The sequence below is a fragment of the Microbacterium sp. USHLN186 genome (genome assembly GCF_037145155.1).
Lineage (GTDB): Bacteria > Actinomycetota > Actinomycetes > Actinomycetales > Microbacteriaceae > Microbacterium.
The window spans coordinates 1-56,984 of record NZ_JBBCYA010000004.1 but is presented as its reverse complement, the minus strand read 5'-3'; the positions used below and the strand labels follow the sequence as shown (position 1 = coordinate 56,984).

Annotated in this window: 51 protein-coding genes (1 of these 51 running past the window's edge); 23 read left to right on the top strand and 28 right to left on the bottom strand. The window is 70.8% G+C overall.

Annotated elements, in window-relative coordinates:
- The 3 genes from WFG93_RS09565 to WFG93_RS09555 all read right to left on the bottom strand — a co-directional run.
- Positions 1–1,081, bottom strand: the 5' portion of a protein-coding gene (locus WFG93_RS09565) for a hypothetical protein (protein WP_336646119.1). 164 nt of this gene lie to the left of the window's left edge; only the first 1,081 of its 1,245 coding nucleotides appear in the window; its start codon is at positions 1,079–1,081; the stop codon falls past the left edge of the window.
- 208 nt (positions 1,082–1,289) lie between these two features.
- A complete protein-coding gene (locus WFG93_RS09560) occupies positions 1,290–2,057 on the bottom strand; it encodes a hypothetical protein (RefSeq protein ID WP_336646118.1) in 768 nt (255 codons plus the stop codon).
- A gap of 159 nt (positions 2,058–2,216) precedes the next feature.
- Positions 2,217–3,338, bottom strand: coding sequence for a calcium:proton antiporter (locus tag WFG93_RS09555; protein WP_336646306.1), 1,122 nt, complete (start codon positions 3,336–3,338; stop codon positions 2,217–2,219).
- Between the two features lie 192 nt (positions 3,339–3,530).
- Between WFG93_RS09555 and WFG93_RS09550 the strand changes: the two genes are divergently transcribed.
- Entirely contained in the window at positions 3,531–4,718 is a 1,188-nt protein-coding gene (locus tag WFG93_RS09550; RefSeq protein ID WP_336646117.1) for a glycoside hydrolase family 3 N-terminal domain-containing protein, read from the top strand.
- A gap of 42 nt (positions 4,719–4,760) precedes the next feature.
- Here the strand turns inward: WFG93_RS09550 and WFG93_RS09545 are convergent, their stop codons facing one another.
- The 5 genes from WFG93_RS09545 to WFG93_RS09525 all read right to left on the bottom strand — a co-directional run bounded on the left by WFG93_RS09545 (position 4,761) and on the right by WFG93_RS09525 (position 10,408).
- A complete protein-coding gene (locus WFG93_RS09545; protein ID WP_336646116.1) occupies positions 4,761–5,219 on the bottom strand; it encodes a hypothetical protein in 459 nt (152 codons plus the stop codon).
- Positions 5,216–7,663 (bottom strand): molybdopterin oxidoreductase family protein, encoded by a 2,448-nt coding sequence (locus WFG93_RS09540; protein ID WP_336646115.1) that lies wholly within the window; start codon positions 7,661–7,663, stop codon positions 5,216–5,218. Before WFG93_RS09540 ends, WFG93_RS09545 begins: the two co-directional genes overlap by 4 nt.
- Positions 7,664–7,734: 71 nt before the next feature.
- Positions 7,735–8,643 carry a 3-methyladenine DNA glycosylase gene (locus WFG93_RS09535; protein WP_336646114.1) on the bottom strand — a complete coding sequence of 303 codons (909 nt, stop codon included), beginning with the start codon at positions 8,641–8,643 and terminating at the stop codon, positions 7,735–7,737.
- Positions 8,644–8,673: 30 nt separating this feature from the next.
- Entirely contained in the window at positions 8,674–9,699 is a 1,026-nt protein-coding gene (locus WFG93_RS09530) for an App1 family protein (RefSeq protein ID WP_336646113.1), read from the bottom strand.
- A gap of 13 nt (positions 9,700–9,712) precedes the next feature.
- Positions 9,713–10,408: a DedA family protein gene (locus WFG93_RS09525; RefSeq protein ID WP_336646112.1), complete on the bottom strand. Its 696-nt coding sequence runs from the start codon at positions 10,406–10,408 to the stop codon at positions 9,713–9,715.
- A gap of 40 nt (positions 10,409–10,448) precedes the next feature.
- Between WFG93_RS09525 and WFG93_RS09520 the strand changes: the two genes are divergently transcribed.
- Positions 10,449–11,879 carry an anthranilate synthase component I family protein gene (locus WFG93_RS09520; protein ID WP_336646111.1) on the top strand — a complete coding sequence of 477 codons (1,431 nt, stop codon included), beginning with the start codon at positions 10,449–10,451 and terminating at the stop codon, positions 11,877–11,879.
- Between the two features lie 3 nt (positions 11,880–11,882).
- Here the strand turns inward: WFG93_RS09520 and WFG93_RS09515 are convergent, their stop codons facing one another.
- The 4 genes from WFG93_RS09515 to WFG93_RS09500 are packed head-to-tail and all read right to left on the bottom strand — an operon-like array spanning position 11,883 to position 15,865.
- Complete coding sequence (locus WFG93_RS09515) at positions 11,883–12,083, bottom strand: DUF2795 domain-containing protein (RefSeq protein ID WP_336646110.1); 201 nt, start codon at positions 12,081–12,083, stop codon at positions 11,883–11,885.
- Positions 11,989–13,023, bottom strand: a complete 1,035-nt coding sequence (locus WFG93_RS09510) for a glycosyltransferase family 2 protein (RefSeq protein WP_336646109.1) — start codon at positions 13,021–13,023, stop codon at positions 11,989–11,991. Before WFG93_RS09510 ends, WFG93_RS09515 begins: the two co-directional genes overlap by 95 nt.
- Positions 13,023–14,480, bottom strand: coding sequence for a D-glycero-beta-D-manno-heptose 1-phosphate adenylyltransferase (gene rfaE2, locus WFG93_RS09505; protein ID WP_336646108.1), 1,458 nt, complete (start codon positions 14,478–14,480; stop codon positions 13,023–13,025). Before rfaE2 (WFG93_RS09505) ends, WFG93_RS09510 begins: the two co-directional genes overlap by 1 nt.
- Positions 14,477–15,865 carry an aldehyde dehydrogenase family protein gene (locus WFG93_RS09500; RefSeq protein WP_336646107.1) on the bottom strand — a complete coding sequence of 463 codons (1,389 nt, stop codon included), beginning with the start codon at positions 15,863–15,865 and terminating at the stop codon, positions 14,477–14,479. Before WFG93_RS09500 ends, rfaE2 (WFG93_RS09505) begins: the two co-directional genes overlap by 4 nt.
- 205 nt (positions 15,866–16,070) lie before the next feature.
- Here WFG93_RS09500 and WFG93_RS09495 point away from each other — a divergent pair, with 205 nt between their 5' ends.
- Positions 16,071–17,252, top strand: a complete 1,182-nt coding sequence (locus tag WFG93_RS09495; protein ID WP_336646106.1) for a glycosyltransferase family 9 protein — start codon at positions 16,071–16,073, stop codon at positions 17,250–17,252.
- Position 17,253: 1 nt separating this feature from the next.
- Here WFG93_RS09495 and WFG93_RS09490 read toward each other — a convergent pair whose 3' ends face one another.
- From WFG93_RS09490 to WFG93_RS09460, 7 genes are all read right to left on the bottom strand, one after another.
- Positions 17,254–17,961, bottom strand: coding sequence for an SDR family oxidoreductase (locus WFG93_RS09490; RefSeq protein ID WP_336646105.1), 708 nt, complete (start codon positions 17,959–17,961; stop codon positions 17,254–17,256).
- 116 nt (positions 17,962–18,077) lie between these two features.
- A complete protein-coding gene (gene rfaE2 / locus WFG93_RS09485; RefSeq protein WP_336646104.1) occupies positions 18,078–19,472 on the bottom strand; it encodes a D-glycero-beta-D-manno-heptose 1-phosphate adenylyltransferase in 1,395 nt (464 codons plus the stop codon).
- Entirely contained in the window at positions 19,469–20,089 is a 621-nt protein-coding gene (locus WFG93_RS09480) for a D-sedoheptulose-7-phosphate isomerase (RefSeq protein ID WP_336646103.1), read from the bottom strand. The genes rfaE2 (WFG93_RS09485) and WFG93_RS09480 overlap by 4 nt, the downstream gene beginning before the upstream one ends.
- Positions 20,086–21,333 carry a glycosyltransferase gene (locus tag WFG93_RS09475; protein WP_336646102.1) on the bottom strand — a complete coding sequence of 416 codons (1,248 nt, stop codon included), beginning with the start codon at positions 21,331–21,333 and terminating at the stop codon, positions 20,086–20,088. Before WFG93_RS09475 ends, WFG93_RS09480 begins: the two co-directional genes overlap by 4 nt.
- The gene (locus WFG93_RS09470; protein ID WP_336646101.1) at positions 21,333–22,358 is read right to left on the bottom strand and encodes a glycosyltransferase; all 1,026 of its coding nucleotides are present in this window, start codon (positions 22,356–22,358) and stop codon (positions 21,333–21,335) included. Before WFG93_RS09470 ends, WFG93_RS09475 begins: the two co-directional genes overlap by 1 nt.
- Positions 22,355–23,410: a glycosyltransferase family 9 protein gene (locus tag WFG93_RS09465; protein ID WP_336646305.1), complete on the bottom strand. Its 1,056-nt coding sequence runs from the start codon at positions 23,408–23,410 to the stop codon at positions 22,355–22,357. The genes WFG93_RS09470 and WFG93_RS09465 overlap by 4 nt, the downstream gene beginning before the upstream one ends.
- A gap of 32 nt (positions 23,411–23,442) precedes the next feature.
- Positions 23,443–23,988 (bottom strand): D-glycero-alpha-D-manno-heptose-1,7-bisphosphate 7-phosphatase, encoded by a 546-nt coding sequence (locus WFG93_RS09460; RefSeq protein WP_336646100.1) that lies wholly within the window; start codon positions 23,986–23,988, stop codon positions 23,443–23,445.
- A 173-nt stretch (positions 23,989–24,161) separates the two neighbouring features.
- Here WFG93_RS09460 and WFG93_RS09455 point away from each other — a divergent pair, with 173 nt between their 5' ends.
- On the top strand, positions 24,162–25,112 hold the full coding sequence (locus tag WFG93_RS09455) for a glycosyltransferase family 9 protein (protein WP_336646099.1): 951 nt from the start codon (positions 24,162–24,164) through the stop codon (positions 25,110–25,112).
- A 66-nt stretch (positions 25,113–25,178) separates the two neighbouring features.
- On the opposite strand, the gene WFG93_RS09450 is transcribed toward WFG93_RS09455, so the two are convergent.
- On the bottom strand, positions 25,179–25,994 hold the full coding sequence (locus tag WFG93_RS09450; protein ID WP_336646098.1) for a sigma-70 family RNA polymerase sigma factor: 816 nt from the start codon (positions 25,992–25,994) through the stop codon (positions 25,179–25,181).
- Between the two features lie 254 nt (positions 25,995–26,248).
- On the opposite strand from WFG93_RS09450, the gene leuS reads away from it, so the two are divergent.
- The 4 genes from leuS (at position 26,249) to holA (ending at position 32,971) form a co-directional block, all read left to right on the top strand.
- Positions 26,249–28,741 carry a leucine--tRNA ligase gene (gene leuS, locus WFG93_RS09445; protein WP_336646097.1) on the top strand — a complete coding sequence of 831 codons (2,493 nt, stop codon included), beginning with the start codon at positions 26,249–26,251 and terminating at the stop codon, positions 28,739–28,741.
- 107 nt (positions 28,742–28,848) lie between these two features.
- Entirely contained in the window at positions 28,849–29,583 is a 735-nt protein-coding gene (locus tag WFG93_RS09440) for a helix-hairpin-helix domain-containing protein (protein WP_336646096.1), read from the top strand.
- On the top strand, positions 29,580–31,847 hold the full coding sequence (locus WFG93_RS09435; protein WP_336646095.1) for a ComEC/Rec2 family competence protein: 2,268 nt from the start codon (positions 29,580–29,582) through the stop codon (positions 31,845–31,847). Before WFG93_RS09440 ends, WFG93_RS09435 begins: the two co-directional genes overlap by 4 nt.
- A gap of 89 nt (positions 31,848–31,936) precedes the next feature.
- Entirely contained in the window at positions 31,937–32,971 is a 1,035-nt protein-coding gene (holA, locus tag WFG93_RS09430; RefSeq protein ID WP_336646094.1) for a DNA polymerase III subunit delta, read from the top strand.
- A 74-nt stretch (positions 32,972–33,045) separates the two neighbouring features.
- On the opposite strand, the gene rpsT is transcribed toward holA, so the two are convergent.
- The 6 genes from rpsT to WFG93_RS09400 all read right to left on the bottom strand — a co-directional run bounded on the left by rpsT (position 33,046) and on the right by WFG93_RS09400 (position 39,873).
- Entirely contained in the window at positions 33,046–33,306 is a 261-nt protein-coding gene (rpsT, locus tag WFG93_RS09425) for a 30S ribosomal protein S20 (protein WP_336646093.1), read from the bottom strand.
- A 103-nt stretch (positions 33,307–33,409) separates the two neighbouring features.
- Complete coding sequence (locus WFG93_RS09420; RefSeq protein WP_336646092.1) at positions 33,410–34,129, bottom strand: alpha/beta fold hydrolase; 720 nt, start codon at positions 34,127–34,129, stop codon at positions 33,410–33,412.
- 85 nt (positions 34,130–34,214) lie between these two features.
- Positions 34,215–35,924 carry an ABC transporter family substrate-binding protein gene (locus WFG93_RS09415; RefSeq protein ID WP_336646091.1) on the bottom strand — a complete coding sequence of 570 codons (1,710 nt, stop codon included), beginning with the start codon at positions 35,922–35,924 and terminating at the stop codon, positions 34,215–34,217.
- A gap of 106 nt (positions 35,925–36,030) precedes the next feature.
- Positions 36,031–37,959, bottom strand: a complete 1,929-nt coding sequence (locus tag WFG93_RS09410) for an ABC transporter ATP-binding protein (RefSeq protein ID WP_336646090.1) — start codon at positions 37,957–37,959, stop codon at positions 36,031–36,033.
- Complete coding sequence (locus tag WFG93_RS09405; RefSeq protein WP_336646089.1) at positions 37,956–38,888, bottom strand: ABC transporter permease; 933 nt, start codon at positions 38,886–38,888, stop codon at positions 37,956–37,958. The genes WFG93_RS09410 and WFG93_RS09405 overlap by 4 nt, the downstream gene beginning before the upstream one ends.
- Before the next feature lies 1 nt (position 38,889).
- Complete coding sequence (locus WFG93_RS09400; RefSeq protein ID WP_336646088.1) at positions 38,890–39,873, bottom strand: ABC transporter permease; 984 nt, start codon at positions 39,871–39,873, stop codon at positions 38,890–38,892.
- A 265-nt stretch (positions 39,874–40,138) separates the two neighbouring features.
- Between WFG93_RS09400 and lepA the strand changes: the two genes are divergently transcribed.
- The 13 genes from lepA to leuA all read left to right on the top strand — a co-directional run bounded on the left by lepA (position 40,139) and on the right by leuA (position 54,089).
- On the top strand, positions 40,139–42,007 hold the full coding sequence (lepA, locus tag WFG93_RS09395; protein ID WP_336646087.1) for a translation elongation factor 4: 1,869 nt from the start codon (positions 40,139–40,141) through the stop codon (positions 42,005–42,007).
- Positions 42,008–42,057: 50 nt separating this feature from the next.
- Positions 42,058–42,708, top strand: coding sequence for a DUF1990 family protein (locus tag WFG93_RS09390; protein WP_336646086.1), 651 nt, complete (start codon positions 42,058–42,060; stop codon positions 42,706–42,708).
- A complete protein-coding gene (gene hemW / locus WFG93_RS09385; protein WP_336646085.1) occupies positions 42,708–43,964 on the top strand; it encodes a radical SAM family heme chaperone HemW in 1,257 nt (418 codons plus the stop codon). Before WFG93_RS09390 ends, hemW begins: the two co-directional genes overlap by 1 nt.
- Positions 43,965–44,076: 112 nt before the next feature.
- Positions 44,077–45,120: a heat-inducible transcriptional repressor HrcA gene (gene hrcA, locus WFG93_RS09380; protein WP_336646084.1), complete on the top strand. Its 1,044-nt coding sequence runs from the start codon at positions 44,077–44,079 to the stop codon at positions 45,118–45,120.
- Between the two features lie 43 nt (positions 45,121–45,163).
- Complete coding sequence (dnaJ, locus tag WFG93_RS09375) at positions 45,164–46,267, top strand: molecular chaperone DnaJ (protein WP_336646083.1); 1,104 nt, start codon at positions 45,164–45,166, stop codon at positions 46,265–46,267.
- A 64-nt stretch (positions 46,268–46,331) separates the two neighbouring features.
- Positions 46,332–47,060: a 16S rRNA (uracil(1498)-N(3))-methyltransferase gene (locus WFG93_RS09370; RefSeq protein WP_336646082.1), complete on the top strand. Its 729-nt coding sequence runs from the start codon at positions 46,332–46,334 to the stop codon at positions 47,058–47,060.
- Positions 47,061–47,074: 14 nt separating this feature from the next.
- Positions 47,075–47,422: an HIT domain-containing protein gene (locus WFG93_RS09365; protein WP_336646081.1), complete on the top strand. Its 348-nt coding sequence runs from the start codon at positions 47,075–47,077 to the stop codon at positions 47,420–47,422.
- 121 nt (positions 47,423–47,543) lie between these two features.
- On the top strand, positions 47,544–48,569 hold the full coding sequence (locus WFG93_RS09360; protein ID WP_336646304.1) for a PhoH family protein: 1,026 nt from the start codon (positions 47,544–47,546) through the stop codon (positions 48,567–48,569).
- Positions 48,566–49,024: an rRNA maturation RNase YbeY gene (gene ybeY / locus WFG93_RS09355; protein WP_336646080.1), complete on the top strand. Its 459-nt coding sequence runs from the start codon at positions 48,566–48,568 to the stop codon at positions 49,022–49,024. The genes WFG93_RS09360 and ybeY overlap by 4 nt, the downstream gene beginning before the upstream one ends.
- Positions 49,021–50,316, top strand: a complete 1,296-nt coding sequence (locus WFG93_RS09350; RefSeq protein WP_336646079.1) for a hemolysin family protein — start codon at positions 49,021–49,023, stop codon at positions 50,314–50,316. Before ybeY ends, WFG93_RS09350 begins: the two co-directional genes overlap by 4 nt.
- Positions 50,309–51,205 carry a GTPase Era gene (era, locus tag WFG93_RS09345; RefSeq protein ID WP_336646078.1) on the top strand — a complete coding sequence of 299 codons (897 nt, stop codon included), beginning with the start codon at positions 50,309–50,311 and terminating at the stop codon, positions 51,203–51,205. The genes WFG93_RS09350 and era overlap by 8 nt, the downstream gene beginning before the upstream one ends.
- Position 51,206: 1 nt before the next feature.
- Positions 51,207–52,154 (top strand): NADP-dependent oxidoreductase, encoded by a 948-nt coding sequence (locus WFG93_RS09340; RefSeq protein ID WP_336646077.1) that lies wholly within the window; start codon positions 51,207–51,209, stop codon positions 52,152–52,154.
- 180 nt (positions 52,155–52,334) lie between these two features.
- A complete protein-coding gene (gene leuA / locus WFG93_RS09335) occupies positions 52,335–54,089 on the top strand; it encodes a 2-isopropylmalate synthase (protein WP_336646076.1) in 1,755 nt (584 codons plus the stop codon).
- A 102-nt stretch (positions 54,090–54,191) separates the two neighbouring features.
- Here leuA and WFG93_RS09330 read toward each other — a convergent pair whose 3' ends face one another.
- A complete protein-coding gene (locus WFG93_RS09330; protein WP_336646075.1) occupies positions 54,192–54,878 on the bottom strand; it encodes a trimeric intracellular cation channel family protein in 687 nt (228 codons plus the stop codon).
- A 36-nt stretch (positions 54,879–54,914) separates the two neighbouring features.
- Here WFG93_RS09330 and recO point away from each other — a divergent pair, with 36 nt between their 5' ends.
- Both recO and WFG93_RS09320 read left to right on the top strand, forming a co-directional pair.
- Complete coding sequence (gene recO / locus WFG93_RS09325; RefSeq protein WP_336646074.1) at positions 54,915–55,682, top strand: DNA repair protein RecO; 768 nt, start codon at positions 54,915–54,917, stop codon at positions 55,680–55,682.
- Positions 55,679–56,485 carry an isoprenyl transferase gene (locus WFG93_RS09320; RefSeq protein ID WP_336646073.1) on the top strand — a complete coding sequence of 269 codons (807 nt, stop codon included), beginning with the start codon at positions 55,679–55,681 and terminating at the stop codon, positions 56,483–56,485. Before recO ends, WFG93_RS09320 begins: the two co-directional genes overlap by 4 nt.
- 4 nt (positions 56,486–56,489) lie before the next feature.
- On the opposite strand, the gene WFG93_RS09315 is transcribed toward WFG93_RS09320, so the two are convergent.
- A partial coding sequence (locus tag WFG93_RS09315; protein ID WP_336646072.1) for an HNH endonuclease signature motif containing protein occupies positions 56,490–56,984 on the bottom strand: 495 nt, incomplete at its 5' end.

Genomic DNA, 56,984 nt, shown 5'->3' with positions numbered 1-56,984 from the left:
GGGTGCCGTCCTTCGCGGCACCGTACAGAGCGACTGCGGCGAGGCAGTCGGCTTGGAGCTCGCGCGCTTCAGTGTCGTCAGCGATCCGGTCTCGGATCGCATGCCCCCACTCGTGCCCGACGATGAGATACACGTCGATGTCCGAAACCGAGTAGAACTGTCGAAGCAGGTCCGCACCGAACCACAGGGAGTCGTCCTTCGGGCAGAAGAACGCGTTGTTGGCATCCGGGGGACCCTCACAGATCGAAGGACTCTGTGCGGCGGTGTACATTCCCCCCACATACGGTGCCGTGTACGGCCCATCTGAGGGGAACAGCTCGTCGAAGTGGACGCGCCAGAATTCACTCACCACGGCGACCGCCTCATGGATCACGCCTGCCACCTCTTCGTCGCTCGCGGGATTGATCGGCACGGATCCGCTCGTCTCGACATCGATGTTCGTATCACCCTTCGGCGCAGGGTTCGGCGAGGACGGTGACGGTGCGGGGCTCGGCGACTCGGGTGCTTCGTCTGCGGCGGCGGGTGCACCGCATTCACCGAGGAATTCCAGATAGCACGTCGCTTGATGCGTGACTGCCGGTCGATGGTCGTTGTTCGACACCGTCCGGGTGCCATATTCCGGAGTCGACTGAAGGTGGCCGAAATTGCCCACCACGCCGACCTTCGCGCCTTCCTCGCCGACCTCCTGCATGCGATGGATCTCAGTGAGATATGCGGAGCACAAGCCAGTCGACGCTTCCGCAAGCAGATCGCGGTCCAGGCACTGCGCCTCGTACTCGGCAATCATCTTGTCCGTGCACTCGCTCCAATCCTGTCCCTCCGCGCACGGACTCACACCGTCATCCGTGACGATGCGCTTGCCGGTCGCATAGTCCTCAGAGTGGAACGTCTCGGGGTGCTCGGGAACGTCGACCGCTGTCCAGTGGCGGGCTGTCTTGTGCGTGACGACGAAGGCACCTGCCAGCAGCACGATCACCGTGCCCGCGATCAGCGCGACCTTCCACGGACTGAGCGAGCGGCGCGAATGTCGTTCGTCGATCAGGCCGCCACCGTCGTCGTACCACCCAGCCGGAGTACCCATCTCCAACCCCCAAGGTCAAGCGCTGCTCACTCGAGTAAAGTGCGCCGCCGGCGTCCCCAGAACGACCGGCGAAGATCAGCGCCTCTTCGCGCCATCTCGCGTCCATTCTGATGCAGCAAGGGCCGGGTGGGAAGAGGCGCATGATCTTCGTCGCGCAGCGGCCCCGCGATCACTCGCGGGGCCGCTGCTTCGCGTGCAGCCCGAATGCTCAGCCGGCCAGCGCCGCGCACTGCCCGGTGGCGTGTCCGGCGATGCTGTTGCCGTATCCGAACGCCCCGGGGACGAGCCCGTTGCAGACCAGGTTGCGACCGATCTCGTTGCGCACCACGAAGACGTCGTTCAGCCCGGTTCCGGCCTGGTCGTCGAGCCCGGTCATCGTGATGTCGGTGAGCACCACGTTGCCGGCGATGCGATTCCACATCACCCCGATCCACTCCTCGGTGATTCCCCGCACCGTGAGGTTGCCGGCGATCATGTTGTTCTTGATCGACCAGGGGATGTCGGATCCGCCACCCGTCACGCTGACGTTGCGGCCGACGGTCACTCCGTTCAGGAACAGCCCCACCGCGCGATCCGCGTTGATGTTGCCGTGCACCGTGATGTCCGACCGACCGGTTTCGTCGAGCATGCAGGGATGTCCGGAATTGCCCGGCTGGCCCGGCTGGCAGCCGAGGCCGAGCATCGACCCGGCTCTGCTGGTGACGTTCTGACGGACGACGAGAGTCGACGGCGCGCTCTGCGCGTCGAACACGGCGCCCTGCTGCACTACGAGGTTGCCGGTCACGGTGATCTCCGCACCGGCGCCGACGTCGCAGGCTCCGGCGATGATCAGCTGCGAGTAGGTGCCCGACGGAACGCTCCCACCCGTGCACGTGTACACCTGCGCTCGCGGAGGGGCAGCGCTCGCGGCGCTCGCCCCCGACATGAGGGCGCCTGCGAGGAGGATCGCCCCCAACGCCTTGAAGCCAGTCTTCATCTCGTCGTTCCTTTCGACCGCTCGATCTGCGACCGCTCGAGCCACTCCGCCCGGCCGGCGCAGGGACGTCACCATCGGCATCCAGCGCACATCGTACGCGCGGCCCGAGACATCGGACACGGGGATGAGCCCCCTCTCGCGCGGCGCCTTCACGGGGGATCAGACGAACACGACGACCCCGTAGAGCAGGAACAGCACCAGATGCGCAGCGCCGTGCAGCGGGTTCACACGATGTCCGGCGAAGGTCACCGCGGTGAGCAGCAGGGTGAGCGCGAGCAGCACCAGGTTCGCCGGGCTCTCGGCCAGCACGACCGTCTGGCCGGTGAGCAGTCCGATGGTCAGCACGGCGGGGATCGTGAGACCGGCGGTCGACACGAGCGCGCCGTGACACAGATTGCTGACCCGCTGCATCTCGCCGCCGAGAGCCGCGCGCACGGTGGTGATGGTCTCGGGCAGGAACACGATCATCGCGATGAGGATGCCGGAGAGCGCGACCGGCGCGCCGAGGCGGCCGAGGCCCTCGTCGAGCAGCGTCGCCATGTCGTGCGAGAGCAGCACGATGGGCAGCGCGAGCGCGACGAGCAGCAGCGTGCGGGCGATGAGCTCGGATCGGTGCGCGACCAGCACACGGACGACCGACGAGGAAGGCGTCGCGTCGCCAGCATCTGGAACTGCGTCCACCTCCTGGAAATCCGCCTTGCGTGCACCCAGCTGCCGGAAGAGGAAGAACCCGTACAGCAGCACGACGAGCACGATCACGGCGATCGCCACCGCCGGCGGATAGGCGCCGCCCGCGCCTAGGAGCGCCGGGATCGCGAACGCGACGGCGAGCAGCACGACGAGCACGCCGAGGTAGCCGACCACGCCGGTGCGGTTCGCACGCCGATCCGGATGCCGGATTCCGCCGACCACCAGCGCGATGCCGATGACGAGGTTGAGGATGATCATCGACACGGCCATCACCGAGTCCCGCGCGATGGTGGCGTGCTCGCCCGGGCCGAGCATGACGGCGGAGATGAGGATCACCTCGATCGCCGCGATCGACAGGGTCAGCACGAGTGTGCCGTACGGGTCGCCCAGCCGCTTCGCGAGGTGCTCGGCTTCGGTGACGACACCGAACGCGCAGACGACGATGACCGCGACGATCGCGGCGAGGACCAGCCACAGCACGGGCGTCGGCAGATGCCCGTCGAGGAGAGGAGCGAGTGCGAGCAGGGCGGCGAAGAATCCCCAGCCGAGCACGAGGCGGAGAACGGCGGTGCGCGTCAGGACCGAGCGCATGAGCACCGAGCGCAGCAGGACGGAGCGCAGGATGACAGAGCGGGACACGGTGCGAGCCGAATCTGCGGGGCCGTCCCCACTTGTGATCTCTCCGTCGGGTCGTCCCGGCGGTCGCGTGAGCACCAGGTTAGCAAGCCGGACAGCGTCCGCCCGCACAGCTGACAGTCGGGGTCGGGGAGTAGCGTCGACGCCATGCGTGCTCGAGCGATCCGCGGCGCCATGGCGGCTGCCCTGGCGATGCTTCTGCTCGCCGGTTGCGCGCCCGGCACCACCGCCGCGTCACCCGCCGGAACCCCCGCGGCGGCACCCCGACACAGCGCGACCAGCACGCCCACACCGACCCCGACGCCACCACCGGATCCGGCGGTGGACGCCGTCGCGCGGATGAGCGTGACCGAGCAGGCGGCCAGCGTGGTGATGGGTCACATCTCCGGCACGGATCCCGCGACCCTGCGCGCGTACATGCAGTCCGCGCCCCAGGGCGCACGCCTGGGCGGATTCATCCTGATGGGTGGCAACATCGGCGCCGACGCCGCGCAGGTCCGAGCGGTCAGCGACGCGCTCACCCTCGATCCGGCGCTGCCGCCGCTGATCGCGATCGACGAGGAGGGCGGCATCGTCCGGCGTCTGCCGTGGGACACCCTGCCCGGCGGGCGCGGTCTGCAGGCCGACGACCCGGCGCAGACCGAGCAGGTGTTCGCGCAGCGCGCTGCGCTCATCGCCGAGACCGGCGCCGACGTGAACTTCGGGATCATCGCCGACGTGCCGTCCGACGCCTCCTCGTTCATCGCCCCGCGCGCGCTGGGCACCGACCCGGACTCGGCGTCGTCCCGCGTGACGGCAGCCGTCGACGGTGAGGACGGGGTCGTGCTGTCCACGCTGAAGCACTTCCCCGGGCACGGCGCCGCTCCCGGCGACTCCCATCACGGCATCCCCTCGACGCCCATGACGCTCGAGCAGTGGCGAGCGGACGCGGCCCGGCCGTTCATCGCGGGCATCGATGCCGGGGCGGAGCTGCTCATGTTCGGGCATCTGGCGTACACGGCCGTCGATCCGGCGCCCGCGTCGCTGTCGACGCGCTGGCACGAGATCGCACGCGACGACCTGGGCTTCGACGGCGTGATGATCACCGACGACCTGGGCATGCTGACGTCCTCCGGCATCGCGCAGTATCGCGATCCCGTCGCGAACGCGGTGACGGCCCTGCAGGCGGGAAACGACATGGTGCTCATGGTCGCAGGCTCCACCGCCGAGACCGCATCGCAGATGGTGACCGGGATCGTCAGCGCCGTCGGCGACGGTCGGCTGAGCGCTGAGCGGCTGCGGGATGCCGCCGAGCACGTCATGCGGCTGCGGATGCAGGTGGCGGGCCAGCGCTAGCGCGCACCGCACCGCACCATCACCAGCACACCGGACTGCCGCTCACCGCGCGGCGATCAGCGCCTGCGGGGCGGCCTGCTTCGCTCGGGTGCTGAGCCAGGCCACCTGCACCGACGTCTGCTCAGAGCAGGTGCCGATGATCCTCAGCAGCTCCTCATCCCGCAGCGCCAGGGCGGCCTGCCGCACCAGCGTGTACGTCATCTCCACCATCGTCGCCAGCAGGTGCAGATCCTGCAGGTCGCGCAGCATCCCCAGCGGTCCCTCCCGCGACTCCGACATCTCCGCGGCGTGCAGGCGCTCCGGCTCGTCGTCGGGCTGCTCGCCGTAGCGGTCGACGATCGGCTTCAGCAGGCGCTCGTGCTCATCGCACTGGTCGGCGAGGGTGTGGCAGAGCATGTAGATGTCGGGCTCGTCGCCGTGCGCGTCGGCGACCGTGCGAAATGATGACGACAGCACGGCCTCCGCCCTCTGCAGCATGCCGAGATACACCGGGAACTTCATGACATCACCTCCTCGTGCACCTGCGCGTCGTGCCCGCCCGTGGTGGGGGGAGCAGAGCTCGGGTCAGCGGGCCGCGACGCGGTGGTGGTCGGTGCGGGAGCGGGGCCGACCGCATCCGCCACCCGGCGCACCTGCACGGCCGTGTTCTTGAACAGTGGCTGCTTCGAGACCGGGTCCCACTCGGTCATCGTCAGCTCGTTCGCCATGGTCGGCGGCGAATCCGGCTGCTGTCCCAGCGCCTCACGATCCCAGTAGCCGTAGTGGAAGGGGGCGAACACGACGCCCGGCATGACGTCGCCGACCCGCGCCGGCACCACGATCTCGCCGCGGCGCGAGCGCACGCTGATGACGTCGCCCTCCGCGATGCCCAGCCGCTCGGCGTCGACCGTGGAGATCTCCGCCCACGCGGCAGGCGCTGCACGGCGCAGCTGCGTGCTGCGCGCCGTCTTCGTCCGCGTGTGGAACTGGTACGCCGTGCGTCCGGTGGTGTACCGCAGCGGATACTCCTGGTCGGGCTCCTCGGGCGCCGCGACGTACGGCGCCGATTTCAGGATGGCGCGCCCGTTCACCTCCAGTGCGCGGTACTTCACCGGCCCGACGGTCGCACCGGTCAGCAGATCGTGTCCGTAGGTCTCGCATCGCTCCACATGGGTGGGGAAGTCGGCATCCGCGTAGAGCCGCTTCGTCCCCTCCGGGTTGTCCTCGCTGCACGGCCACGGGATGCCGCTGCCGCCGCGCAGCCGCTCGTAGCTGAGCCCGGTGTAGTCGCAGAGCTTGCCGCGGGTGCACTCCCGCCAGGCGTTGAACGCGTCCTCCGGCCCGCTCCAGTCCAGCAGCGGCCGTCCGTCGTCCCGGCGCAGATCCATCCGGCGCGCGTAGTCGAGGAAGATGTCCAGATCGCTCTTCGCCTCGCCCGGAGGCTCCACGGCCTTGTCGGCGAGGTGCACGGTGCGGTTGACGTTGGTGAAGGTGCCCTGCTTCTCGCCCCACCCGGCGGCCGGCAGCACGACGTCGGCGAAGCGCGCGGTCTCGGTGAGATACAGGTCCTGCACGACGAGGAACAGGTCGTCTTTGCCCAGGATGCGCCGGATCCGCGCGGCCTCGGGCATCGACACCGCGGGGTTCGTGGCCGACACCCACAGCAGCTGGATGCTGCCCTGCTCGGCATAGCGGAAGATCTGCATCGCGTGCGTGGGTGGTGACCAGTGCGGGATCTTGTCGGGGTGCACGCCCCACAGCTGCGCCAGCTCGGCGATGTGATCGGGGTTCTCCCAGTTGCGGAACCCCGGCAGGTCGCCGTCCGCGCCGGCCTCCCTGGTGTTCTGTGCGGTCGGCTGACCGTTCATCTGCAGGATGCCGTTGCCGGGCGTGCCGAGCTTGCCGCGCAGCAGATGCAGGTTGTTGACCTGACAGGATGCCGCGGTGGCCTGCGACGACTGGTAGAAGCCCTGCAGGACGGTGGAGAGCACCCGCTCGGTGGTGCCGAAGATCTCTGCGGCGCGGCGGACGTCGGCCGCATCGACCCCGCAGGTCTCGGCGACCGCTTCGGGGGTCCATCGCTGGACGGTGTCTCGCAGCTCGTCGACGCCGATCGTGTGCGCGTCGATGTAGTCCTGATCGATCCAGCCGTTGACGAAGAGCTCGCGGACGAGCCCGTGCATGAGGGCGAGGTTGGTGCCCGGCCGCACCGCCAGATGCACGTCGGCGTGGCGGGCGACCTCGGTGTCGCGCGGATCCACGCACACCAGCAGGGGGCGGTCCGGTCCGGCGAGCCGATCCAGCACCCGCGCCCACAGCACGGTCTGCGTCTCGGCCATGTTGTGCCCGTAGAGGAACATCGCATCGCAGTCGTCGATGTCCTCGTAGCTGCCGGGCTGTCCGTCCGAGCCGAAGCTCTCCTTCATGGCCGCCGCCGACGTCGCCGTGCACAGCCGGGTGTTGCCGTCCATGTGCGGCGTGCCCAGTCCCGCCTTTCCGATCACTCCCAGCGCGTAGTACTCCTCGAGGAAGAGCTGCCCGCTGGTGTAGAAGCCGTGGCTGAGCGGTCCCACCTCATCCAGCAGGGCGCGGCTGCGATCGACGATCGCGTTCATCGCGGTGTCCCAGTCGGTGGGCACCAGCTCGCCGTCACGGCGGATCAGCGGCTGGGTCAGCCGGTCGCGATTGCGCACGCCCTGCCAGCTGCCGAACAGCCCCTTCGGTCCGAGTCGGCCGTGATTGACCGAGTCGACCGCGCGCCCGCGGATGCCGACCATCTCGCCGTCCTTGACGGCGATGTCGCATGCGCATCCGTTGCTGCACAGCACGCACGCGGCCTGCACCCAGCGCTCCACATCGGCGTCGCTCACCCCCTCGGCGAGCTTCTGATCCACCCGCACCGGCCAGGCGGCGCCGCGCGCGAACGGGGTGCGCGTTCCCCAGATGTCAGCAATGCGATCGACCATGCTGCCGCACCATACTCGCGGACGCGCGCCCACTCGACGGGGGTTGACTCGGCCCGCCGGGTGGCGGAGGATCAGCCGAGCGCGCGGTCCGCCGCGGAAGGGGAGGACGGGGTTCCCAGCCAGGCCCGCAGCATCCGCTCGCGCAGCAGCGCGCCCCGCTCGGCGAACACCCGCTGACGGCGCACGTACTCGGCCTTGCCCTCGGTCGTCTCGATGCGCACGGGCTGCACGTCCCACGCGGACAGGTCGTAGGGGGCTGCCGCCATGTCGAGGCGGCGGATGTCCGCAGCCAGCTCGAACGTGTCCAGCAGCACCTCGCCGGGGATGAGCGGTGCGAGCTTGAGCGCCCACTTGTACAGATCCATCCCGGCGTGCAGGCATCCCGGCTGTTCGCGCTCCGGCTGCGATTCGCGAGTGAGCGTCTCGCGGTTGCGGGGCACGGCATCGGCGGTGAAGAAGCGGTACGCGTCGAAGTGCGTGCAGCGCAGCTCACTGGCCTCGACGACCGCATCCGTTCCCGCGCGGCCCAGGCGCAACGGCACCGCATGGCGATGCTCCGCGCTGCGGTACACCATCGCCCACTCGTGCAGGCCGAAGCAGCCGAACTGGGCCGGGCGTGCGGCGGTGCGTCGCAGCATCCGCTCGATCAGGTCGGCGAGCTGCGGCTTCTCGGCCCGGAACGCCGCGGCATCCGGCATCCACGCGTCTGCCTCGGGGGCGGGGGAGTACCAGCGCCACTGCGCGCGCTCCGGCGCGTCCTGCAGCACCACCCCGGCCCCCGGATGCCAGCGGCGCAGCTGCGCGGGCTTGTAGGAGTAGTACGTGAACAGGAAGTCCTCGACGGGATGCTTCTCGCCGCGCTGCGCACGATCACGGTGCGCGGCGGTCAGCCGGTCGGCGCGTACCGCGTGCGCCTCGGCGCGCGCCGTCCACTGGGCGCGTGAGAGCACGACGGTCCGGTCGGTCACACCTGTGCTCATGACGGGTCTGTACTCATGACGGATCTGTGCTCATGACGGATCATCGAGCAGGCCGACCTCGGTGAGGCGCTCGCGCAGACCGGCGCCGTCCTCCGCACTCACCCACGGGACGCCGCCTTCGGCGTGCTCACCCGTCGCCCGCCCGCCGGCGAGAACAGCCTCCGCGGGCAGCAGCCGTCGGATGGCGACCCCGGCCACGGACGACGGATGCTCCTGCTCGAACTGCGAGTAGATGGCCTCGTCGTGCTGGCCGTCGTCGCCGATCAGCAGCCACCTCACGTGCGGGAACTCCTCGGCCAGGCGGCGCAGGTTGCCGGTCTTGTGCGCCTGCCCGCTGCGGAACCACCGGTCGTGAGTGGGTCCCCAATCGGTGAGCAGCATGGCCCCGGCGGGGAAGAGATGCCGGCTGAGGAAGCGGCGCAGTGTGGGCGCCACGTTCCACGCTCCAGTGGACAGGTACACCATGGGCGCTCCCGGGTGGTCGCGGCGCAGCTGCTCGAGCAGCACGGCCATGCCCGGCACCGGCGTGCGGGCGTGCTCGTCGAGCACGAAGGAGTTCCACGCCGCGACGAACGGCCGCGGCAGCGCGGTGACCATCACGGTGTCGTCGACGTCGCAGACCACGCCGAAATCGACGTCGTCGGCGACGATGAAGACGCTCGCCTCGACGGGCTGCTGACCCTCGACGGCCATCGTGAAGGTCTGCCAGCCCGGGGTCATCTCGGCCTCGACGACCGTGTCGATCACCCCGCCGCGGTCGGCCACGACGGTGTGCGTGCGACCGCCGATCTCGACGACGACGGAGGCGAAGCTGACCGGGATGCTGACGAACGCCCGCCACCCGCGCACACTGCCCTCACCGCGACTGTTCTTCAGCGGAGGCGGGACGATCAGCGCGCGACCCACGACGCGCACCCAGCGGGTGCTGCCGTAGGCAGGGAACGGAACCGCGGTCGCCGAACGTCCACGTCGCCGGGCGCGTCGCTCGCGCCAGACGTGGATGCGGTGTTCGAGTCGTGCGAACCAGTGGATCTTGGCCGGGGAGGCAGGAGACATCGCCCCCAGTCTTTCACGGTTCGCTGTGCGGCTCACCCCCGAGCGCGGCGTCATCGTCGGCGTCGCCGACACCGCGGGCCATGTGCCGCTCCTCCCGGCGCGCGAGAAGCTTCTTGCCGCCCAGCAGCACCAGCAGCAGCAGCACGATCAGACCGACGAACAGGTAGCCGGCGTAGTGCACGCGCTGGGACAGCTCGCGGTAGTTGCCCGCAGCGGTGCCCGCGATGCCCACGTAGATTCCCGCCCAGAGCGCGCAGGCGGGCAGCGTCCACGCGATGAAGCGGCGGTATGCGTAGCCGCTCATGCCCACAGTGAGCGGCACCAGCGAATGCAGCACCGGCAGGAAGCGCGACAGGAAGATCGCCACGCCACCGCGGCGGAGCAGGTAGCGCTCGGAACGCTGCCAATGCCGCTCACCGATGCGCCTTCCCAGCCAGGAGGTGCGGATATACGGTCCCGCCCAGCGGCCCAGCCAGAAGCCGACCGATTCGCCGGCGAGCGCGCCGAGCACGACGGTGACGCCGAGGGCGATGCCCTCGACCCAGTTCGTGACGCCGATGGCGGCGACCAGCACGATCGTGTCGCCGGGGACGATGAGGCCGATCAGGATGCTGGTCTCGAGCATGATCGCGACGCCCGCGAGCACCGTGCGCAGCACCGGATCGACGGACTGCACCGCCTCGATGATCCAGAGCACGACGTCGTTCACCCCATGAGCGTAAAGCCTCACCGCCCGCTACCCTGTGAAGGTGCCCGCACCTCTTCCGCTGCTGCCCATCCCGCTCAGTGGACGTCCATCCACGCCGGTGGATGTCGAGACGCTGTTCCTGCGTCTGTTCGCCGCGTCGCCGGCCGCGTTCTGGCTGGATGCCGGCCCGGATGCCGTGGACGGCTGGAGCATCCTGGGCGATGGAGCGGTCGAGACCGACGCGGATGCCGTTCGGGCCGTGCCGCTTCACCCGGCGGCCGCCGCCGAGCGCCCCGCGGTCGTCCCCGCAGACGAGCCGGGGGAGGCGGAGCGGCCCCCGTTCACGGGTGGATGGGTGGGCTGGCTGGACTACGAATCCGGGGCCGAGCGCGCGGGGGCGCCCGTGCACTCCCCGGCGCCGGCGAACGCCGCGAACGGCACCGGCGTCGCGGATGCCGTGGAGAGCCCGGACCGGCCGGCGTGGATCGTCGTGCAGCGCGCGGTCGCCGTCGATCACGCTGGGGGGCGCGTGTTCGCGCTGGCCCCCGAAGGTGCGGGCGAGCACTGGTGCCGGGAGGTCGCGGCGGCGCTCGCCGACGGCATCCGCCCTGCCGCGCCCGAGCCCCTTCACGACCCGCCGGTATCGGCGATCGCACGGCACCGCGTGCCGGACTACCTCGAGCTGATCGAGCGTTGCCGGGCGGCGATCGCGCGCGGCGACGCCTACCAGCTCTGTCTCACCACGCGCTTCCGCACCGCGCGGCCGACTCGGCCGCTGGATGTCTACCGGCGCGTGCGAGCGGCCACGCCTGCCCATCACGGCGGCCTGCTGCGCGTCGGCGAGCGCTGGCTGCTCAGCGCCAGCCCCGAGCAGTTCCTCAGCGTCGGCGAGGGAGAGGTGCGCACCAGTCCGATCAAGGGCACCCGACCCCGCAGCGCGAGCACGGCTGAGGACGCGCGTCTGGCGGCCGAGCTGCAGGCCGACGTGAAGGAGCGCGCGGAGAACGTGATGATCGTCGACCTCATGCGCAACGACCTCTCCCGCGTCTGCCGCCCCGGCAGCGTGCAGGTGCCGCGCCTGTGGGAGGTGCAGAGCTACCCGGCCGTGCATCAGCTGGTGAGCACGGTCAGCGGCCGGCTGCGCGACGGCATCCGCTTCGGCGAGCTGTGCGATGCGACCTTTCCGGCGGGCAGCATGACCGGCGCGCCGAAGCTCTCGGCCATGACGATCCTGCACGCGCTGGAGGGCGCACCGCGCGGGGTGTACTCGGGGTGCTTCGGCTTCGTCGGTGTGGACGGGCGGGTGGATCTCGCGATGGTGATCCGCTCGATCGTGGTCGACGCCGAAGGTGCCTGGGTCGGCGCCGGCGGCGGGATCACCTGGCTGTCCCAGCCGCACGCCGAGGCGGCGGAGGTCGCGACGAAGGCCCGCGCCCCGCTGGCGGCGCTGGGCGCGAGCCTTCCTGCGGCCTGGGCCGCGCTCGACGACTGACGCTCAGTCGTTCTTGCCGGCGACGGCCTCGCTCACACCGGTCGGACCGTCGTACTCCCGGTCGGCGATGCCGTTCAGCGCGTCGAGGACCGCGTCGTCCGCGCCCGAGTCACGCGCGGATGCGATGATGTCGTCCTTGCTCGCGGGGTAGTCGATGCCGCCCAGGAACTTCTGGATCTGGATCGGATTGGGCTTGTCGCTCATGACTGCTTCCTTTCTCTTGCGTGCCGATCCCGGACGGGCCCGGCGACGTGCCATCGGGATCGAGGAGGACCTCCCTCGCCTCGACCCTGCGGTCGACGATGGTGGTGGGCGCTTCGAGGTGCACGGCGGCGCTGGGCAGGATGCCGGCCCCGCCGAAGCGCTCCATGACGCGCCACTGCGCGACGACGTCCTCACCGGCGTGCTGCGGCGGCAGCCGCGACCAGAACTCGAAGCCGCCGACCGCGAGCAGGGCGTCGCGCTCGAACAGCACGCAACCCCCGCACCAGGCGATGCGGTAGGCGAGGCGGGCGTCGTCGTCGAGTCCGAGCACGGCGGCCTGGTGCGCGACGTTCGCGGCGTTGTGCAGCGGCCAGCGCTCGAACGCGGGGCTGCCGCGGCGGACGGTCTCGGCTTCCACGCGGCCGTGCCAGCCGCTGAACGCGTGCCGCTCCTCGGGGCGATCGTCGTCGAGGTACGACAGGCCCTGCACGGCGTAGCCAACCAGGCCGCAGCGCTGCTCGCTCAGCGCCTCGTGCAGTCGCTGGAGCGCGCCCGGCTCGAGCCACACGTCATCGTCGAGGAAGAGCACGCGCGGGGCGCTCGCCTGATCGAGCAGGAACTGCCGTTGCTCGGCCATGCCCCGTCGGGGAAGGTGGCGGTGCACCTGCACCGCGCGTCCCTGCGCGCCCAGCACGCGGATCATCGCCTGCACGGCGGGGGCGTCGGTGCCGGGCGTGCCGTGCGACTGGTCGCTGATGACGACACGGAAGGCGGGATCGTCCTGCGCGGCCAGGCCGGCGAGGGTGACTGCGAGTTCCGCGCTGCGCCCCGCGGTGGGGATCAGCACGTCGACCGCTGCCGGTGGCGGGTCGGCAGGCACGGCCCAGTGCGCGGCGCCGCGCCTGCTGCGCCGTCGAGCGGATGCCGCGGGGGTGCTCATCAGTTCCGCTGAGCCGACCGGATGCGGCCGATGATCTGCGTGGTCGAGTGATCGGACACGTAGTCGAGGATCTCGATGCGCCCGCCCACGGCGGCGACATCCGGTGCCTCGGGGAGCATGCCGGGGGTGTAGTCGCCGCCCTTGGCGTACACGTCGGGGCGCAGCCGCCGGATCAGCGCGCGCGGGGTGTCCTCCTCGAACACGGTCACGTAGTCGACGCACGACAGCTCGGCCAGCAGCTGAGCTCTGTCGACGGCGGGGTTCACGGGGCGATCCGGCCCTTTCAGCCGGCGCACCGAGTCATCGCCGTTCACGGCCACCACGAGCACGTCACCCAGCTCGCGCGCCTGGCGGAGATAGCTCGTGTGCCCGCGGTGCAGCACGTCGAAGCATCCGTTGGTGAACACGATGCGCGCCCCCGCGGCGCGGTGCTCCTCCAGCCGCGCGAACAGCTCGTCCGCGTCGAGGGCGGCGCCGGTGGTGCGCGAGGCCCAGGCGCCCAGCTGCTCGAGCGAGCAGGTGCAGGTGCCGGGCGTGCGCACGGCCACATCCGCCGCCTGCTGCGCGAACTCCAGCGCCTTCGGCGCCGTCGAGCCGGCGGCCCTGGCCACCGTGAAGGCGGCGACGAAGACATCGCCCGCGCCGGAGGCCTGCTTCTCCGGGGTCGGATGCGCGTGTGTGCGGTGCATGCGGCCATCGGCGTCGAGCAGCACCGCGCCGCTGCTGTCGAGGGTGACGATCGCCCTCTCCGCCCCGGATGCCGCGAGGATCTGCGACGCGTGGGTGCCGACGGCGTCCACACGCGCCTCGCCCTCGCCGAGCGATGCGCCCAGAAGCCGCTCGGTCTCGGCGCTGTTGGGTGTGATGACGTCAGGAGTCGTGGCGCCCCAGCGCCGCACGTCGTGCGCGTCGACGACGCGCACCGGCGGACGCGGCATGCCGGCCAGAGCCTGCACGATCTCGTCGGTGAGGGCGGAGCCGTAGTCGCAGATCAACTGCGCGTCGGCGTTCGCACTGGCCTCGCGCACGTCGGTCAGAAAGGCCTGCAGAGCCGGACCCGACCACGACGCGGGGCGGGTCTCGTCCACTCGCAGCAGCAGCTGACCACCCGCGCTCACCCGCACTTTTGTGATCGTGTGCGCCTCGGGCACCGGCCGCAGCCGGGTCACATCGACACCGGCATCCGCGAGGGCCCGGCGCACCTCCTCCCCGGCGGCGTCGGCGCCCACCGTCCCGACCGCCCGCACCCGTGCCCCGAGCCGAGCCGCGTTCAGCGCGGTGTTGGCGGCTCCGCCCGGCGCGGCCCGGCGCTCGACGACGTCGACGACGGGTGCGGGTGCCTCGCGCGCGATGCGCTCGATCTCGCCTGTCCACCATTCGTCGAGCAGGAAGTCGCCGAGGACCGTCACGAGCGGGCGCGCCGCCCCGATCCGCGCGATCTGCTCCGCGGCGCTCATGCCCGCACCGCCGCTTCGAAGTGGATGACCTTGGTGTGCGTCATCTCGTCGAGAAGCTCGGGGCCGTACCCGTAGCCGGCGCCGCTGCGCCCGCGCGGCTGCGCGGCGCCGCCCGGCGCTCCGCCGAACACGGCGTTGATCTTCACCGTTCCCACCGGCAGCACCTCGGCCGCACGCAGCGCGTGCGCGGTGTCGGCGGTGAGCACGGTCGCCGCGAGCCCGTGCTCGTCGCGGCGCGCCAGTTCGAGCGCGTGCTCGAAGTCGTCCACGGCCACCACCGCCGCGACCGGGCCGAACGTCTCCTCGTGCAGCACGCGCATCCCCGGGGCACAGTCGGCGAGCACGGTGGCGGGGTAGTGGCTGCCCGCCCCCTCCGGCACCTGACCGCCGGTGAGCAGTCGGGCGCCCTGCGCCACCGCATCCGTGACGTGCGCGTGCACGTGCGCGCGCATGCGCTCATCCACGAGCGGCGCGAGCGCACTCTCGCCGCTGTGCAGCGACTCCGCCTCGCGCACCAGTGCGGCGAGGAAGGCGTCGACGATGCCGCGGTGCGCGAAGATGCGCTCCACAGCCGTGCAGATCTGCCCGCTGTTGGTGAATGCGCCGCGTGCGGCTTGCGCGGCAGCCCACTCGGCGTCCACGTCGTCATCGACGATGAGGGCGTCGTTGCCGCCGTTCTCGCGGATGAGGTGCGCGCCGGTCAGCGCGACCGCCCGCGCGATGCGCTCCCCGGCGAGGGTCGAGCCGACATGCGCCACCACTGCGACGTCCGGGCAGCTGACCAGCACCTCGCCGACCTCCGCCCCGCCGGTGACGGTGCTCAGCACCCCCGGCGGCAGCGCGGACTGCAGCACCTCGCCCAGCAGCGCGCCCAGATGCGGGCAACGCTCGCTGGGCTTGTGCACGACGGTGTTGCCGGTCGCCAGGGCAGCGCCGATGAGCCCCGCGCTCACGGCGACCGGATCGTTCCACGGCGTGACCACGGCAGCCACTCCGCGCGGCTCGGGGCGCATGACATCCATCGCGTCGGCCGCGCCCAGCAGGCTGCGCCCGCGGTGCAGGGCGGCGAGCTCGGCCTGCTCGCGCAGCGTGCCGACGGCGGCATGCACGCCGCCCAGCGACTGCTCGCGGCGTCGTCCGGTCTCGCGCTGCTCGATGTCGGCGAGCTCCTCGGCCCGCTGCTCGAGCAGCGCCGCCGCGTGGCGCAGCGCCGCGCCCCGCTCGCCGGCGGGGGTGCGCGCCCAGGTCGGGGCGGTGTCCACGGCCGTCCGCACGGCCGCACGCACCTCCTCCGGCTCCGCGGCGACGAGTGTGCCGACCAGGGAGCCGTCGCGCGGGTCGGTGATGGTGATCTCGGTGTCCGTGCCGATCATCGTGTCGAACATCGTCGCAGCCTCTCGTCGCCGGGGTCGTCCCGTGCGGATCGTTTCTCATCCGGTCAATCGCCTTGTCCGGTCACCTGCCCCCTACCCATCGCACGCGCGGTTCACACCTGCTTCGCCGAGGGGGTTTGCGGATCCGAGCGTGCGGGGACTGGGGGAGGGAAGCGGCTGCGCGACTCGCGGCGACTTCACCTGACAGGAGGAGACCATGACGGCATCCGCGAACGCGGCACCGGCACCGGCATTCGCACCGGACCAGCACCCGGCCGGCCAGGCGGTCATCGCACCGCTGAGCCCGCGGTTCCGCGGTGTGCAGCGCATCGCGGTGCTGCGCGCAGGAGGCCTGGGTGACCTGCTCTTCGCGATGCCTGCCATGCAGGCGCTCGCCGCCGCATACCCCGAGGCGGAGGTGACCCTGCTGGGAACGGCGCTGGCCGAGCGCCTCCTGCAGGGGCGCCCGGGGGCGCCGCACCGCATCCGGGTGCTGCCGTGCGTGCCGGGAGTGGGCGCGTCGGCGCAGGCGGATGCCGATGAGCAGGCCATCGCGGCGTTCCTCGCCGACTGCCGGGCCGACGGCTTCGACCTCGCCGTGCAGGTGCACGGCGGGGGTCGCTTCTCGAATCCGTTCCTGCAGGCGCTGGGCGCGCGTCACACGGTGGGCACGCGCACACCGGATGCCGCAGAGCTGGAGCGCTCGCTGGAGTACGTGTACTACCAGCACGAGGTGCTGCGAGCGCTGGAGGTGGCGGGCCTCGCCGGCGCCGCGCCCGTGGTGCTCGAGCCGACGATCGCACTGACCCCGGCGGAGTCTGACCTCGCCGCGCAGTACCGTTCGGGCGGGGAACCGCTCGTGGTGTTGCATCCCGGTGCCACCGACCCGCGCCGGCGCTGGCCGACCGAGCGCTTCGCCGCCGTCGCTGCGGCGCTGGCGGCGCAGGCCGCGCGCGTGGTGCTGGTGGGCGACGGCGAGGACGTCGAGCTGTGCGCTCGGATCGCCGCGGGCGCCCGGGGGCCGGGAAGCGGAAGAATCGAGGACCTGTCCGGGCAGCTCACGCTGTCCGAGCTGACCGCGGTGCTCGCCGCCGCTGATGTCATGCTCGGCAACGACAGCGGACCCCGCCATCTCGCTCAGGCCGTCGGCACCCGCACCGTGTCGGTGTACTGGTTCGGCAACGTCGTCAACGCCGGTCCGCTGGGCCGTGGCCGGCACCGGGTGCACCTGTCGTGGACCACGCGCTGCCCGGTGTGCGACCGGGACTCCACCCAGGTCGGCTGGACTGCCGAGCGCTGCGAGCACGACGTCTCGTTCGTGTCGGACGTGGGATTCGAGCCGGTGCTCGAAGATGTGGTGCGGCTGCTCGCGAACGCCCGCGGCAGCCGCACCGACTGAATCACGGCCAGGAGGGCTCCTCCTCGGGGCACACGACCAGCTCGCGCACCTCGCATCCCTCGGGCTGCTGCAGCGCGAACACCACCGTGCGTGCCACATCCGACGGGTCGTTCAGCTTCGCATCCGGACCGGGCTTGTACTGCTCATCGCGATCGTCGAAGAAGCGGGTTCGCATCCCTGCGGGGATCAGGGTGGTCACCCCGATCCGTCCCCGGCTCTCGGCGGCCAGCGCGCGCGAGAAGCCGAGCACGCCGAACTTCGAGGCGCAATACGCCGTGGCGTCCGAGAGCGCGCGCAGCGCGAGCGAGGACGCGACGGTGATCACCCTGCCGTGCACTTGCTCGAGATGGGGCAGCGCGGCGCGCACGGCTGAGACCGTGCCGAGGAGGTTCACCGAGATGACCCGCTCCCACTCGTCGGCTGCGACGTCTTCGAGCCGGCCACAGCGGTCGATGCCCGCCGCGGTGACCACCGCGTCGATGCCGCCGAGCTCCTCGGCGATCTCCGCGACCGCCTGCTCGACCTGCTGGCGGTCCGACACGTCCGCGCGACGGCTGAGGGTGCCGGCGGGAACGGCCGAGACGTCGCGGTCGATCACGGCGGGCGTACCGCCGGCGGCGGCGACAGCACGCGCGACGGCTTCACCGAGGCCGGAGGCACCGCCGGTGATGACGACACGGCCGAGGGGACGGGGGTAGCTGGACTGCATGCTTGCTCTCTTTCTGTCTTCCCCTGCACGGGGCTGGTAGTGCACGGGGCTGGTAGTGCACGGGGCTGGTGGTGCACGGGGGTGGTGTGTGGTGTTGCTCCGCCGGCCGGTGAGCGTCAGATGACCGCGGCGAGTTTGGCGGCCAGCGCGGTGGTCGAGCGGCCGAGGTGGAACGGGAGGGTGAGCGTGCGACCGCCCCACGACTCCAGCAGCCGGGTCTCGGGCAGCGCCGCCGCGCTGTAGTCGCCGCCCTTCACCCAGATGTCCGGCCGGAGTCGGGCGATGACTTCTTCGGGGCTGTCCTCCTCGAAGATGACCACGGCGTCGACGCACGACAGCGCGCCGAGCAGCTCGACGCGATCGCGCTCGCCGATGAGGGGGCGCGCGCTGCCCTTCAGCCGGCGCACCGACGCGTCGGAGTTCAGGCAGACGATCAGGCAGTCGCCGAGATCCCGCGCGGCCTGCAGGGTGCGCACATGACCGGCGTGCAGCAGATCGAAGCACCCGCCGGTGGCGACGACCGTTCCGCCGCGCGCGCGCACGGCGGCGATCACGGCTCGCGCATCGCCCGACGCGGACGCCGGCGCGTTGCTGCGCTCGCCACCCGAGGCGGAGCGGGCCGCGCGGGTAGACGGCGGTGGCGCGACGAGGGCGCTCACACCGCCGGCGGCGAGGTAGGCGCCGGCGGCCGAGGCGGCCTCCCGCACGGCGAGCGCCGCATCTCCGGTGCTGCCCAGCACGACCGCGGCCGTGGCGGCGAAGCGGTCACCGGCACCGCACGGGTCGGCGTCGGTGACGTCGTCCACCTCGATGTGCAGTGGTGATCCGGCGCCCTCCTGCAGCATCGCCCCGGCCGCTCCGAGCGTGACCACCACCGCACGGCACCCCCAGCGTTCGCGCAGGGCGGCGGCCACCGCGCTCGGCTCCGCCTGCTCGGGCAGATCCGCGGCGGCGGACGCCTCCGCGGCGTTGGGGGTGACCAGCCAGGCTGCGGGCACAGGTGGCGCACCGCGCGGGTGCGGATCCCACACCAGCGGCACCCGGGCGGCACGGCGCTCGAGGGCATCCCGCAGTGCGGGATCACTCATCAGCCCCCGACCGTAGTCGGCCACCACGAGCAGCTCCGCCGCGTCCACGGCCGCCAGCATCTGGGCGGTCGCGTGCGGCGCCGGCGCCGGGTCGCATCCCTCGTCGAGTCGCCCGAACGGCTCGCCGTTGCAGCGCAGTCTGGTCTTGACCGGGGTGGGAGCACCCGACGGTCCGGCGACGAGCCGGATGCCGTCCAGGCACGCCCGCAGCGAGTCTGCGACGGCGTCGTCGGAGAGCGCGGTGACGAGTTCGACGTCGTGCCCGTCCCCGGCGAGCATGTTCGCCACGAGTCCGGCCCCGCCCGCGCGTCGGGAGCGCGAGAGCACTTCGACCACGGGAACAGGCGCGTCAGGACAGAGGCGGGAGGAGGATCCGGTCAGGTCCTCGTCGAGCAGGGTGTCGCCGACCACCGTGATCCTCATGCCGACTCCTCGGCTTTCCGGATCTGCTCGTCGAACACGCAGCACACCGCGTGGATCGCGACGAGATGGCACTCCTGCACGTGCGGCGAGGGGGCGTCGATGCAGATCGCCTCGTCGGCGAGGTCTGCGAGCGGGTTCGGGCCGGGCCCGGTGAGCGACCACACCGCAGCGCCCACCTGCCGGGCCGCCTCTGCGGCGCGCAGCAGATTCGGGCTGCGCCCGCTGGTGGAGATCAGCAGCACCACGTCGCCGGGCCGCCCATGCGCGTGCACCTGCCGGGCGAAGACCTGGTCGAAGCCGTAGTCGTTGCCGATGGCGGTGACACTGGAGCTCTCGGCGCTCAGGGCCAGGGCGGAGTAGGCCGGACGGTCGTGCTGGTATCTGCCGACCAGCTCGGCGGTGAGATGCTGCGCCTCGGCGGCGGAGCCGCCGTTGCCGGCGACCAGCAGACGCTGCCCGCTGCCCAGACGCGCGGCGAGCTCGCGCCCCCACTCCTCCAGACGCGTGACGTGCTGCTCGGTGGCGGCGATCGCCGCACGCAGTCCCTGCAGATGCTCGCGCACCGGGCCCTGGTAAGTCGCCGCCGTGCGGGGCTGATCGGTCTCGATGATGCTCACAGTGCTGCTCCTTCCGCTCGGCTCGCCGCGCGGCGAGCCTGCGCCATCCGGTAGATGCGCTCGGTCTGCGCGGCCACCCTTTCCCACGAGAAGCGGCGCTCCACATGGGCACGGCCCGCGCGGCCCCACGCCCGCCGCCGGGCCTCGTCGGCGAGCAGGTCGCGCAGCGCCGCCGCGATGGCATCCGGGTCCCGCGGGGGCACGTGCAGTCCGGTGGTGCCGTCGATGACGCTGTCGATCAGCCCGCCCACCGCTGACGCCACCACCGGGGTGCCGCACGCCATCGCCTCCAGCGGCACGATGCCGAACGGCTCGTACCAGGGCGCGCACACCACGGCATCCGCCGATCGCAGCAGGGCCGGCATCTGCTCCCTGCTCACCTGACCACGGAAGCGCACTCTGTCGGCGACGCCCAGCTGCTCGGCCAGCGCGGACAGTCGCGCGACCTCGGGGTCGACCTCCGCGGTGCCGTCGGATCCGGCGATGACGAGCTCGACGTCCTCGACGCCGCTCTCGACCAGCCCCGCCATCGCGCGCACCACCAGGTCGACTCCCTTGCGCGGCACCAGACGTCCGACGCTGAGCACCCGGAGCCGCGCGCCCTTGGGCTCGGCGTCGCCCTGCGCGCTGAAGTGCGTGAGATCGACGCCGCACGGCGCGATCGCGATGCGCGACGAGGGCACGCCGAGTGCGCGCAGCTCGAACGCCTCGTCGGAGCACGTGGCGATGACCGTGTCCGCCCGCCGGCCCACGCGCGGCTCCAGCCACTCGCGCTCGGCCGGGCTGGTGTCGGCGGGGCCCTGATGGCGTCGCTTGACGACGCCGAGCGCGTGGAAGGTGTGCAGCACCGGAGGGGCGGCGACGTCCGGCGCGTCGGCCAGAACGGCTGCCGCGTCCAGGGTCGCCAGACCCGACATCCAGAAGTGGCTGTGCGCGACGTCGGGCGGGTCGGCCCGCCAGTGCTGGGCGAGGCCGGCGGCCAGCACGGGCATGTGCGGCAGCAGGTCGTCCTTGGGCACACGGGATGCCGGACCTGCGTCGAGATGCACCACCTCGACCCTCTCGTCCAGCGGCACGCGCTCGGGCAGCGTCGAGTCGTCGCGGCGGGTGTAGACCGTGACGTCGTGACCGCGCCGCGCCAGTGCGCGCGAGAGGGCGGCGACATGCACGTTCTGCCCGCCCGCGTCGACGCTACCCGGATCGGCGAGGGGACTGGCGTGCTCGGAGACCATGGCGATCTTCATCATCGGGTTCCTTCCATGAGCGACGCCGCGGCGATCGGCCGCACCGCGGCGGCCCCGTCCCGGCGTGTGCGAGTGCGCGCGAGGTGCGCGGTGAGCTGCTCGTCGAGGACGTCGTCCCAGTCCTGCAGGAAGCGGCTCAGCCCGTAGTGCGCGAGGGCGTACTCGCGGGCGTGCGCGCCGCGCCGGCGCGCCTCGTCGGGGTCGGCCAGCAGCTGCGCCGCGGCCACGGCGAGCTCGCCGGGGTCGGCCGAGAGGGCGCCCGCCTCGGGCGGCACCGCCCGTGCCGCCTCGGTGGTCGCCAGCGCGAGCACTGGCATGCCCATCGTCATCGCCTCGAGCAGGGCCAGACCCAGCGAGGTCCAGCGGAACGGATGCAGGTAGGCGCGCCGTCTGCCCAGTTCGGCGTGCATGCGCGCGGTGGGCAGATCGCCCACGATGCGCAGTCGGCCCTCCGGCAGCGCCAGCGCGGCGGGCAGCAGGTCGGAGTCGATCCCGAATGCGTGCAGCGGGGCGACCTCGGCGAATGCCGGCAGCAGATCCGTGCCGGTCACCCGCCAGCGCCGCACCGGCTCGTTGATCACGACGCCCAGCGCCGCCAGCTCGCCGGTGTACAGCCGGCCGGGATCCGGCACGCCGTGCTCGATCACGCGGGTGGGGGCGTCGCCGTTGTCCCACACCAGGCGGTTGAAGTGGGTGACGTGCACGATCGGGATGCGGTGCTGGTCGGCCAGCGGATGCCGCTGCGCGCTGGGATGCTCCTTGGGCGTGTTGTGCTCGACGAACACGGCGGCGACGTCTCGTCCGGGCGTGCGTCCGAGCAGCCGGCCGGCCGCCTCGAACTCCGCCATGCTCTGCAGCACGACGACGTCCACATCCTGCTCGCGCAGTGCGCTCTCCGGCACCGCACGCACTCCGTCGGGCAGCCGGGGCGGCTCGTCCCCGGCGAACGGCACGATGTACTCGTGCGGTCCGCGCAGGAAGCCGTCCATCCACCCGCCGTGGACCATCCACACCATCACCCTCATGCGCTCACTCCTTCGTCTGCCATCGATCGCTCGCACCGCTCCGCCCGCTCGCGCGGCGGCGCCGGCGCTGCGCGGGATCCGCGGAGCCGGTGCACGGCGGCGACGACCTCCTCGGCCGTGACCGAGGTCAGACAGGGATGCCCGGGCACCGGGCAGTCCCGCGCTCGCGTGCCACGGCAGGCGGCGTGCTGATCACCCAGCAGCACCACCGGCACGCCGTAGGGCGCCCAGCGCACGGCCGGCACGACGGGGGAGAAGAGGCTGACGACGGGGGTCCCCGCGGCGGCGGCGAGGTGAGCGGGACCGGTGTTGCCGGAGACGAGCACGTCTGCGCCGGCGAGCACGCCCGCGAGCTGCGCCAGCGCGCACGCCCCCGTGAGGTCGATCGCCTCCGGGCACGCCGCGAGGATGGTCTGTGCCAGCTCGCGCTCGCCGGGGCCGCCGGTGATCACGACGCGGCGACCGCCGTCCACCAGCAGCCGCGCGGTGCGGGCGAACCCCTCGGCGGTCCACATCCGCGCGGGCACCGCCGCGCCCGGGTGCAGGGCCACGTAGCCCGGTCCGCCGGTGAGGTCGGACGTGTCGGGCAGCGCCCGCAGCCGCAGGTGATCATCGTCATCGCGCGGGTATCCGGCCGCCTCGGCGATCCGACGCGCCCGCTCCGGCTCGGGGAGGTCCTCGTCGAGATCCTCCCCGGGGCGCAGGCGCACATCCAGCAACGAGCCCGCGTAGTCGACCGAGGCGCCGGTGATGCGCGCGACGCCGGCCAGGCGCAGCAGCAGCGCCAGCGGGAGCGGGGACTGGTGGAAGGAGGTCAGGATGACGGCCTCGTCCACGCCGGCAGCACGCACCCGACGAACGAGCTCGTCGACAGCGCTCTGGTGCACGGGCGGCGCCGGCGCGGAGATCCACGGCGCATCCCACACGATCCGCTCGCTCACGCCGGGCAGCAGCGCGGCGGCATCCGCGCCGCGCGGTCCGCACAGCATCACCACCTCCGCCTGCTGTGCGACCGCGCGCACCGCTGGACCGCACAGCAGCACGTCTCCCATGCTGTCCAGACGCGCCACGAGCACCCGGCGCGTCACGAGAGCCCACCCGCATCCTCGAGCAGCAGCGCGACCGCGGCGACGAGATCGGGCACGACGACCGCAGCGGCCTGCACCTCATCCGGGCGGGTGCGGGAGGTGGGCACCAGCACGCCACGCGCTCCAGCGGCGGCCGCTGCCTCGACGTCAGCGCCGATGTCGCCGATCATCGCGACCTCGGCGGGGCACAGACCCAGCTCCCCGGCCGCGGAGCGGATCATGCCCGGCTGCGGCTTGCGACAGCGGCAGCCGTCGTCCGGCCCATGCGGGCAGTAGCGCCAGACGTCGAACGGGCCCAGCATCCGCTCCACCTGCGCGTTCACCGCCTCCACCTGCACGACGGTGAGGATGCCGCGCGCGATGCCGGACTGGTTGCTCAGCACACCGGTGCGCAGCCCCGCGCGGCGGGCCCGCTGCAGCGCCTCGCGCGCGTGCGGCATCGGCCGCACCCGGTCGGGGTCGCCGTTGTACGGCACATCCTCGATGAGGGTGTCGTCGCGATCGAACAGGATCGCGCGCAGGCGGGGCGAAGAGTCGTCCATGACAGAAGCACTTCCCCCTTCGACCGAGAAGCAAACTCCTCCGCGGCGACTTCTTCTCCACCTCCACCGCGGCGTGCTGCTTCGGCCGGCTGGTACGTGCGGCCCTCTGCCAGTTCGGCGCGCATCCCGCAAGGGCTTCGCGGCGAGTGCGCGACGGCGACCAAGATGAAGGGATGCGCCTGTTCACCGCTGCCGGATCGCGGCCCGTCCTGCTCGCCCTGCGTGCTCTCAAACTCGGTGACCTGCTCGTCGCGGTGCCGGCCCTGCACGGTCTGCGCCGGGCGTTCCCCGACCACGAGCTCGTGCTCGCGGTGCCGGGCTGGCTGCAGCCCATCGCAGAGCTCATCCCCGGCGTGGACGCGCTGCTGCCCACGCCCGGTCTCGACGACCTGCTGCCGCTGCCGCCGGGCGCGGTGGACGTGGCGGTCAACCTGCACGGCAACGGGCCCGAGAGCCGGGCCATCATCGACGCGCTGCAGCCGCGGCTGCGCATCGTCCACCGCTCGGCGTCGGATCCCGACGGCGTGCCCTGGCTCGACGGCATCCTGGAGCGCTGGCGCTGGGCGCGACTGGTCAGCGGATACGGCGCTGAGGCCGACGCCGACGAGGTGAGGATCGACGTGCCGGAGCGGGCGCCGCTGGTCGCCGGCGCGGCCGTGGTGCACGTGGGGGCCTTCTACGGCTCGCGCGCCTGGCCCGTCGAGCGCTTCGCCGAGGTGGTGCGGGCGCTGCAGCAGGACGGCGCGACGGTGGTGATCACCGGCGGTCCGGCCGATCGCGAGCGGGCGGATGCCGTCGGCCGGCTGGCCGGGCTGGATGACGAGCTGGTGCGCGCCGGGCGGGATGACCTGGTGGATCTCGCCGCGCTCATCGCGCACGCCTCGGTCCTGGTCTCCGTCGACACCGGCGCTGCGCACCTGGCATCCGCCTACGGCACACCGTCGACGATCGTGTTCGGACCCGCCTCGCCCGAGGAGTGGGGGCCGCCGCCGGGGCCGCACGTCGTGCTCACCGACGCGCGACTGCGCAAGGGCGACACCTTCTCGTCCGAGCCCGACCCGGCGCTGCTCGCCGTCACCGCAGATCAGGTGATCGAGGCGGCGCTCAGGGTGCGGCGAGGCTGAGGGTGCGGCGGCGCTGAGCCGCGGCTCCCGACCCGGGCCAGGGCTCAGCGCCTCGCGCCTCGCAGGTCAGGCGGCGAGCAGCTCCGGGCTCAGCCGGGACCGCAGCGTGGTCATGATCTTCGTCAGCAGGCGGGAGATCTGCATCTGCGTCACGCCGCACTCGCGGGCGATCTCGGACTGCGTGTACTCGCGCACGAAGCGCAGATAGACGATCTTCCGCTCGCGCGGGGTGAGCGCGGCACACGCGCGCTCGACGGCGACGCTCAGCTCGGCACGCGCGAAGTCGTCGTGGCCGGCGCGCAACGTCTCACCCAGCGCCGTCCCATCGCCCCCGTCAAGGCGCTGCGGGGTGTCCAGCGACAGCGGGCGACGGCCCTGCGTGCACTGCATCGCCTCCGCCACCCGTTCGACGGGGAGGTGCAGCGCGTCCGCGATCTCCTCGGGGGAGGGGTCGCGGCCCAGGCTCTGAGCGATGCGCGGCACCTCCGTGCGCAGCTGCACGCTGAGCTCCTGCAGCTGGCGGGGCGGCCGCACGACCCAGCTGCTGTCGCGCAGGTAGCGCTTGATCTCCCCGGAGATGGTGGGCACGGCGAACGAGACGATGTCGCCGCCGAGCGTCGGCTCGAAGCGCTGCACGGCCTTGGTCAGGCCGAGGTATGCGACCTGACGCAGATCTCGGCTGTCCTGCGCTGATGACCGGTACCGGCGCGCGACCGCGTCGGCCACGTCGAGGTACTCCAGCACCACCCGCTGCTGTGTGCGCCGACGCGCGTGCTCGGGCATGCCCTGCGCGCTGACCAGCATCTTCAGGGCGCGCGCGTTGCGCGCCTGGTTCTCCTCGGGAGTGCGCCGACGGCGCCGGGATGTCATCAGAGCCGACATGTCCACCTTCTTCCATCTGTCGGGGCGCGCGGAGCGGCCCAGTTCGCACCCAACACCAGTCCCGCAACGGCGGGAAGCGGCTTGCAGAAGCAGAGAAGCAGTAGTAGTAGTGAACCTTTGTTCGACAGCGAGATCGGCGGATGTCAAGTCGCGATACCCTGGACGGACCCGATTTCCGGGCTGTCCCGCATCGTCAGATTGGCCGTCACTTGTCTGAGCACTCCTCCGCCCCCCACACCGAGCACGCCGAATCGATGTCCGCACACGACATCCAGCTCAAGTGGCAGCAGCACTGGGCCGAGAACGAGACGTTCCGCGCCGGCGGGCACGACGACGAGCGTCCGCGCAAGTACATCCTGGGCATGTTCCCGTACCCGTCGGGCGACCTGCACATGGGTCACGCGATCAACTACCTGTACCCGGACATCGTCGCCCGGTACTGGCGTCACCGGGGGCGCAACGTGCTCAACCCGATCGGCTGGGACTCCTTCGGCCTGCCCGCCGAGAACGCCGCCATCAAGCGCGGCGCCGACCCGCGCGAGTGGACCTACAAGAACATCGAGCAGCACAAGGCCGGATTCCGCGGTTACGGGATGTCGTACGACTGGTCGCGCGTGCTGCACACCTCCGACCCGGAGTACTACCGCTGGAACCAGTGGCTGTTCCTGAAGATGTACGAGCGCGGCCTGGCCTATCGCAAGAAGAGCGCGGTGAACTGGTGCCCGAAGGATCAGACCGTGCTCGCCAACGAGCAGGTCGTCGACGGCCGCTGCGAGCGCTGCGGCACGGAGGTCGTGAAGAAGAAGCTGACGCAGTGGTACTTCCGGATCACCGAGTACGCCGACCGTCTGCTCGACGACCTCGACACCCTTGAGGGGCACTGGCCGCACAAGGTGCTGCAGATGCAGCGCAACTGGATCGGCCGCTCCACCGGCGCCGACGTGGACTTCGTCATCGAGGGCCGTGACGAGCCGGTGACGGTCTTCTCGACGCGGCCCGACACGCTGCACGGCGCGACGTTCTTCGTCATCGCGCCCGATTCCGATCTGGCCGCCGAGCTGGCATCCGGTGCGTCGGACGAGGTGCGCGAGCGGTTCCAGGGCTACCTCGAGACGGTGCAGAAGCAGAGCGAGATCGAGCGCCAGTCCACGGACCGGCCGAAGACTGGCGTGTTCCTCGAGCGCTACGCGACCAACCCCGTGAACGGGGAGCGGATGCCGATCTGGGCGGCCGACTACGTGCTCGCCGACTACGGCCACGGCGCCGTGATGGCGGTGCCCGCGCACGATCAGCGCGACCTCGACTTCGCCCGCGCGTTCGACCTGCCCGTGCGCGTGGTCGTGGACACCACCGTGCCGGGCGGCGCGAATGAGGGCGGCGATCTCGCCGAGCTCGACCCGGCCGACACCGGCGTCGCGCTGATCGGCAACGGCCGGATGACCGGGTCGGGTGACCTCGACGGTCTGGCCAAGGACGAGGCGATCGCGCGCACGATCGAGCGGCTCACCGCCGCCGGCACCGGGCGCGCAGCCAAGAACTACCGCCTGCGCGACTGGCTGATCTCCCGTCAGCGGTTCTGGGGCACGCCGATCCCGATGCTGCACCTCGAGGACGGCAGCGTCGTGCCGGTGCCCGAGGACCGGCTGCCCGTGCAGCTGCCCAGCGTGGAGGGCCTGGACCTGCGCCCGAAGGGGACCTCGCCGCTGGGCGCCGCGGAGTCGTGGGTGCGCACCGTCGACCCGGCATCCGGCGAGCCGGCGCTGCGCGACGCCGACACCATGGACACCTTCGTCGACAGCTCGTGGTACTTCCTGCGCTTCCTCTCGCCGCACAGCGACCAGTTCGCGTTCGACCCCGAGGAGGCCAAGCGCTGGGCGCCCGTCGACGGCTACTTCGGGGGCGTGGAGCACGCCATCCTGCACCTGCTGTACGCCCGCTTCATCACCAAGGTGCTCTTCGACCTCGGCCTGATCGACTTCGAGGAGCCGTTCTCGAACCTGGTGAACCAGGGCATGGTCATCATGGACGGCGCGAAGATGTCCAAGAGCAAGGGCAACCTCGTCGAGCTGTCCGACCTGCTGGGTCAGTACGGCGCCGACGCGCTGCGGCTGGGCCTCGCCTTCGCCGGCCCGGTCGAGGACGACAAGGAGTGGAACGGCGTCTCGCTGTCGGGTGCGCAGAAGTTCCTCTCCCGCGCGCTGCGCGTCGCTGACGAGACCGCGAGCCCGGTGGGCGCGGCAGCGGATGCCGGCGACGTCACACTGCGCCGCATCACGCACCGCCTGCTGGCCGATGCGCCCGGCCTGGTCGAGCAGACCAAGTTCAACGTGCTGGTCGCACGCCTGATGGAGCTGGTGAACGGCATCCGCAAGACGATCGACACCGGCGCCGGCGCGAGCGACACCGCGGTGCGCGAGGCCGCCGAGACGGTCGCGATGATCCTCGAGCTGATCGCGCCGCACACCGGCGAGGAGATGTGGGCTCGCCTCGGTCACCAGCCGTCGGTCAGCGCCGTGCAGTGGCCGGATGCCGACCCGGCGCTGCTCGTGGAGGACACCGTCACCACGGCCGTGCAGGTCAACGGCAAGGTGCGCGCCACGCTCGATGTGCCCGCCGACATCTCCGACGCCGACCTGGAGGCCGCCGCGCGCGCCGATGAGAAGGTGCAGCGTGCGCTGGAGGGCAAGGAGATCGTGCGCGTGATCGTGCGCGCGCCGAAGATCGTCAACTTCGCCGTCAAGGGCTGAGCCGGCACAGACCAGAGAACTCCTGCACATCGGCGGATGTGCAGGAGTTCTCCACATCGCCGACGGGCGCGGACTCTGGTTCTGCCTGCTCTGCGTAGCGTGGCGGAGTGCCCGCCGTCGATCACACCGATCAGGATGCCGCGGATCGCGACGCCCACGTGCGTGCGCGGCTGCGGCTGGGCCTCGGCGCCGCGGTCACCCTGGGCCTGGTCGTGCTCTCGGCGGCGGTCGGCTGGGGGATCCTGCGCGGTCAGTCAGCGCCTGCCGAGAGCATCCCGCTGGACGGCGTGTCCGCGACCGCGGACGCGGCGAGGGACAGCCCGGCAGCCGGTGGCCAGGCGCCGCGCGAGGGCGTGGACGCGTCGTCGCCGGACGGGCTCTACGTGCACGTGCTGGGTCGCGTCGCGCACCCGGGGCTGTTCATCCTGCAGCCGGACGCGCGCCTGGTCGACGCTCTCGCCGCCGCGGGTGGCACCCTCGAGGACGCCGACCTGCAGGCGGTGAACCTGGCCCGTCCGCTCAGCGACGGCGAGCAGGTCGTCGTGCCGCGCATCGGCGAGGCGCCCCCGCCAGTCAACGGCGGTGGCGGCACGTCGGGCGGCGGCACTTCCGGAGGCGGGACAGGCGGGGCGGCCGGCGCACCCGGTGACGGCGTGATCGACCTGAACACGGCCGACCAGACGGCGCTGGAGACCCTGCCGCGCATCGGCCCCGCTCTCGCCCAGCGGATCATCGAGTGGCGTGCGGAGAACGGACGGTTCCGCTCGGTCGACGATCTGCTCGCCGTTCCCGGCATTGGCGAGAAGCTGCTCGCCGGGGTGCGCGAGAAGGTGCGGGTGTGAACGATCTGCGCACGGTGCTGCTCGCCGCGGTGCTCTGGGCGGTGGCGCTGCCGCTGATCCACCTGCCCGCCCTCGCCGGGCCCGCGGCCGTGGTGCTCGCCGGCGGCGCCGGGGTCGTGCTGCTCCTGTTGCGACGACGCGGTGGTCTGGTCGTCCTTGTCCTGCTGTGCGCGGCAGCGCTGGCGACCACGGTCACGGCCGCCCAGCCGGCGCGGGAGCAGCTCGCCATCCACGACGCACATGTCACCGAGGCGGTGGTGGAGGTCGCCTCATCGGCGTCCGTCGGGACCGACGGGCGACTGTGGTTCGATGCCCGCACACTGCAGATCGGTCCGCCCGGCCGAATGCGCGCCCTGGCGGGGTCGGTGCGAGTCGGCATCGACCCGCTGCCCGGCGTCGACCTCGGCGCACGGCTGCGGGTGACCGGTCAGGCGAAGGCGGCGGATGCCGGTGAACGCGCCGCGCTCGTCGTCTTCGGCACCCGGGCGGAGGTGGTCTCGCCGGCATCCGGCGTGTTCGCCGTGGCCGCCGCGACGCGGGCCGACTTCGTGGCGCGCGCGGAACGACTGCCCGAGCCGGGCGCCGGACTGCTGCCGGGGCTCGCCGTCGGCGACACCAGAGCGGTGTCCGCCGAACTCGACGCGGCGATGCGGGCGTCCGGGCTCAGCCACCTCACCGCGGTGTCGGGTGCGAACTGCGCGATCGTCGTCGCCGCGGTGTTCTGGCTCGTCGCGCTGATGGGCGGGGGCCGCGGACTGCGCGTCGGCCTGTCGCTCGTCGCCCTCGCCGCGTTCGTCGTGCTGGTCACGCCCGAGCCCAGTGTGGTGCGCGCCGCGGTGATGGCAGCGCTGGCAATGCTGACCGTGCTGCTGGGGCGCCCGAGCGCGGGGCTTGCGATGCTCTCGCTCGCGGTGTGCGCTCTGCTGATCGTCGATCCGTGGCTCGCGGCGACACCGGGCTTCGCCCTGTCGGCGGCAGCGACCGCGGCCCTGCTCGTGCTCTCGCGTCCGCTGCTGCGCGGCCTCGGGCGGTGGATGCCGGCCCCGCTGGCCCTCGCGCTGTCGGTGCCCCTGGCCGCTCAGGTGGTGTGCGGGCCCATCCTCGCACTGTTCTCTCCCGCGCAGTCCGTGGTCGGCGTGGTGGCGAACCTCCTCGCCGCCCCGGCCGCTCCCCTCGCCACGGTGATCGGACTGATGGCGTGTCTGAGCGCACCGCTGCCCGTTCTCGCCGACCTGTGCGCGGCGGCGGCATGGCTGCCGGCGGCGTGGATCCAGACCACCGCGACGACCACGGCCGCGCTTCCCGGCGCGACGCTCACGCTCACCGCCGGTCCGCCCGCCGCGGTCGTCGTCGCAGGGCTGAGCGCGGCGGTGACCGTGCTGCTCGTGCGCACCCGCTCGCAGTGGTTGCGGTGGGCGGCGACCGCGGTGGTCGTGGTCGCGCTCGGCGTGGCGGGTGGGCGGATGCTGCTCGGCGGCCCGCTGGCGCCGCTGACCGCGCCCGAGGACTGGGCGGTCGCCGCGTGCGACATCGGGCAGGGTGACGCCGTGCTCTTCCGCTCAGCGGGACGGACGGCCCTGGTCGACACCGGCCCCGATCCCGACGCCCTGCACGAGTGCCTGGCGCGCACGGCGACCGAGCGCATCGACCTGCTCGTGCTCACCCACTTCGACCTCGATCACGTCGGCGGGGTCGACGCGCTCTCGGGGAGGGTGGACACCGTGCTGCACGGCCCCGTCGCCGAGCCTCGGCACCAGCGCATCCTCGATACCCTGGCCGCGCACGGGGCCCGCCTGATCCCGGCCGCCACCGGCCGGCACGGCACGCTCGGCGCCGCCCACTGGCGCGTGCTGTGGCCTCCGACGGACTCGGCCGCGTTCCCCAGCGGCAACGACGCGAGCATCGTGATCGACATCGGCGGCGGGGGAGTGCCGCGGATGCTGATGCTCGGCGATCTGTCCGCGGCGCCGCAGCGCCGGCTGCTGGCCGGCGGTCGGGTGCGCGGCGACTATGCGATCGTGAAGGTCGCGCATCACGGCAGCCGCGATCAGGAACCCGCGCTGTACGCGGCGGCGGCGGCGCGCGTCGGGTTGATCAGCGTGGGCGCCGACAACGACTACGGCCATCCACGCGACGAGACGCTGGCGCTGCTGGACGCTGCCGGGTCACGGGTGCTGCGCACCGACGAGCGCGGGCTCATCCTGCTCGCGCAGCGCGACGGGCAGATCGTCGTGTGGACCGAGCGCGCGGAAGCACCTGGATGAGGGCGCTCACTCGCATCCGCTCTCCCAACGCAGGCCGCCCACGATCCGCTCGACAGCGGCACGTCGGCGCCCGCGGGTAGGCTGGAGGCATGGCCGCACCACGCTCCGCCGCCGCCAAGGGGGCGAAGATCCCGCAGGTCTCCTGGCGCGATCCGCGTCCGGCGCCGATCGTGCTCGTGTCGGGTCCGGAGGAGGTGCTCGCCGAGCGGGCGATCGCCGGCGTGCGCGACTACCTGCGCGCTGAGGACCCCGCCCTGGAGGTCAGCGACATCCGTGCCGACGACTACGCCGCCGGCACCCTGCTCGCCCTCACCTCGCCGTCGCTGTTCGGCGAGCCCCGGCTCGTGCGCGTCTCCGGCGTCGAGAAGTGCTCCGACGCTTTTCTGCAGGAGGCCGTCCGCTACACCGAGGCCCCCCAGGAGGGCGCCACCGTGATCCTGCGCCACACCGGCGCCACGGTGCGCGGCAAGAAACTTCTTGACGCGGTGCGCGCGGGCGCGGGCGGCGGCATCGAGATCCCGTGCACCGCTGTGAAGCGGGACTCCGACCGCGTGGACTTCGCCGCCGGCGAGTTCAAGGCCGCGAAGAAGCGCATCCAGCCCGCCGCCCTGCGCGCGCTCGTCTCGGCCTTCGCCGACGACCTCACCGAGCTCGCCGCCGCATGCCAGCAGCTGATCGGCGACGTCGAGGGCGATATCACCGACGACGTCGTCACGAAGTACTACGGCGGGCGTGTCGAGGTCTCGGCGTTCGTCGTGGCCGACACCGCGATCGCCGGTCGCTACGGTGAGGCGCTGGTCGCGCTGCGCCATGCGCTGGCATCCGGCGCCGACCCGGTGCCCATGGTCGCGGCGTTCGCGATGAAGCTGCGCACCATGGCGCGCGTCGCCGGGCGGCGTGAGCCGAGCCGGCAGCTCGCGCCGCAGCTCGGCATGAAGGACTGGCAGGTCGATCGCGCGCGCAAGGACCTCGCCGGATGGAACGAGCGCTCGCTCGGCATGGCGATCCAGGCGACCGCTCGCGCGGACGGCGAGGTCAAGGGCGCCACGCGGGACCCGATCTTCGCGCTGGAGCGCATGGTCACGGTCGTCGCGACCCGCGACGCCTTCACTTCGACTCGCTGACGCTCGACATCCCCGGATACAGCAGAAGGTCCGCCCCACGAACGGGACGGACCTTCACAGCAGAGTGAGTCGGGTCAGAGCGAGGCGACCTGCTTGGCGATGGCCGACTTGCGGTTCTTCGCCTGGTTCTTGTGCACGACACCCTTGCTGACAGCCTTGTCGAGCTTCACGGACGCGACCTTCAGTGCGCTCTCCGCGGCCTCCTTGTCACCGGCGACGACGGCCTCGCGGGTCTTGCGGACGAGGGTCTTCAGCTCGCTCTTGACGGCGCGGTTGCGCTCCTGAGCCTTCAGGTTGGTCTTGTTGCGCTTGATCTGCGACTTGATGTTTGCCACGTGTGACGCTTTCTGTCTGGTTGGGATGGGAGTGCTGCAGACGAGAGAGGGCGCCGTACAGCGGTCGTGAGGGACGAACCCACACGCAAGCCAAGAGTCAATGTTACCAGGTGCCGAGCTTCGCCAGCGCCAGCCGCAGCACCGCGTTGAACACGTCGGGACGCATGGCGGTCACCAGGTGCGACGTGCGCGGCACGACGAACAGCTCGGCATGCGGGACCAGGCGCTGGAACAGCGCCTCATGCGCGCGCAGCTGGTCGAACTGCCCGTTCACGAACAGCAGCGGCACCTGGATGCGACGGATCGCCGTGGGCAGATCCAGTACGGCGAGGCTGCGCAGGGCGGCATCCTGCACGTCGAGCGCGTACCCGCCCGCGCCGAAGTCGTCCCGCGTCTCGGGCGGGATCGTCGCGGCCAGCATCCGGTCGGTGAGCCACCGACCCCGTCCTGGCAGTGAGTTCACCGCACCGGCGAGCAGCCGGTAGGCGCCGAGCGCCGCACCGCGGGGGAGCGCCGTGCACGACGCCGCCACCAGCCCCGCCACCGGCGGGACGTCGGCTCCGCCGGTATAGGCCAGTGACAGCAGTCCGCCCATGGAGTGACCCACCAGCAGGACCGGGCCGCGGTCCGCGGCGGCGCGCACCGCGCTGTCGAGGGTGTGCAAGGCCTCGTGCAGGGTGAAGTCCTCACCCATCCGCGTGCCGTGCCCTGGTAGATCCACGGCGTGCGCGGGGATGCCCTGCCCGGCCAGCCAGGCCAGCTGCGAGCGCCACATGGTGGCGGAGGTGCGGATCCCGTGCACGAGCACGACCTGGGCAGTCACCCGTCCAGCTTAGGAAAGTGTGCCGCTCTCGCACGAAAGCGGGGCCGGTGGATGATCCACCGGCCCCGCTCACATCGTGCAGTGCTTACTTCTCCCAGCCGACGTTCTCAACCGGCTGCACGCCGAAGAGGTCCAGGCCCACGTAGGGCTCGGGGGTCAGGTTGGCCAGACCCGTCTTCGTCGCGGAGATGGACGGACCGTTGTACAGCGGGATGAGGCCCCAGTCCTGGAAGATCTCGGCCTCGAGCTTCATGGCCGCAGCCGTCTGCTTCTCGGGGTCGTTGATCGACTCGACCTCTTCGTGGATGCGCTTGTCCATCTCAGGCGTCTGCACGCCCGAGAGGTTCAGGCCCATGTCCTGGCAGTACAGCTGGCAGAACCACGCCGCGCCGAACGGGTCGGACGAGGTGAAGCGCAGGCTGAAGATGTCCCAGTTCTTGGTGTTGTAGTCGTCGGCGAACTTGTTCGCCGGTCGGACGTCCACCTTGACCTCGATGCCGATGGCCTTCTCCTGCGCCTGGATCGACTGCGCGAGGGCCTTCTGCGTGGGGTCGTCGCTGTGGATCGGGTAGGTCACCGAGAGCTTGACGCCGTCCTTCTCGCGGACGCCGTCGGAGCCCTCCTTCCAGCCGGCCTCGTCGAGCAGCTTCTTGGCGCCGTCGACGTCGAACTTGTAGCCGGCCTCCTTGAGCGCGTTGGTGTAGCCCGGCTGGAACGAGAAGAGCGTCAGCGAACCGGCCGGCTCCTCCTCGTATCCGAGGCCGTTCCAGGCGATCTTCTTCTGCTGGTCGATGTCGATGGCCTTGAAGAAGGCTTCGCGCACCTTGACGTCTGCGAACTGCGGCTTGTCGGCGTCGACCTCGAGCAGCGTGTTGGCGGTCTGCTGCGCGCGGTAGATCTCGATGTCCTTCATGTCCTTGACCTGCGCGAGGCGGTCCTTGGTGCCCACGCCGACCATGTCGATCTCGCCGTTCTTGAACGCGTTGATCGAGGCCTGCGAGTCCATGCCCTTGAAGGTGACCTTGTCGAGCAGCGGCTTGTCGCCCCACCACTTGTCGTTCGGCTTGAACGAGATGTAGTCCTTGTTCGCGTCGAACTCGTCGACCGTGTAGGGACCCGCGCCCCACTCGGCGTGCGGGTTGTCGATCATCGCGGTGTTGAACGTGTCCGGGTCGGCCAGGGCCGGGTGGATGACGCCCGTGAGGAACGGCATCTGCGGCCAGGCGAACTCGCCCTTGAAGGTGACGATCGCGGTCTTGGGGGTGTCGCCCTGCTCGACCTTCTCGATCTCCTTGTAGCCGTCGGTGGCGTTGGGGACGAAGCCCTCGTCGGTCGAGCGGCTCGCCTTCCAGGTCGCGTCGATCGCGGTCCAGTCCATCGGCGTGCCGTCGTTCCAGGTGGCCTCGTCGGTGAACGTGAAGGTGATCTGCGTCTTGCCGTCGACGGTGTCGATCTTCCACTCGTCGAGGTACGCGTCGTGCTTGTAGGGCGTGCCGTCGGGCTTCTGCAGCAGGATCTGCGGCATGTACCACGCGGCGACGCGTGCGGTGTCGGCGCTGCCGTCACCGTGGAAGGCGTTCAGCTGCTCGGGGATCTCGTTGATCGGGAAGTTGACCGTGCCGCCCTCCTTGAGGTTCTCGCGGGGCTGCGGGTTGTAGTCCGCGGCCGAGGTCTCGACGGCGTCGCCGTCGTCGCCGCTGCCACCCTTGTTGCCGGTGTCAGAGGCGCACCCGGTGAGGACGAGTGCGAAAGCGCCGGTGAGTGCCAGCGCTCCCATCAGCTTCTGCTGCTTCATGGTGCTCCTTTCGCCTTGCGGCGTGTCATATGGGGAGAATAGTTCGCGCTTCCGGACATGCGGCGGCCGCGACAGTGAATCGTGACTAACTGTTATCGGACGGTGATCAGACCGTTGCCGGACGCGTCGACATGGTCTCCGGATCGAACACGACGCGCTGACGGGTGCGCTCGATGTCGGGGTCGGGCACGGGGATCGCCGACAGCAGCGCCTGTGTGTAGGGGTGCTGCGGGTTGTCGAAGACGTCGTCGACATCGCCGTGCTCGACGAACTCGCCGAGGTACATCACCGCGACGCGGTCGGCGATGTGGCGGATGACCGAGAGGTCGTGGGCGACGAACAGGTACGACAGCCCCAGCTTGACCTTGAGCTCGTCGAGCAGGTTGATCACGCCGGCCTGGATCGACACGTCCAGCGCCGAGACCGGCTCGTCGAGCACGATGATCTTCGGGTTGGTCGAGAGCGCGCGGGCGATGCCGATGCGCTGGCGCTGACCACCCGAGAACGCGCCGGGGAAGCGGTCGCGGTGGGCGGGGTTCAGTCCCACCAGGTCCATCAGCTCGTGCACTCGGGCGTTGACCTCGTCCTTGGCCATGCCGATGGCGCGCATCGGCTCGGCGATGATGTCGGTCACGGTCATGCGCGGGTCGAGCGCACCCATCGGGTCCTGGAAGACGATCTGGATGTCGCGGCGCAGCCGGCGCTCGAGCTTGCGGTCGTGCAGCTCGTTCACGCTCGTGCCGGCGATGATGATGTCGCCGTCGGCCTGCTTCTCGAAGTCCATGATCTGCAGCAGTGTCGTGGTCTTGCCCGAGCCGGACTCGCCCACGATCGCCATGGTCTCGCCCTCGCGCACATCGAAGCTCACGCCCTTGACCGCGTGCACCTCGCCCACCTTGCGCTTGAGGAAGGCGCCCTTGGTCAGCGGGAACGTCTTGACCATGTTGCGCACCTCGAGCGTCACCGGGCGCTGCTCGCGCGGGGTGCGGGTGAGATCGCTCTCGGGGATCGGGGCGACCGGGTACACCGGCAGGCCGCCGATGCGCGCGTCGTCGTCGATCTCATCGGCGCGGATGCACGCCGCCAGGTGCGACTGGCCGCCGCCGGTGGCCACCGGCAGCAGCGCAGGCTCGCCCTGCACGCACGCCGGGATCGCGATGGGGCAGCGCGCCGCGAACGGGCACGCGTCTGGCAGGTCGATCAGCAGCGGCGGGTTGCCCTTGATGGGAGTCAGGGGCTCCTTCTCGACCTTGTCGACGCGGGGGATCGCGCCGAGCAGTCCGATCGAGTACGGCATCCGGGTGCGGTGGAACAACTCGTGCGCCGGGGCGTGCTCGACGGGCTTGCCGGCGTACATCACCATGACGTCGTCGGCCGTGCGCGCCACGACGCCCATGTCGTGGGTGATCATGATCACCGCGGCGCCGGTCTCGTCCTGCGCCTTTTCGATGAGGTCGAGGATCTGCGCCTGGATGGTCACGTCGAGCGCCGTCGTCGGCTCGTCGCAGATGATCAGACGCGGGTTGTTCGCCATCGCGATGGCGATGACCACGCGTTGGCGCATGCCGCCGGAGAACTCGTGCGGGAACGACTTCATCCGCTTCTCGGGCTCGGGGATGCCGACCAGGCGCAGCAGCTCGAGCGAGCGGTCCCAGGCCTGGCTGCGCGACAGGCTGCGATGCACGGTGAGCGCCTCGATCAGCTGATCGCCGATCGTGAACACCGGCGTGAGCGAGGTGAGCGGGTCCTGGAAGACCATCGCCATGCCGTTGCCGCGGATCACCGACATCTGCTTGTCGGTCTTGCCGAGCAGCTCCTCGCCCTCGAACTGGATGGACCCGGTGACGCGCGCGTTCTCGTCGAGCAGGCCCATGATCGCCAGCGAGGTGACCGACTTGCCCGAGCCGGACTCGCCCACGATGCCGAGCGTCTTGCCGGCCTCGAGGTCGAACGAGACCCCGCGCACGGCGTCGACGCGGCCGGCCTCCGAGGCGAAGCTGACCTTGAGGTCACGGACGGAGAGTACGTTGCTCATGCACGGCCTCCCGCCGCAGAGGTGGGATCGAGGGCATCGCGCAGACCGTCGGCGACGAGCGCCATCGACACGGTCAGCAGGGTGAGGGCCAGGGCGGGGAAGTAGAACAGCCACGGTGCGCTGGTGACGCTGGCCGCCCCCTCGCCGATGAGCGAGCCGAGCGAGACGTCGGGGATCTTCACACCGAAGCCGATGAACGACAGGCCCGTCTCGGTCATCACCGCGGCCACCACGCCGAGGGTGAAGTTGATCACCAGCAGGGAGCCGACGTTCGGCAGCAGGTGCCGCAGCACCACGCGCATTCCAGGGACACCCATGTAGCGCGCGGCGTGCACGTACTCCCGCTCTCGCAGCGACAGCGCCATGGTCCAGATCACGCGAGCGGGGAAGAACCAGCCGGTGAAGATCAGCGCGAGGGAGATCACCCGCCAGTCGCCGCCCGCGTCGTTGGAGACCAGGGCGAGGATGAGGAAGGTCGGCACCACCATGAAGAAGTGGATGATGATGAGCGTCACCCGCTCGACGGTGCCGCCGAAGTAGGCCGCCGCGGTGCCGACGATCGCCGAGATCACCGTGACGCCGACGGAGACGACGAGGGCGATCATCAGCGAGCGCTGCAGGCCCACGAAGGTCTGCGTGAAGGTGTCGTTGCCCGAGGCGTTCGTGCCGAAGAAGTGCTCGGACGAGGGGCCCGTCGACAGATTCAGGAAGTCCATCTCGTTGACGTCCCAACGCGCGAACAGCGGCACGATGAGGGAGGCCAGGGCGAGCACGACGAAGACGACGATGCCGAACACCGCCGGCTTGTTGCGCATGAAGCGGCGCGTGTACAGCGTCCATTTCGACAGCTGCTTGGTGGGGATCCGCTCTGCCGTGGTGTCCGGTCCGACCGGCGGCTGGATCTCGGAGTCGATCATCTCGGTGGTCATGTCAGCTCACCCTCACTCGCGGGTCGAGGACCACGACCGCGATGTCGGCCAGCACGGCGCCGATCGCGGTCAGCACGGCGCCGAAGGCGGCGACGGCGACCACACCGTGCACATCGTTGCCGTTGATCGTGGTCAGGAAGTAGCGCCCCATGCCCTGCCAGGCGAAGATCGTCTCGGTCAGGATGGCGCCGGTGAAGATCGCGGGGATCGAGAACGCGACCTGCGTGGCCACGGGGATCAGCGATGTGCGCAGCGCGTGGCGCCGGATCGCCTGGGACTTGGTGAGCCCCTTGGCGCGTGCGGTGCGCACGTAGTCCGCGCTGATGTTGTCGAGCAGCAGCGAGCGCTGCAGGAAGTGCGTGCCCGCGTACCCGGTGACGACCAGGGCGATCGTGGGCAGGATGAGGTGCTGCAGCGCGTCGATGAGCACCGGGAAGAATCCGGTGACCCCCTCGCTGGACGACCCGGTGACGTAGAAGACGCGCGTGTCGACCCAGTTGTTGAAGTTGATCGCGAGGATCACCACGGCGAGGGCGGCGACGATGATGTTGATGTTCATCGTGATGATCGACACGGCCTGCCAGATGCGGTCGCCGAGCTTGTACTGGTGGGATGCCGTGTACACGCCGATCCAGATGCCCAGCACGGTCATGATGATGGTGGCCCCGAGCACCAGCTCGGCGCTGACCCACATGCGGTACCCGATCTCGTTGTTCACCGAGCCGCCCGTGGGGCTCACGCCCCAGTCCCAGCGCAGCAGGATGCCGGTGAGCCAGGTCCACCACCGCTCGATCAGCGGTGTGCTCTCGCTGAGGTTGCGGGGGCCGAGCAGACCTTCGATCTGCTCTGGGCTCAAAGGAGGCTTGCGCCCGACGTAGTTGCTTCGCGGATCGAGGAATGACCAGGCCAGGAAGTAGGTGACATTCGTCGCGACCACGATCATGAGCAGCCAGCCGAGTGTCCGGCGCACGAGATACTTGATCAAGGTGATGATTCTTTCTCTTCTACAGACGCACGCGGGATCTGCCGACGCTGCGCTGGGTCGCATGCAATTCAAACACATCGCCCCGGAGCCGGCGCCGGACAGCCACTGACGAGTGCCTGTGACGGAGTCCTGTCGCACGTGGCATCCGATCTCACGAACGGCCTCCGGGCAACTTCGCGAGACTATCACCGCGGAAGTGGAATGGGGGATTGCCGCGGCCGGAACGTAGACTTGGCGGAACCCTTTCAGACGCACTGAGGACCACATGTCACCCCGCGCTCTCACCCCGCTGTCGCCGGCCGCGACGCCCGCCACGCAGATCCGCAACTTCTGCATCATCGCCCACATCGATCATGGCAAGTCGACCCTCGCCGACCGGATGCTGCAGGTGACCGGATCGGTCGCCGAACGCGACATGCGCGCCCAGTACCTCGACCGCATGGACATCGAGCGCGAGCGCGGCATCACCATCAAGAGCCAGGCGGTGCGCATGCCGTGGGCCCTTCGACAGGCTCAGGGAGCCAATGAAGAGGTCTACGCGCTGAACATGATCGACACGCCCGGCCACGTCGACTTCACCTACGAGGTGTCGCGCTCCCTCGCCGCGTGCGAGGGCGCCGTCCTGCTGGTGGACGCCGCGCAGGGCATCGAGGCGCAGACTCTGGCCAACCTGTATCTCGCGCTCGAGAACGACCTCACGATCATCCCGGTGCTGAACAAGATCGATCTGCCCGCCGCTGATCCCGAGAAGTTCGCCAAGGAGCTCGCGGATCTCATCGGCGGCCGCCCCGAGGACGTGCTGCGCGTCTCGGGCAAGACCGGCGTGGGCGTCGAGGATCTCCTCGACCGCATTGTGCAGGAGATCCCCGCACCGACCGGGGACCCCGACGCGCCGGCGCGCGCGATGATCTTCGACTCCGTGTACGACTCCTATCGGGGCGTCGTGACGTACGTGCGCATGGTGGACGGTCAGCTCAACCCGCGCGAGCGCATCCAGATGATGTCGACCAAGGCCACGCACGACCTGCTCGAGATCGGCGTGTCCAGCCCCGAGCCGATCCCATCGAAGGGGCTCGGCGTCGGCGAGGTGGGCTACCTCATCACCGGGGTGAAGGACGTGCGCCAGTCGAAGGTCGGCGACACCATCACGACCGCGCGCGGACCGGCATCCGAGGCTCTCGCCGGCTACACCGACCCGAAGCCGATGGTGTTCTCGGGGATCTATCCGATCGACGGCAGCGACTACGCCGAGCTGCGCGAGGCCCTCGACAAGCTGAAGCTGTCGGACGCGTCGCTGCAGTACGAGCCCGAGACCTCGGTCGCGCTGGGCTTCGGCTTCCGCTGCGGCTTCCTGGGCCTGCTGCACCTGGAGATCATCACCGAGCGGCTCTCGCGGGAGTTCGGCCTCGATCTGATCACCACCGCGCCGAGCGTGATCTACGAGGTCCTCACCGACACGGGCGAGACGGTCGTGGTGACCAACCCCAGCGAGTACCCGGACGGACGCGTCGCGTCGGTGTCCGAGCCCATGGTCAAGGCGGCGATCCTGCTGCCCAAGGACTACGTGGGCACCGTGATGGAGCTGTGCCAGTCGCGCCGCGGTTCGCTGCTGGGCATGGAGTACTTCTCGGAGGAGCGGGTCGAGCTGCGCTACAGCATCCCGCTCGGCGAGATCGTCTTCGACTTCTTCGACCAGCTGAAGTCGCGCACGCAGGGCTACGCCTCGCTCGACTACGAGCCCACCGGCCAGCAGGAGGCCGACCTGGTCAAGGTCGACGTGCTGCTGCAGGGCGAGAAGGTCGACGCGTTCAGCTCGATCGTGCACCGCGACAAGGCCTACGCGTACGGCACGATGATGGCCGAGCGGCTGCGCAAGCTCATCCCGCGGCAGCAGTTCGAGGTGCCTATCCAGGCGGCCATCGGCGCGCGCATCATCGCCCGCGAGACCATCCGCGCGATCCGCAAGGACGTGCTCGCCAAGTGCTACGGCGGTGACATCAGCCGCAAGCGCAAGCTGCTCGAGAAGCAGAAGGAGGGCAAGAAGCGCATGAAGATGGTCGGCCGGGTCGAGGTGCCGCAGGAGGCGTTCATCGCCGCGCTCTCGGGCGATGTCGAGGGCAAGGAGAAGAAGTAGGCCGAGCCGGCTGCACGTCGCGTTCAGGCAGGTCGCTTAGGCTGGGAATCATGCGTCGCGGGACATTCCGAGAAGGCACGGTCGACTATGCCGCGGTCGGTGCGACCCATGCGCCCGACCTCATGCAGTACCCGCCAGAGCGCAGCATCCCGGCGGAGGACTCCTGGCGCATCGGCAGCGGCGAGGATCGCTTCCGCACCGCCGGTGAGGCGCTGCTGTCGTGGACCGCGCAGCGCGCGGCCGGACTCGAGCTGCGCGACGTGCGCCCCGCCGCCGGTTCTGCGTACACCGGCGTGAGCTTCGACGCCGAGGGCATCCCGATCGCCCCGAACCGCTCGCAGCTCGAGCAGCGCTTCGACGCCGAGGGGACGCCGTTCGTCGCGCCGGGGATGACGCTGAAGCTGCACGGGCGCGTGAAGGGCATGCGTGCGGATGCCGAGCTGCGCGTCATCTCGGTGACCGAGGAGCGCCGCCGGATCGGATTCGTGCTGGGCACCGTGGGTGGCTCGGTCGTCAGCGGCGAGGAGTCGTTCGACCTGGACTGGCGCGAGGACACCGACGAGGTGTGGTTCACCGTGCGCGCCTTCGACGCCCCGGTGTCGCTGCTGTACCGGCTGCCCGGCATGGTGCGCCGGCGCCGGCGCGAGCTCTTCGCGCTGTACCTGCGCGCCATCTCGCCGCTGTACGCGACGCCGCTCTGATGGCGGGAGCACTGCCTCTGGGTGACCCGGCTCCGGCCGACGGCCGCCTGCCGGCGGATCTGCCGGTGGATCCCGCCGTGCCGTTCTCGGCCTACCTGCACGTGCCGTTCTGCCGCGTGCGCTGCGGCTACTGCGACTTCAACACCTACACGGCCACCGAGCTGCGCGGCGCACGCCAGGACGAGTACGCGGACACGCTGATCCGCGAGATCGAGCTCGCCCGCGCTGTGCTCGGTGAGACCGGCGGCATCCGCCCGCTCGACACGGTGTTCTTCGGCGGGGGCACGCCGACGCTGCTGCCACCGGGCGACCTGGCCCGGATGCTCACCGCGGCGACGGCCGCGTTCGGCATCCGCGACGGTGCCGAGGTCACGGTCGAGGCGAATCCCGACACGGTCACGCCCGACGTGGTGCGCACGCTCGTCGGCGCCGGCGTCACCCGCCTGTCGATCGGGATGCAGTCGGCGGTGCCGCACGTGCTGGCCGCGCTGGACCGCACGCACCGGCCCGAGAACGTGCGCACCGCGGTAGAGGCGGCGCGCGCGGCGGGACTGGACGTGAGCGTCGACCTCATCTACGGCGCGCCGGGCGAGACTCTCGCGGACTGGGAGCGGTCGCTCGATGCCGCTCTCGCCCTGCAGCCCGACCACATCTCGGCGTACGCGCTGATCATCGAGGACGGCACGAAGCTCGCCCGGCAGATCCGTCGCGGCGACGTGCCCGCCCCCGACGACGACCTGCAGGCGGACATGTACGAGGCCGCCGACGCGCGGCTCGCCGCTGCCGGGTTCGAGTGGTACGAGGTGAGCAACTGGGCCCGTCCTTCGACGGCCCTTCGACAGGCTCAGGGACCCAGTCCTGTCGACCACCGCTCACGGCACAACATGGCCTACTGGCGCGGCTCGGACTGGTGGGGCTTCGGTCCCGGCGCGCACAGCCACGTCGCCGGACTGCGCTGGTGGAACGTCAAGCACCCCGCGGCGTACGCGCAGCGTCTCGCGAGCGGGGACTCGCCCGCTGCGGGACGCGAACGCCCGGATCCCGAGGCCCGAACACTCGAGCGGGTGCTGCTGCAGAGCCGGCTCGCGGAGGGGCTCGCCATCGCGGACATCGCCGCGCAGCGTCGTGCCCGCGTCGCGGAGCTGATCGGCGACGGACTGATCGACCCGCAGGCGGCGCTGCGCGAGCGCCGGGTGCGCCTCACCCTGCGCGGACGTCTGCTGGCGGATGCCGTGGTGCGCGCGCTCACGGATTGAACCCCGTCGGCGGTCAGCGCGCAGGTGACCCGGGGTAGGATTGGCACTCTGGGGGCCGGAGTGCCAATCCAGGTGCCGGGCGGAGTCGGTTCGAGTGTCAGCGGGAGGGATCATGGTCACAGAGCGAGGGCTGGAGGTCCTCCGTGCGATCGTGCAGGACTACGTCGCCACGCACGAGCCGGTCGGCAGCAGGTCCATCGTCGAGCGGCACGCCTTCGGGGTGTCCGCGGCGACCATCCGAAACGACATGGCCCAGCTCGAGGACGAGGAGCTCATCGTAGCCCCGCACACCTCCTCGGGGCGCGTGCCGACCGACAAGGGCTACCGCGTCTTCGTCAACCACCTCGCGCAGCTGCGTCCGCTCTCGGCACCGCAACGCACGGCGATCGAGTCGTTCCTCGCCGCGCCCAGCGACCTCGACGACCTCATGGCGCGCACGGTGCGCGTGCTGACCCAGCTGACCGGGCAGGTCGCGCTCGCGCAGTACCCCTCGTTCGCCCGGGCCGCGGTGACGCACGTCGAGCTCGTCGCGCTCGCGCCCACGCGAATCCTCGTCGTGCTGGTCACCGACGCCGGTGGCGTGTCGCAGCGCATCTCGCCGCTGCCGATGGAGGTCGACGACGCCGATGTCGCCGTGCTGCGCGCGCAGCTGGCCGCCCTCATCACCGGGCGCGCGGTCAGCGAGGCCGCCGAGCGGATCTCCGCCATCGCCGAACCCGAGCCGTCCGGACCCGTCGCGCATCTGCATCCGGCGATCTCCGCGCTGGCCGCGGTGATCGGCGAGGAGCTCGCCGAGTTCCGCCAGGAGCGGCTGGTCATGGCGGGAGCGGCGACCCTCGCGCGCCGCGAGCACGACTTCCGCGGCAGCATCCATCCGCTGCTCGAGGCGATCGAGGAGCAGGTGACCCTGCTGCGGCTGATGAGCGAGATGGTCACCGACGAGCAGGGCCTGGCCACCAGCATCGGCACCGAGAACGCGCCGTTCGGTCTCGGGGAGGCCTCGATCGTCGCGAGCACCTACGGGTCCGCGGGCGGTTCCGCACGCGTCGGCGTGATGGGCCCGACGCGCATGGACTATCCGAGCAACCTCGCCGCAGCACGGGCCGTGGCCCGCTACCTGTCGCGGATGCTCGAAGAGGACGAGGCCGCCCGCTGATGCGGTGGCCGGCACATATTCACGCACACGAAGAAAGGTGACCGTGGCGGATCACTACGAAGTCCTCGGGGTGTCGAGAGACGCCTCCCAGGACGAGATCAAGAAGGCCTACCGCAAGCTGGCGCGTCAGCTGCACCCGGACGTCAACCCGGGTGAGGATGCCGCGGAGAGGTTCAAGCTCGTGACGCACGCGTACGACGTGCTCAGCGACGAGGACTCCCGGCGCCGGTACGACATGGGCGGGGACCAGGCCGGCGGCTTCGGCGGGTTCGGCGGGTTCGGCGACATCTTCGAGACGTTCTTCGGAGCCGGCGGCGCCCGCTCCGCGCGTCCGCGCTCGCGTCGCGAGCGGGGCCAGGACGCGCTCGTGCGGGTCACCCTCGAGCTCGGCGACGTCGTCTTCGGCGTGCACCGCGACATCGAGGTCGACACGGCGGTGCTCTGCGAGACGTGCCAGGGCAGCTGCTGCCAGCCCGGCACCTCGCCGGTCACCTGCGACGTGTGCGGCGGCAGCGGCCACGTCCAGCGTCAAGTGCGCAGCCTGCTGGGCAACGTCGTCACCACGCAGCCGTGCGGCAGCTGCGAGGGATACGGCACCGTCATCCCCAACCCGTGCGGTTCGTGCGCGGGTCAGGGGCGGGTGCGCTCGCGCCGCACGGTGGCGCTGGACATCCCGGCCGGCGTCGAGACCGGCCTGCGACTGCAGCTGCCCGGCTCGGGCGAGGTGGGCCGCGCGGGCGGGCCGCACGGCGACCTGTACGTGGAGATCTCGGTCGCCCCGCACCCGGTGTTCAGCCGCGACGGCGACGACCTGCTCGCGACGCTCGAGGTATCGATGACGGATGCCATCCTCGGCACCACCACCACCATCGAGGGTCTGGACGGCGCGGTCGATCTCGAACTGCGCACCGGTGTGCAGTCCGGCGACGTGCTGACCATCGCCGGACGCGGGATCACCCCGCTGCGCGGGACCCAGCGCGGCGACCTGCGCGTGGGCGTGCAGGTGATCACGCCGACCCGGCTGGACGGTGCGCAGCGCAAGCTCATCGAGGACTTCGCGAAGCGCACCAAGGCGCCCGCGCCCAAGCTCGCGCAGTTCCAGCAGGGGCTGTTCTCGAAGCTGCGCGACCGCTTCCGCACCCACTGACGCGAACCGGTTCGCGTCGCCGCTGACTCACTGACCGACTCTCTCCCCAGCCGATCGGAGCACCATGGCCCTGCACTTCGTCGTCCCCGACTGCACTGACGCCGCCGTCGGCGACGTCATCCGCCTGACCGGCACCGAGGCGCACCACGCCTCGACCGTGCGGCGGGTGCGAGTGGGCGAGACCATCACGCTCGGCGACGGCTCGGGAGTCTGGCTGGAGGGCACCGCGCAGGATGTCACCGCCGCCCAGGTCAACGTGCGCATCACCGCGCGGCGCGTGCAGGCCGGGCCCGAGACGCGCATCGTCCTCGTGCAGGCGCTGGCGAAGGGCGACCGTGACGAGCTGGCCGTGCAGGCGGCATGCGAGCTGGGCGTGGACGAGATCGTGCCCTGGCAGGCCGCGCGCAGCGTCTCGCGCTGGTCGGGGCCGAAGGCCGAGAAGGGCCGGGCGCGCTGGACGAGCATCGTGCGCGAGGCCGCCAAGCAGGCGCACCGCGCGTGGGTGCCGACCGTGACCGAGGTGGTCAGCACGGCGCAGCTCGCCGAGCGAGCCGCCGACACCCGGATGCTGCTGCTGGACCCCTGGTGCGATGCGCCGCTCAGCGGCATCCGTCCGGACGGGCGCGACCTGCTGCTCGTCGTCGGACCCGAGGGCGGCATCGCCCCGGACGAGCTCGCTCTTCTCGAGGCGGCCGGCGCCGAGCGCGTCCGGCTCGGCGAGACGGTGCTGCGCACCTCTACCGCGGGGCCGGCGGCCATCGCGGTGCTCTCGGCCAACCTCGGTCGCTGGTGAATAGACTTGGGGACATGAGCGAACCGTCGATCTTCACCCGCATCCGCAACGGGGAGATCCCGGGCGAGATCCTCGCCGAGACCGACCGGGTCTTCGCGATCCGCGACATCCACCCGCAGGCGCCGCTGCACGTGCTTGTGATCCCAAAGACCGAGCAGTACCGCGACGTCACCGAGCTCGCCGCCGGCGACCCGGGCCTGATGGCAGAGATGGTGGACGTGGCCAAGCGGCTCGCGACCGAGCACGCCAACGGCGACTACCGGCTGATCTTCAACAACGGCGCCAGTGCCGCCCAGTCGGTCTTCCATGTGCACGCGCACGTGCTCGGCAACATCGAGGAGGGCAAGCTCGTTGGCTTCTGACACTGATTCAGCTTCCGACGCCGGTTCGCGCTCGGACGCCGGTTCGGCCTCCGACAGTGCGGCGCCGTCGTTCCCCGCGCAGCCCGAGCACGTCGAGCGACTGTTCGTGGACGGCATCGCGATGGTGCAGCTGCTGGGTCCGCACGACCGTCTGCTGCGGATGCTCGAGAAGCAGCATCCGGCTGTGCAGGTCATGGTCCGCGGCAACGAGATCAGCTTGGGCGGCGCGCGCGACGATGTGGCCGCGGCACGGCGCCTGGTCGAGGAGCTGATCGAGATGACCCGCTCCGGGCACGACCTCGGCCCGAGCGACGTGGAGCAGTCCGCGCGGATCCTTCGCCGTGACGAGGGCCCTCGGCCCAGCGAGGTGCTCGGCGAGGCGATCCTGTCCACGCGCGGCCGGGTGATCCGGCCGAAGACGCTCGGCCAGAAGGAGTACGTCGACGCCATCGAGGAGAACACCATCGTGTTCGGCATCGGCCCGGCCGGTACCGGCAAGACGTACCTCGCGATGGCGAAGGCCGTGCAAGCGCTGCAGCGCAAGGAGGTGCAGCGGATCATCCTCACCCGCCCTGCGGTCGAGGCGGGGGAGCGGCTGGGCTTCCTGCCCGGTTCGCTCACCGACAAGATCGACCCGTACCTGCGTCCGCTCTACGACGCACTGAACGAGATGATGGACCCCGAGGTGGTGCCGCGGCTGATGGCGACCGGCACCATCGAGGTCGCGCCGCTGGCCTACATGCGTGGGCGCACCCTGAACGACTCGTTCGTGGTGCTCGATGAGGCGCAGAACACCACGCCCGAGCAGATGAAGATGTTCCTGACCCGGCTGGGCTTCGGCACCAAGATGGTCGTGACCGGCGACATCACCCAGGTGGATCTGCCGCAGGGTGCGTCGGGTCTGCGACTGGTCACCCGGGTGCTCGGCGACATCGACGACATCCACTTCTCGCGACTGACCAGCGAGGACGTGGTGCGCCACTCGCTGGTCGGGCGCATCGTCGACGCGTACAGCGAGTACGACGAGCAGCGCACGGCCGCCCGCGTGGAGCGTGAGCAGGCGCACCAGTTCGCCAACCGTGCCGAGCGCCGCGGCGGGCAGCGTCCCGCACCCCGCGACCGGATGCCGAAACGAGGCCTGAAATGATCGAGATCAACAACGAATCGGCCATCGACGTCGACGAGACGGTGCTGCAGCGGCTGACCGACTTCAACCTCGCCCAGCTGCACGTGAGCCCGGATGCCGAGGTGGCGATCGTCCTGGTCGACGAGGGCGCGATGGAGTCGCTGCACGTGCAGTGGATGGACGAGCCCGGGCCGACCGACGTGCTCAGCTTCCCGATGGACGAGCTGCGTCCCGGCAGCCCGGATCACCCCACCCCGCCCGGGCTGCTCGGCGACATCGTGCTGTGCCCGCAGGTGGCCGAGTCGCAGGCGCAGACTGCCGGGCACTCCCTCATGGACGAGCTGATCCTGCTGACCACGCACGGGCTGCTGCACCTGCTCGGCTTCGATCACGCCGAGCCGGACGAGGAGCGTGAGATGTTCGGGCTGCAGAAGTCGCTGATCGAGGGCTTCGCGCGCGTCGAACGCCGTCGATGACCCCGGCGATACTGCTCGCGGCGGCCGTGCTGCTGGTCGCCTTCGGCGGCCTGATGGCCGCCGTCGATGCGGCCTTCTCGGTCAGCTCGAACTCCGATCTGGAGTCGATGGCGCAGGAGGGCCGCAATGCAGCCGCCCTGCGCCGCATCGCCGCCGACCCCGCCGCGTACGTCAACGCCGTCGCCTTCATGCGCGTGCTGGCCGAGACGACGGCCGCAGTGCTCGTCACCGTGGCGCTGGATGCGCTGCTGCCCAGCATCTGGTGGGCGATGCTCGCCGCGGCGGTGCTGATGACCGGCATCACCTTCGTGCTCGTCGGCGCGAGCCCGCGCTCGTTCGGGCGGATGCGCGCGACCTCGATGCTGCGCACCTGGGCGCCGGTCGTGCGCGCCGTGCGCATCCTGCTCGGTCCGCTCGCCCAGGCCCTGGTCGCCGCAGGTCAGCGGGTCACCCCCGGCGCCGGGCGCAGCAGCTTCGCCTCAGAGGAGCAGCTGCTGAGCATGGTCGACGAGGCCGCGTCGAACCTGCTCATCGAGGAGGACGACCGCGACCTCATCCACTCGGTGTTCGACTTCACCGACCAGTTCGTGCGGGCGGTCATGGTGCCGCGCACCGAGATGATGACCGTCGACGCGCAGGCCACGACGACCGAGGCCATGGAGCTGTTCCTGCGCACCGGCGTCTCGCGCATGCCCGTCGTCGACGACGAGGCCGACGACGTGGTCGGCGTGCTCTACCTCAAGGACCTCGTGCAGTTCGCCTACCGGGACGAGAGCTCCTGGCGCGGTGCGCCGGTGCGCCCGATCGCGCGCCCGGCGGTGTTCGTGCCGGAGTCGATGCGCGCCGAGACCCTGCTGCAGCAGATGAAGCGCGACGCCGTGCACGTGTGCATCGTCGTGGACGAGCACGGCGGCATCTCCGGCCTGGTCACCCTGGAGGATCTCATCGAGGAGCTGGTCGGCGAGATCGCGGACGAGTACGACCGCGGGCCGGCCGAGGTGGTCGAGCTGGCGGACGGCCGTTACCGGGTGAACTCCCGGCTCGGGCTCGAGGACGTCGGCGACCTGTTCGGCCTGGAGCTCGAGGACGAGGACGTCGAGTCGATCGGCGGCCTGCTGGCCAAGGAGCTCGGGCGGGTGCCGCAGCCGGGCGTGACGGTCACGGTCGGCGGGCTGGTGCTCACCGGCGGGGCGTCGCGGGGGCGGGGACGCGGCATCGCCACGGTGTTCGTCGAACGCGCACCGCTGCCCGACGACCAGCAGACCGATGAGGAAGGGCGACGAGATGACTGACCAGACCCGAAGTGGGTTCGTGACCTTCGTGGGCCGGCCGAACGTCGGCAAGTCGACGTTGACGAACGCCCTGGTGGGCGAGAAGATCGCCATCACCAGCGAGAAGCCGCAGACCACCCGGCGTGCGATCCGCGGCATCCTGAACCGGCCCGATGGTCAGCTCGTGATCGTCGACACCCCCGGCATCCACCGCCCGCGCACGCTGCTCGGAGAGCGTCTGAACGATCTCGTCGAGCAGGTGCTCGGCGATGTCGATGTGATCGGGTTCTGCGTGCCGGCGACCGAGAAGATCGGCCCCGGGGATCGTCGCATCGCCGCGTCGCTCGACGGATACCCGCGTGCGAAGAAGGTCGCCATCGTCACCAAGACCGACGTCGGCGACCGCGACGAGATCGTCGAGCGGCTGATGGAGGTCGACTCGCTGCGCGAGGACTGGGCCGCGGTGATCCCGCTGTCCGCCCTCACCCGCGATCAGCTGGACGTGCTCGCCGACGAGATGCTGCGGCTGATGCCCGAGGGGCCGCGGCTGTACGAGGAGGGGATCGTCACCGACGAGTCCGAGGAGGACCGCATCGCCGAGCTGATCCGCGAGGCGGCGCTGGAGGGGGTGCGCGACGAGCTGCCGCACTCGATCGCGGTCGTGGTCGACGAGGTCGCGCCGCGCGAGGACAGCGACCTCACCGACGTGCACGCCTCGATCGTCGTCGAGCGCGACAGCCAGAAGGCGATCATCATCGGGCGCCGAGGAGCGCGGCTGCGCGACGTGGGGGCCGCCGCGCGCGCCGGCATCGAGGAGCTGCTCGGCACACGGGTGTTCCTCAAGCTGCACGTGCGCGTGGCGAAGGAGTGGCAGCGCGATCCCAAGCAGCTCGGACGGCTGGGCTTCTGAGATGGCCCGGCGCTGGATCGCCCCGCAGGGGGGATCGCCCGACGGGTGGCGTCTCGAGGAGTACGACGTCCCGGCGCCGGATGCCGGTGAGCTGACGGTCCGAGTGCACGCGGCCGGCGTGAACCCGGCCGATGCCAAGCACGTCGCCTCGCCTCGCGCAGGAGTCGAGCTGCCCGCGCTGATCGGCTACGAGGTCTCCGGCGTCGTCACCGCGGTCGGACCGGACACCGAGATCGTGACCGGACCGGTCGCGATCGGCGATGAGGTGATCGCATTCCGCGTGAGCGGCGGCTACGCCAGCGAGCTCACGCTGCCCGCGCAGAAGGTGCTGCGAAAGCCCGCGACGCTCACCCACGCCGAGGCCGCGAACCTGCTGCTCGCCGGGACCACCGCCGCCGCCATGCTGCACGCGGTGGCCGCGCAGCCGGGGGACACGCTCCTGCTGCACGCCGCCTCCGGCGCGGTCGGGGTGAGCGTCCTCCAGCAGGCGGCGCTGCGCGGCATCCGGATCATCGGCACGGCCGGTCGCGCGCGCTTCGACGAGGTGCGCCGGTTCGGCGGCATCCCGGTCGAGTACGGCGACGGGATGCTGTCGCGCATCCGCACCGCGATGTCGGATGCCGGGATCACCGGGGTCGACGCCGCCCTCGACGCGGCCGGGACGGACGAGGCCACCCAGGCCTCGCTCGCCCTGGTGAGCGACCGCAGACGGATCGTCACGATCGTCGCGCCCCGCGCCGCCGCCGAGCACGGGTTCCAGGCCAGCGCCGGCTCCGATCCTGAGACGGCGCGCTACCGCGACGCGGCGCGGCTGCCGCTTGTGGAGGCCGCCGAGCGCGGCGAGCTGATCGTGCCGATGGCACGGGAGTACCCGCTGGCACAGGCGCCGGATGCGCTGCGCCTCCTGGCCGAGGGGCACCCGGGCGGCAAGCTCGCGCTGATCCCCTGATCGAGCCCGTACGCGCACAAGCGTGAGCATTGTGCCAAGCAGGGTGTTAGCATCGATGCATGCCTCTGGGCGGTCTGCTTCTTCTTAGCTGCCGCGACGAGTCCTGATCATCGGGCCTTCCTCGTCGCGGCGCTTGAGTTGGCCTGAGCACGTTTTCTGACGAAGAGAAGCAGCCCCATCATGAAGAACCACCAGAAGCCCTCCGCGATGCCGGTGCACAAGTACCGTCCGTTCCACGAGCAGATCCGCATCGAGCTCGAGGACCGCACCTGGCCGTCGAAGCGCATCACAGAAGCGCCGCGCTGGTGCGCGGTCGACCTGCGCGACGGCAACCAGGCCCTGATCGACCCGATGTCGCCCGAGCGCAAGCGCGTCATGTTCGAGCTGCTCGTGAGCATGGGCTACAAGGAGATCGAGGTCGGGTTCCCCTCGGCCAGCCAGACCGACTTCGACTTCGTGCGCCAGTTGATCGAAGAGGACCTCATCCCCGACGACGTCACCATCCAGGTGCTGACGCAGTGCCGTGAGCACCTCATCGAGCGCACCTACGAGGCCATCACCGGCGCCAAGCAGGCGATCGTGCACTTCTACAACTCCACGAGCGTGCTGCAGCGCGAGGTCGTCTTCCGCTCCGACCGCGAGGGCGTCAAGCAGATCGCCCTGGAGGGGGCGCGGCTGTGCCGCCGGTTCGAGAAGCGCATCCCCGACACGCAGGTGTACTACGAGTACTCGCCGGAGAGCTACACCGGCACCGAGCTGGAGTACGCCGTGGAGGTCTGCAACGCGGTGATCGAGGTGCTCGAGCCCACCCCTGACCGCAAGGTGATCATCAACCTGCCGGCGACGGTCGAGATGGCATCGCCCAACGTCTACGCGGACTCGATCGAGTGGATGAACCGCCACCTCGCGCACCGCGAGAACGTGATCCTGTCGCTGCACCCGCACAACGACCGCGGCACCGCGATCGCCGCCGCGGAGCTCGGCTACCTGGCGGGCGCTGACCGCATCGAGGGATGCCTGTTCGGCAACGGCGAGCGCACCGGCAACGTCGACCTCGTCGCGCTGGGCATCAACCTGTTCACGCAGGGCATCGACCCGCAGATCGACTTCAGTGACATCGATCAGGTCAAGCGGACCGTCGAGTACTGCAATCAGCTGCCGGTGCCCGAGCGCAGCCCGTGGGCCGGCGACCTGGTCTTCACCGCGTTCAGCGGGTCGCACCAGGACGCCATCAAGAAGGGCTTCGAGGCGATGGCCGCGAAGGCCGAGGAGCGGGGCGTCTCGGTGGACGAGATCGAGTGGGGTGTGCCCTACCTGCCGGTGGACCCGAAGGACCTCGGCCGCTCGTACGAGGCCGTCATCCGGGTGAACTCCCAGTCCGGCAAGGGCGGCGTGGCCTACCTGCTGAAGACGGATCACGCGCTCGACCTGCCGCGCAAGCTGCAGATCGAGTTCTCGGGTGTGGTGCAGGCGAAGACGGATGCCGAGGGCGGCGAGGTCACCAGCGAGCAGATCTGGTCGATCTTCACCGACGAGTACCTGCCCGCCGACGACCAGTCCGCCAAGTGGGGACGTTTCGAGCTGCTGGGCACGCAGACCCGCAGTGACATGTCGGGGGAGGTGTCGCTCGACATCGTGCTGCGCGACGGGGATGCCAGCGAGCCGGCATCCGGTCGCGGCAACGGGCCCATCGCGGCGTTCATCGAGATACTGCGCGACCGTGGCTTTGACATCTCGCTGTACGACTACGTCGAGCACACGCTCTCCACGGGCGGTGACGCGCAGGCGGCCGCCTATGTCGAGCTGCAGGTCGACGATCAGCGCCTGTGGGGCGTCGGCATCGACGGCGACATCTCGACGGCCTCGCTCAAGGCGATCGTGTCGTGCGTGAACCGGTCCATCCGCACCCGGGAGCGCGAGCTCGTCAGCGCCTGAGCACGCTTTGACAGGCTCAGCGGCCCAGGATTTGCACCGTCCTGGGTCCCTGAGCCTTCCTGGGTCCCTGAGCCTTCCTGGGTCCCTGAGCCTGTCGAAGGGTCACGACTCGATGATCGGGACCATCCCCGTCTCGGTGGCCACCTTGCGCCGGTACAGCCGGCGCTGCTCGGGCAGCGACACGTCGAAGAGCACCGCGAGCACCCGGATCACGGCGGTCACGATGATCCCGATCACCGCCGCCAGTGAGATCGCGACGCCGAACGCGTGCATCACGACGATCGCCGTGCAGCCCACTCCGGCGGCCACCGCGTAGAGCGATCCGACGTGCATGATCGCGACCGGCAGTCCCATCAGCGCATCGCGCAGCATGCTGCCGCCGACCGCAGCGCACACCCCGATGAACACCGCCGGCACCGGCGGGATGCCGAAGGCGATCGCCTTGCTGACTCCGAATGCCCCGAACATGCCGATGACGACCGCGTCGAGCACCACGATGAAGGTGTTGATGCGCTGGAAGACGCCGGCGAGCAGCATCCCGAACAGCGCCGCACCGCCCGCGGTGACGAGGTACCAGTCGCTCTGCAGCGTGGCCGGCGGCTGACCCATCATGAGGTCGCGGATGAGACCGCCACCCATGCCGATCATCACGCCGATGATCGCGACCCCGAGCCAGTCCAGCCGGCGCTGGCCCTGGAAGCCGGATGCGAACATCGCGCCCTGGATGCCGCCCAGGCCGACACCGAGCAGGTCCGCCCAGAGCGGGATGGTGAAGAGCGGTTCGGTCACCCGTCCATTCTCGCGTGCCCGGGGGATAATCGTCAGGTGCCCACGTATCGAGACGAAGCGGTGATCCTGCGCACCCACAAGCTGGGTGAAGCTGACCGGATCGTCACCATGCTGTCTCGGCGCAACGGCAAGATCCGCGCGGTCGCGAAGGGAGTGCGACGCACGTCGTCGAAGTTCGGCTCGCGCCTGGAGCCGTTCATGGTCGCCGATGTCCAGATGTACAAGGGCCGTTCGCTCGACATCGTGCAGCAGGCCGACTCCCTGGGGGCCTATGGCGCTGACATCGCCGTGGACTATGAGCGCTTCACGGCGGCCAGCGCGATGGTCGAGACGGCCGATCGGCTGAACGAGGCGGAGGCCACGGTCGAACAGTACTTTCTTCTGGTCGGCGGACTGCGTTCGCTGTCGCGCGGCGAGCATTCCGCCCGCAGCATCCTGGATTCCTATCTGCTGAGGGTGATGGCGCTCTCGGGGTGGGCGCCCGCTTTGGACCACTGCGCACGGTGCGGTGCGCCCGGCCCGCATGCGCACTTCGGCGCCCAGCTGGGCGGCTCGGTGTGCCCGGCGTGCGCACCGGCCGGCAGCCCCCGCATCCCCCCGTCGGCGCTGGCGCTGCTGCGCGCCCTGATGGCGGGCGACTGGCCGATGATCGATTCCGCCCCGGCGGGGGATCTGGCTGCGGCATCCGGCACCATCGCCGCCTATGCGCAGTGGCACCTCGAACGCGGCATCCGCTCGCTCGAGCACATCACCCGCCCGGCGACGGGCGCCCCGCCCCGCACTCTTCGAGAAGGAGCACGGTGACCCCGAAGCCGTACACGCACAAGGATGCCGTGCCGTTCCGCCCGCTGGACTGGACGGGTAAGACGCCGCCGGCCTTCCCCGCAGTCCCCGAGCACATCGCGATCGTGATGGATGGGAACGGACGCTGGGCGAACCGGCGGGGATTGAACCGGATCGAGGGGCACAAGGCCGGCGAGGAGGTCCTGCTCGACGTCGTCGCGGGCGCGATCCAGGCCGGGGTGAAGCACCTGTCGGTGTACGCGTTCTCGACAGAGAACTGGGCGCGCTCGCCCGAGGAGGTGCGCTTCCTCATGGGCTACAACCGCGACGTGCTGCACCGCCGACGCGACCAGCTCAACGAGTGGGGTGTGCGCGTGCGGTGGGCGGGGCGCAAGCCGCGGCTCTGGGGCTCGGTCATCAAGGAGCTGCAGTTCGCCGAGCAGCTCACGAAGGACAACGACGTGCTCACGCTCACGATGTGCGTGAACTACGGCGGTCGGGTCGAGCTGGTCGACGCCATGCGCGCGATGGCCGAGGAGGTCAAGGCCGGGCGGATGCGACCCAGTGCCATCACCGAGAAGCAGATCCGCCGGTACCTGTACGTGCCGGACATGCCTGATGTCGACCTGTTCCTGCGCAGCTCAGGGGAGCAGCGCACCTCCAACTTCCTGCTCTGGCAGTCCGCGTACGCCGAGATGGTCTTCCTCGACACGCTGTGGCCGGACTTCTCGCGCGAGGAGCTGTGGAGCGCCATCGGGATCTACCTCGCGCGCGATCGCCGCTTCGGCGGTGCGGTGAACACCCCCGGCGCTTCATCCTCCTGACGGCTCAGCCGCCGTCGATCTCCCAGGGTGGTGTTTCGCCGTGCTTAGCTGGTGGTGGTGGGCTGGGGGTGAACATGACGCGTCGTGGGGGTCGGTCGTGGTGGGTGCGTCCGGTGGGGCTGGTCCATTCGAGGGTCCAGTCCGGCAACTGCCGGGCGCTCCACCGATGCTGATCAGGGACATCGGGGTGCTTGAGCGCGTGGTGGGCGGGGCAGAGGTGGGCGAGGTTGTCGATACAGGTCGGGCCGCCGAGGGCCCAGTCGAGCGTGTGGTCGCTCTCGCAGCGATGGATGGGCATGCGGCAGCCGGGGAAGCGGCAGTGCTGATCGCGGGCGCGCAGGAAGCGGCGCATGGGTTCGGTGGGGGTGTAGGTGTCGGTGTGGGTGAGCAGGCCGGTGGGGTCGAGGAAGAGGCGGGTCCAGCCGGTGGTGTGTCCGGCGAGGGTGCGGGCGGTGTCGGGGTGCATGGTGGCGTGTGCGTCGAGTTGGGCGGGGTTATC

Bases quoted from the DNA above. Each gene is read 5' to 3' on its own strand.
- WFG93_RS09560 (WP_336646118.1), bottom strand. From the start codon at position 2,057: ATGAAGACTGGCTTCAAGGCGTTGGGGGCGATCCTCCTCGCAGGCGCC.
- WFG93_RS09555 (WP_336646306.1), bottom strand. From the start codon at position 3,338: ATGCGCTCGGTCCTGACGCGCACCGCCGTTCTCCGCCTCGTGCTCGGC.
- WFG93_RS09550 (WP_336646117.1), top strand. From the start codon at position 3,531: ATGCGTGCTCGAGCGATCCGCGGCGCCATGGCGGCTGCCCTGGCGATG.
- WFG93_RS09545 (WP_336646116.1), bottom strand. From the start codon at position 5,219: ATGAAGTTCCCGGTGTATCTCGGCATGCTGCAGAGGGCGGAGGCCGTG.
- WFG93_RS09540 (WP_336646115.1), bottom strand. From the start codon at position 7,663: ATGGTCGATCGCATTGCTGACATCTGGGGAACGCGCACCCCGTTCGCG.
- WFG93_RS09535 (WP_336646114.1), bottom strand. From the start codon at position 8,643: ATGAGCACAGGTGTGACCGACCGGACCGTCGTGCTCTCACGCGCCCAG.
- WFG93_RS09530 (WP_336646113.1), bottom strand. From the start codon at position 9,699: ATGTCTCCTGCCTCCCCGGCCAAGATCCACTGGTTCGCACGACTCGAA.
- WFG93_RS09515 (WP_336646110.1), bottom strand. From the start codon at position 12,083: ATGAGCGACAAGCCCAATCCGATCCAGATCCAGAAGTTCCTGGGCGGC.
- WFG93_RS09510 (WP_336646109.1), bottom strand. From the start codon at position 13,023: ATGAGCACCCCCGCGGCATCCGCTCGACGGCGCAGCAGGCGCGGCGCC.
- rfaE2 (WP_336646108.1), bottom strand. From the start codon at position 14,480: ATGAGCGCCGCGGAGCAGATCGCGCGGATCGGGGCGGCGCGCCCGCTC.
- WFG93_RS09500 (WP_336646107.1), bottom strand. From the start codon at position 15,865: ATGTTCGACACGATGATCGGCACGGACACCGAGATCACCATCACCGAC.
- WFG93_RS09495 (WP_336646106.1), top strand. From the start codon at position 16,071: ATGACGGCATCCGCGAACGCGGCACCGGCACCGGCATTCGCACCGGAC.
- WFG93_RS09490 (WP_336646105.1), bottom strand. From the start codon at position 17,961: ATGCAGTCCAGCTACCCCCGTCCCCTCGGCCGTGTCGTCATCACCGGC.
- rfaE2 (WP_336646104.1), bottom strand. From the start codon at position 19,472: ATGAGGATCACGGTGGTCGGCGACACCCTGCTCGACGAGGACCTGACC.
- WFG93_RS09475 (WP_336646102.1), bottom strand. From the start codon at position 21,333: ATGAAGATCGCCATGGTCTCCGAGCACGCCAGTCCCCTCGCCGATCCG.
- WFG93_RS09470 (WP_336646101.1), bottom strand. From the start codon at position 22,358: ATGAGGGTGATGGTGTGGATGGTCCACGGCGGGTGGATGGACGGCTTC.
- WFG93_RS09465 (WP_336646305.1), bottom strand. From the start codon at position 23,410: ATGGGAGACGTGCTGCTGTGCGGTCCAGCGGTGCGCGCGGTCGCACAG.
- WFG93_RS09460 (WP_336646100.1), bottom strand. From the start codon at position 23,988: ATGGACGACTCTTCGCCCCGCCTGCGCGCGATCCTGTTCGATCGCGAC.
- WFG93_RS09455 (WP_336646099.1), top strand. From the start codon at position 24,162: ATGCGCCTGTTCACCGCTGCCGGATCGCGGCCCGTCCTGCTCGCCCTG.
- WFG93_RS09450 (WP_336646098.1), bottom strand. From the start codon at position 25,994: ATGTCGGCTCTGATGACATCCCGGCGCCGTCGGCGCACTCCCGAGGAG.
- leuS (WP_336646097.1), top strand. From the start codon at position 26,249: ATGTCCGCACACGACATCCAGCTCAAGTGGCAGCAGCACTGGGCCGAG.
- holA (WP_336646094.1), top strand. From the start codon at position 31,937: ATGGCCGCACCACGCTCCGCCGCCGCCAAGGGGGCGAAGATCCCGCAG.
- WFG93_RS09415 (WP_336646091.1), bottom strand. From the start codon at position 35,924: ATGAAGCAGCAGAAGCTGATGGGAGCGCTGGCACTCACCGGCGCTTTC.
- WFG93_RS09410 (WP_336646090.1), bottom strand. From the start codon at position 37,959: ATGAGCAACGTACTCTCCGTCCGTGACCTCAAGGTCAGCTTCGCCTCG.
- WFG93_RS09405 (WP_336646089.1), bottom strand. From the start codon at position 38,888: ATGACCACCGAGATGATCGACTCCGAGATCCAGCCGCCGGTCGGACCG.
- lepA (WP_336646087.1), top strand. From the start codon at position 40,139: ATGTCACCCCGCGCTCTCACCCCGCTGTCGCCGGCCGCGACGCCCGCC.
- WFG93_RS09390 (WP_336646086.1), top strand. From the start codon at position 42,058: ATGCGTCGCGGGACATTCCGAGAAGGCACGGTCGACTATGCCGCGGTC.
- hemW (WP_336646085.1), top strand. From the start codon at position 42,708: ATGGCGGGAGCACTGCCTCTGGGTGACCCGGCTCCGGCCGACGGCCGC.
- hrcA (WP_336646084.1), top strand. From the start codon at position 44,077: ATGGTCACAGAGCGAGGGCTGGAGGTCCTCCGTGCGATCGTGCAGGAC.
- WFG93_RS09370 (WP_336646082.1), top strand. From the start codon at position 46,332: ATGGCCCTGCACTTCGTCGTCCCCGACTGCACTGACGCCGCCGTCGGC.
- WFG93_RS09365 (WP_336646081.1), top strand. From the start codon at position 47,075: ATGAGCGAACCGTCGATCTTCACCCGCATCCGCAACGGGGAGATCCCG.
- WFG93_RS09360 (WP_336646304.1), top strand. From the start codon at position 47,544: ATGGTGCAGCTGCTGGGTCCGCACGACCGTCTGCTGCGGATGCTCGAG.
- ybeY (WP_336646080.1), top strand. From the start codon at position 48,566: ATGATCGAGATCAACAACGAATCGGCCATCGACGTCGACGAGACGGTG.
- WFG93_RS09350 (WP_336646079.1), top strand. From the start codon at position 49,021: ATGACCCCGGCGATACTGCTCGCGGCGGCCGTGCTGCTGGTCGCCTTC.
- era (WP_336646078.1), top strand. From the start codon at position 50,309: ATGACTGACCAGACCCGAAGTGGGTTCGTGACCTTCGTGGGCCGGCCG.
- WFG93_RS09340 (WP_336646077.1), top strand. From the start codon at position 51,207: ATGGCCCGGCGCTGGATCGCCCCGCAGGGGGGATCGCCCGACGGGTGG.
- leuA (WP_336646076.1), top strand. From the start codon at position 52,335: ATGAAGAACCACCAGAAGCCCTCCGCGATGCCGGTGCACAAGTACCGT.